The 56,768-nt window shown below is 72.2% G+C and carries 50 protein-coding genes and 2 pseudogenes (2 of these 52 only partly in view); 30 read left to right on the top strand and 22 right to left on the bottom strand.

The window, feature by feature from the left end:
- Together ACIBJF_RS20265 and ACIBJF_RS20270 are read left to right on the top strand one after the other, a co-directional pair.
- Positions 1-18, top strand: a pseudogene (locus ACIBJF_RS20265) (NAD(P)-dependent oxidoreductase) (its annotated part extends 723 nt beyond the left edge of the window); the annotation flags it as partial.
- Between the two features lie 17 nt (positions 19-35).
- Positions 36-230: a hypothetical protein gene (locus tag ACIBJF_RS20270; RefSeq protein ID WP_399175326.1), complete on the top strand. Its 195-nt coding sequence runs from the start codon at positions 36-38 to the stop codon at positions 228-230.
- Between the two features lie 29 nt (positions 231-259).
- Here the strand turns inward: ACIBJF_RS20270 and ACIBJF_RS20275 are convergent, their stop codons facing one another.
- Positions 260-928, bottom strand: a complete 669-nt coding sequence (locus ACIBJF_RS20275; RefSeq protein WP_399175328.1) for a DsbA family protein — start codon at positions 926-928, stop codon at positions 260-262.
- 149 nt (positions 929-1,077) lie between these two features.
- On the opposite strand from ACIBJF_RS20275, the gene pepN (ACIBJF_RS20280) reads away from it, so the two are divergent.
- The 4 genes and pseudogenes from pepN (ACIBJF_RS20280) to ACIBJF_RS20295 form a co-directional block, all read left to right on the top strand.
- Entirely contained in the window at positions 1,078-3,657 is a 2,580-nt protein-coding gene (gene pepN / locus ACIBJF_RS20280) for an aminopeptidase N (protein ID WP_399175330.1), read from the top strand.
- 207 nt (positions 3,658-3,864) lie between these two features.
- Positions 3,865-4,914, top strand: coding sequence for a hypothetical protein (locus ACIBJF_RS20285; protein ID WP_399175331.1), 1,050 nt, complete (start codon positions 3,865-3,867; stop codon positions 4,912-4,914).
- A 98-nt stretch (positions 4,915-5,012) separates the two neighbouring features.
- Positions 5,013-5,822 carry an SGNH/GDSL hydrolase family protein gene (locus ACIBJF_RS20290; RefSeq protein ID WP_399175333.1) on the top strand — a complete coding sequence of 270 codons (810 nt, stop codon included), beginning with the start codon at positions 5,013-5,015 and terminating at the stop codon, positions 5,820-5,822.
- Positions 5,823-5,872: 50 nt separating this feature from the next.
- Positions 5,873-6,241: pseudogene (locus tag ACIBJF_RS20295) on the top strand (GNAT family N-acetyltransferase); the annotation flags it as partial.
- Here the strand turns inward: ACIBJF_RS20295 and ACIBJF_RS20300 are convergent.
- From ACIBJF_RS20300 to ACIBJF_RS20325, 6 genes are all read right to left on the bottom strand, one after another.
- Positions 6,191-7,558: a glycosyltransferase gene (locus tag ACIBJF_RS20300; protein WP_399175440.1), complete on the bottom strand. Its 1,368-nt coding sequence runs from the start codon at positions 7,556-7,558 to the stop codon at positions 6,191-6,193. The pseudogene ACIBJF_RS20295 and the gene ACIBJF_RS20300 overlap by 51 nt on opposite strands.
- A 152-nt stretch (positions 7,559-7,710) precedes the next feature.
- On the bottom strand, positions 7,711-8,841 hold the full coding sequence (locus ACIBJF_RS20305) for a serine hydrolase domain-containing protein (protein WP_399175334.1): 1,131 nt from the start codon (positions 8,839-8,841) through the stop codon (positions 7,711-7,713).
- Between the two features lie 95 nt (positions 8,842-8,936).
- A complete protein-coding gene (locus tag ACIBJF_RS20310; protein WP_399175336.1) occupies positions 8,937-10,688 on the bottom strand; it encodes a TIGR03767 family metallophosphoesterase in 1,752 nt (583 codons plus the stop codon).
- 201 nt (positions 10,689-10,889) lie between these two features.
- Complete coding sequence (locus tag ACIBJF_RS20315; RefSeq protein WP_399175337.1) at positions 10,890-11,381, bottom strand: NUDIX hydrolase; 492 nt, start codon at positions 11,379-11,381, stop codon at positions 10,890-10,892.
- A gap of 9 nt (positions 11,382-11,390) precedes the next feature.
- Positions 11,391-12,341: a pyridoxamine 5'-phosphate oxidase family protein gene (locus ACIBJF_RS20320; protein WP_399175339.1), complete on the bottom strand. Its 951-nt coding sequence runs from the start codon at positions 12,339-12,341 to the stop codon at positions 11,391-11,393.
- Between the two features lie 2 nt (positions 12,342-12,343).
- A complete protein-coding gene (locus tag ACIBJF_RS20325; protein ID WP_399175341.1) occupies positions 12,344-12,790 on the bottom strand; it encodes a VOC family protein in 447 nt (148 codons plus the stop codon).
- Between the two features lie 109 nt (positions 12,791-12,899).
- On the opposite strand from ACIBJF_RS20325, the gene ACIBJF_RS20330 reads away from it, so the two are divergent.
- Both ACIBJF_RS20330 and ACIBJF_RS20335 read left to right on the top strand, forming a co-directional pair.
- Positions 12,900-13,442: a CGNR zinc finger domain-containing protein gene (locus tag ACIBJF_RS20330; protein WP_399175343.1), complete on the top strand. Its 543-nt coding sequence runs from the start codon at positions 12,900-12,902 to the stop codon at positions 13,440-13,442.
- A gap of 155 nt (positions 13,443-13,597) precedes the next feature.
- Entirely contained in the window at positions 13,598-16,900 is a 3,303-nt protein-coding gene (locus ACIBJF_RS20335; RefSeq protein ID WP_399175344.1) for a S8 family serine peptidase, read from the top strand.
- Positions 16,901-16,951: 51 nt separating this feature from the next.
- Here the strand turns inward: ACIBJF_RS20335 and ACIBJF_RS20340 are convergent, their stop codons facing one another.
- Both ACIBJF_RS20340 and ACIBJF_RS20345 read right to left on the bottom strand, forming a co-directional pair.
- On the bottom strand, positions 16,952-17,806 hold the full coding sequence (locus ACIBJF_RS20340) for a hypothetical protein (RefSeq protein ID WP_399175346.1): 855 nt from the start codon (positions 17,804-17,806) through the stop codon (positions 16,952-16,954).
- Position 17,807: 1 nt separating this feature from the next.
- Positions 17,808-18,365 carry a sigma-70 family RNA polymerase sigma factor gene (locus ACIBJF_RS20345; protein WP_399175348.1) on the bottom strand — a complete coding sequence of 186 codons (558 nt, stop codon included), beginning with the start codon at positions 18,363-18,365 and terminating at the stop codon, positions 17,808-17,810.
- 331 nt (positions 18,366-18,696) lie between these two features.
- On the opposite strand from ACIBJF_RS20345, the gene ACIBJF_RS20350 reads away from it, so the two are divergent.
- The 3 genes from ACIBJF_RS20350 (at position 18,697) to ACIBJF_RS20360 (ending at position 22,021) form a co-directional block, all read left to right on the top strand.
- Positions 18,697-19,716 (top strand): aspartate-semialdehyde dehydrogenase, encoded by a 1,020-nt coding sequence (locus tag ACIBJF_RS20350; RefSeq protein WP_399175350.1) that lies wholly within the window; start codon positions 18,697-18,699, stop codon positions 19,714-19,716.
- Between the two features lie 137 nt (positions 19,717-19,853).
- Positions 19,854-21,194 carry an RNA polymerase subunit sigma-70 gene (locus ACIBJF_RS20355; protein WP_399175351.1) on the top strand — a complete coding sequence of 447 codons (1,341 nt, stop codon included), beginning with the start codon at positions 19,854-19,856 and terminating at the stop codon, positions 21,192-21,194.
- A gap of 68 nt (positions 21,195-21,262) precedes the next feature.
- The gene (locus tag ACIBJF_RS20360) at positions 21,263-22,021 is read left to right on the top strand and encodes an SDR family NAD(P)-dependent oxidoreductase (protein WP_399175353.1); all 759 of its coding nucleotides are present in this window, start codon (positions 21,263-21,265) and stop codon (positions 22,019-22,021) included.
- Positions 22,022-22,105: 84 nt separating this feature from the next.
- Here the strand turns inward: ACIBJF_RS20360 and pepN (ACIBJF_RS20365) are convergent, their stop codons facing one another.
- Entirely contained in the window at positions 22,106-24,682 is a 2,577-nt protein-coding gene (gene pepN, locus ACIBJF_RS20365; protein ID WP_399175355.1) for an aminopeptidase N, read from the bottom strand.
- A gap of 112 nt (positions 24,683-24,794) precedes the next feature.
- Between pepN (ACIBJF_RS20365) and ACIBJF_RS20370 the strand changes: the two genes are divergently transcribed.
- Positions 24,795-25,286 carry a DUF1203 domain-containing protein gene (locus ACIBJF_RS20370; protein ID WP_399175356.1) on the top strand — a complete coding sequence of 164 codons (492 nt, stop codon included), beginning with the start codon at positions 24,795-24,797 and terminating at the stop codon, positions 25,284-25,286.
- 22 nt (positions 25,287-25,308) lie between these two features.
- Here the strand turns inward: ACIBJF_RS20370 and ACIBJF_RS20375 are convergent, their stop codons facing one another.
- Genes ACIBJF_RS20375 through ACIBJF_RS20395 form a run of 5 tightly spaced genes read right to left on the bottom strand, consistent with a single transcriptional unit; the run spans position 25,309 to position 30,481 of the window.
- Positions 25,309-26,247, bottom strand: coding sequence for a tetratricopeptide repeat protein (locus tag ACIBJF_RS20375; protein ID WP_399175442.1), 939 nt, complete (start codon positions 26,245-26,247; stop codon positions 25,309-25,311).
- A gap of 58 nt (positions 26,248-26,305) precedes the next feature.
- Complete coding sequence (locus tag ACIBJF_RS20380) at positions 26,306-27,229, bottom strand: LysR family transcriptional regulator (RefSeq protein ID WP_399175358.1); 924 nt, start codon at positions 27,227-27,229, stop codon at positions 26,306-26,308.
- A gap of 17 nt (positions 27,230-27,246) precedes the next feature.
- Positions 27,247-28,173: a DMT family transporter gene (locus tag ACIBJF_RS20385; RefSeq protein WP_399175359.1), complete on the bottom strand. Its 927-nt coding sequence runs from the start codon at positions 28,171-28,173 to the stop codon at positions 27,247-27,249.
- A 32-nt stretch (positions 28,174-28,205) separates the two neighbouring features.
- Complete coding sequence (locus ACIBJF_RS20390) at positions 28,206-29,135, bottom strand: EamA family transporter (protein ID WP_399175360.1); 930 nt, start codon at positions 29,133-29,135, stop codon at positions 28,206-28,208.
- Positions 29,132-30,481: an MFS transporter gene (locus ACIBJF_RS20395; protein ID WP_399175362.1), complete on the bottom strand. Its 1,350-nt coding sequence runs from the start codon at positions 30,479-30,481 to the stop codon at positions 29,132-29,134. Before ACIBJF_RS20395 ends, ACIBJF_RS20390 begins: the two co-directional genes overlap by 4 nt.
- Before the next feature lie 108 nt (positions 30,482-30,589).
- Between ACIBJF_RS20395 and ACIBJF_RS20400 the strand changes: the two genes are divergently transcribed.
- Complete coding sequence (locus ACIBJF_RS20400; protein WP_399175363.1) at positions 30,590-31,108, top strand: MarR family winged helix-turn-helix transcriptional regulator; 519 nt, start codon at positions 30,590-30,592, stop codon at positions 31,106-31,108.
- A gap of 8 nt (positions 31,109-31,116) precedes the next feature.
- On the opposite strand, the gene ACIBJF_RS20405 is transcribed toward ACIBJF_RS20400, so the two are convergent.
- Positions 31,117-32,604 (bottom strand): FAD-dependent monooxygenase, encoded by a 1,488-nt coding sequence (locus ACIBJF_RS20405; RefSeq protein ID WP_399175365.1) that lies wholly within the window; start codon positions 32,602-32,604, stop codon positions 31,117-31,119.
- 129 nt (positions 32,605-32,733) lie between these two features.
- On the opposite strand from ACIBJF_RS20405, the gene ACIBJF_RS20410 reads away from it, so the two are divergent.
- Positions 32,734-33,312 carry a TetR family transcriptional regulator gene (locus ACIBJF_RS20410; protein WP_399175367.1) on the top strand — a complete coding sequence of 193 codons (579 nt, stop codon included), beginning with the start codon at positions 32,734-32,736 and terminating at the stop codon, positions 33,310-33,312.
- A gap of 135 nt (positions 33,313-33,447) precedes the next feature.
- On the opposite strand, the gene ACIBJF_RS20415 is transcribed toward ACIBJF_RS20410, so the two are convergent.
- The 3 genes from ACIBJF_RS20415 to ACIBJF_RS20425 are packed head-to-tail and all read right to left on the bottom strand — an operon-like array spanning position 33,448 to position 36,166.
- The gene (locus ACIBJF_RS20415; RefSeq protein WP_399175369.1) at positions 33,448-33,723 is read right to left on the bottom strand and encodes a hypothetical protein; all 276 of its coding nucleotides are present in this window, start codon (positions 33,721-33,723) and stop codon (positions 33,448-33,450) included.
- 58 nt (positions 33,724-33,781) lie between these two features.
- The gene (malQ, locus tag ACIBJF_RS20420) at positions 33,782-35,872 is read right to left on the bottom strand and encodes a 4-alpha-glucanotransferase (RefSeq protein ID WP_399175370.1); all 2,091 of its coding nucleotides are present in this window, start codon (positions 35,870-35,872) and stop codon (positions 33,782-33,784) included.
- Positions 35,873-36,166 carry a hypothetical protein gene (locus ACIBJF_RS20425; RefSeq protein WP_399175371.1) on the bottom strand — a complete coding sequence of 98 codons (294 nt, stop codon included), beginning with the start codon at positions 36,164-36,166 and terminating at the stop codon, positions 35,873-35,875.
- Between the two features lie 174 nt (positions 36,167-36,340).
- On the opposite strand from ACIBJF_RS20425, the gene ACIBJF_RS20430 reads away from it, so the two are divergent.
- From ACIBJF_RS20430 to ACIBJF_RS20440, 3 genes are read left to right on the top strand one after another with little or no spacing between them, the layout of a single operon-like run.
- The gene (locus ACIBJF_RS20430; RefSeq protein ID WP_365323649.1) at positions 36,341-36,874 is read left to right on the top strand and encodes a PadR family transcriptional regulator; all 534 of its coding nucleotides are present in this window, start codon (positions 36,341-36,343) and stop codon (positions 36,872-36,874) included.
- Positions 36,871-37,569 carry an ABC transporter ATP-binding protein gene (locus ACIBJF_RS20435; RefSeq protein WP_399175373.1) on the top strand — a complete coding sequence of 233 codons (699 nt, stop codon included), beginning with the start codon at positions 36,871-36,873 and terminating at the stop codon, positions 37,567-37,569. Before ACIBJF_RS20430 ends, ACIBJF_RS20435 begins: the two co-directional genes overlap by 4 nt.
- Positions 37,566-38,957: an ABC transporter permease gene (locus tag ACIBJF_RS20440; RefSeq protein ID WP_399175375.1), complete on the top strand. Its 1,392-nt coding sequence runs from the start codon at positions 37,566-37,568 to the stop codon at positions 38,955-38,957. Before ACIBJF_RS20435 ends, ACIBJF_RS20440 begins: the two co-directional genes overlap by 4 nt.
- Before the next feature lie 98 nt (positions 38,958-39,055).
- Here the strand turns inward: ACIBJF_RS20440 and ACIBJF_RS20445 are convergent, their stop codons facing one another.
- Positions 39,056-39,592 (bottom strand): HNH endonuclease, encoded by a 537-nt coding sequence (locus tag ACIBJF_RS20445; protein WP_039649619.1) that lies wholly within the window; start codon positions 39,590-39,592, stop codon positions 39,056-39,058.
- A gap of 324 nt (positions 39,593-39,916) precedes the next feature.
- Here ACIBJF_RS20445 and ACIBJF_RS20450 point away from each other — a divergent pair, with 324 nt between their 5' ends.
- Together ACIBJF_RS20450 and ACIBJF_RS20455 are read left to right on the top strand one after the other, a co-directional pair.
- The gene (locus ACIBJF_RS20450) at positions 39,917-41,029 is read left to right on the top strand and encodes a mechanosensitive ion channel family protein (protein WP_399175377.1); all 1,113 of its coding nucleotides are present in this window, start codon (positions 39,917-39,919) and stop codon (positions 41,027-41,029) included.
- Between the two features lie 142 nt (positions 41,030-41,171).
- Positions 41,172-41,789, top strand: a complete 618-nt coding sequence (locus ACIBJF_RS20455; protein WP_351797631.1) for a Uma2 family endonuclease — start codon at positions 41,172-41,174, stop codon at positions 41,787-41,789.
- Between the two features lie 151 nt (positions 41,790-41,940).
- On the opposite strand, the gene ACIBJF_RS20460 is transcribed toward ACIBJF_RS20455, so the two are convergent.
- Entirely contained in the window at positions 41,941-42,303 is a 363-nt protein-coding gene (locus tag ACIBJF_RS20460) for a transposase (protein ID WP_399175379.1), read from the bottom strand.
- Between the two features lie 170 nt (positions 42,304-42,473).
- Here ACIBJF_RS20460 and ACIBJF_RS20465 point away from each other — a divergent pair, with 170 nt between their 5' ends.
- Entirely contained in the window at positions 42,474-43,541 is a 1,068-nt protein-coding gene (locus ACIBJF_RS20465) for an IS110 family transposase (RefSeq protein WP_399175381.1), read from the top strand.
- Here the strand turns inward: ACIBJF_RS20465 and ACIBJF_RS20470 are convergent.
- Positions 43,484-44,077, bottom strand: a complete 594-nt coding sequence (locus ACIBJF_RS20470; RefSeq protein ID WP_399175383.1) for a hypothetical protein — start codon at positions 44,075-44,077, stop codon at positions 43,484-43,486. The two genes, ACIBJF_RS20465 and ACIBJF_RS20470, sit on opposite strands and share 58 nt — an antisense overlap.
- A 272-nt stretch (positions 44,078-44,349) precedes the next feature.
- On the opposite strand from ACIBJF_RS20470, the gene ACIBJF_RS20475 reads away from it, so the two are divergent.
- From ACIBJF_RS20475 to ACIBJF_RS20520, 10 genes are all read left to right on the top strand, one after another.
- A complete protein-coding gene (locus ACIBJF_RS20475) occupies positions 44,350-45,561 on the top strand; it encodes an ROK family transcriptional regulator (protein ID WP_365323639.1) in 1,212 nt (403 codons plus the stop codon).
- 49 nt (positions 45,562-45,610) lie between these two features.
- On the top strand, positions 45,611-46,957 hold the full coding sequence (locus ACIBJF_RS20480) for an ABC transporter substrate-binding protein (RefSeq protein WP_399175385.1): 1,347 nt from the start codon (positions 45,611-45,613) through the stop codon (positions 46,955-46,957).
- Between the two features lie 3 nt (positions 46,958-46,960).
- Positions 46,961-47,902 (top strand): carbohydrate ABC transporter permease, encoded by a 942-nt coding sequence (locus ACIBJF_RS20485; RefSeq protein ID WP_399175387.1) that lies wholly within the window; start codon positions 46,961-46,963, stop codon positions 47,900-47,902.
- A gap of 2 nt (positions 47,903-47,904) precedes the next feature.
- Complete coding sequence (locus tag ACIBJF_RS20490; protein ID WP_399175389.1) at positions 47,905-48,798, top strand: carbohydrate ABC transporter permease; 894 nt, start codon at positions 47,905-47,907, stop codon at positions 48,796-48,798.
- Between the two features lie 7 nt (positions 48,799-48,805).
- Positions 48,806-50,071: a 6-phospho-beta-glucosidase gene (locus tag ACIBJF_RS20495; protein WP_399175391.1), complete on the top strand. Its 1,266-nt coding sequence runs from the start codon at positions 48,806-48,808 to the stop codon at positions 50,069-50,071.
- The gene (locus ACIBJF_RS20500; RefSeq protein WP_399175393.1) at positions 50,062-51,045 is read left to right on the top strand and encodes an N-acetylglucosamine kinase; all 984 of its coding nucleotides are present in this window, start codon (positions 50,062-50,064) and stop codon (positions 51,043-51,045) included. Before ACIBJF_RS20495 ends, ACIBJF_RS20500 begins: the two co-directional genes overlap by 10 nt.
- Before the next feature lie 147 nt (positions 51,046-51,192).
- A complete protein-coding gene (locus ACIBJF_RS20505; protein WP_399175395.1) occupies positions 51,193-52,626 on the top strand; it encodes a hypothetical protein in 1,434 nt (477 codons plus the stop codon).
- A 14-nt stretch (positions 52,627-52,640) separates the two neighbouring features.
- Positions 52,641-53,675, top strand: a complete 1,035-nt coding sequence (locus ACIBJF_RS20510) for a glutamate ABC transporter substrate-binding protein (protein ID WP_399175397.1) — start codon at positions 52,641-52,643, stop codon at positions 53,673-53,675.
- Positions 53,676-53,717: 42 nt separating this feature from the next.
- Entirely contained in the window at positions 53,718-54,998 is a 1,281-nt protein-coding gene (locus ACIBJF_RS20515; protein WP_399175399.1) for a hypothetical protein, read from the top strand.
- Positions 54,995-56,768: the 5' portion of a tetratricopeptide repeat protein gene (locus ACIBJF_RS20520; RefSeq protein ID WP_399175401.1), read on the top strand. Its footprint extends 707 nt past the window's final position; the window shows 1,774 of its 2,481 coding nt (coding positions 1-1,774); its start codon is at positions 54,995-54,997; the stop codon falls past the right edge of the window. The genes ACIBJF_RS20515 and ACIBJF_RS20520 overlap by 4 nt, the downstream gene beginning before the upstream one ends.

Raw genomic sequence — 56,768 nt, forward strand, 5'->3', positions numbered from 1 at the left:
CTGCCGCCGGGCGCGGTGGCCGGCCGCTCAGGGTGATGGAGGGCGAGGTCGGCGCGCGGGGCGCGGTGCTGGCGGCGGCCGAGCGGTACGGGGTCCCGCTGGACACCGCGGCCTGGACCGAGCCGGCCCGCGTCATCGAGCCGGACCCGGACCGGGCGGCGTACTACGCCAAGGGGTACGGGGAACACCTGGAGCTGCTGGCGCGGGCACGGCAAAGGGCCCGGCGCTGAGCGGCACCGGGCCCTGCACCTGCCGGGGCTCACAGGTTGCTGAAGTCCGGCCCCTGCGTCCTGGTGCGCTTGATCTCGTAGAAGCCCGGCACCGAGGCCACGGCGATCGTGCCGTCCCACAGGCGGGCCGCCTCCTCGCCCTTCGGGGCGGGCGTGACGACCGGGCCGAAGAAGGCGATCTGCTCGCCGTCGGGACCGGGCACCGCGATGACGGGGGTGCCGACGTCCTGGCCGACCTTCTCGATGCCCTCCTTGTGGGAGGCGCGCAGCTCGGCGTCGTACTCGAAGTCCTGCTGCTCGGCGTAGTCGATGAGGTCGGCGGGCAGGCCGACGTCCGCGAGGGCGCCGGCGACCGCCTCCAGGGTCGGGCCCTCGCCGTTGTTGTGGATGCGGGTGCCGAGCGCGGTGTACAGCGGGCCGAGGATGTCGTCGCCGTGCTTCTGCCAGGCCGCGGTGACCACGCGGACCGGCTGCCAGGCCTTGGTCGCGAGCATCTCCCGGTACTCCTCGGGCAGCTCGTCGAGCCTGTTCTCGTTGAGGACCGCGAGGCTCATGATGTGCCAGCGGACCTCGATGTCGCGGACCTTCTCCACCTCCAGCACCCAGCGGGAGGTCATCCAGGCCCAGGGGCACAGCGGGTCGAACCAGAAGTCGACGGGGGTCTTGCCGGGCGCGGTCGAGCTCGCGGTCTCGGACATGGTTCTCCTCAGCGAAAAGGTCTTTTCAAGCCCAACGACGTCCTCGCGCCCCGCATTCCCCGCTGATTCCCTGCTGCCCCCTGTCAGGGGCACATGGCAGGATCGGTCCTGTTCAGCCTCATCCACGCGATCACAAGGGAGTGCCGTCCGTGCCCGGTGAGAATCTGTCCCGCGACGAGGCCCGGGAGCGGGCCGCCCTGCTGTCCGTAGACGGGTACGAGGTGTCCCTGGACCTCAGGTCCGCGGTCGGCGGCGGCGAAGGCGAGCCGCGCACGTTCCGCTCGGTGACCACGATCCGCTTCCGCTGCAACGAGCCGGGCGCGTCCAGCTTCGCCGATCTGATCGCGCCGAGCGTGACCTCGGTGTCGCTCAACGGCCGTGACCTGGACGCGGGCCAGGTCTTCGACGGCTCGCGGATCCTGCTGGAGGACCTGGCGGCGGAGAACGAGCTGGTGGTGGACGCGCAGTGCGCCTACTCCCGTACCGGTGAGGGCATGCACCGCTTCGTCGACCCCGAGGACGGCGAGGTCTACCTCTACACCCAGTACGAGCCGGCCGACGCCCGCCGCGTCTTCGTCAACTTCGAGCAGCCGGACCTCAAGGCGCCCTACCGTTTCGAGGTGCGGGCGCCGGAGGGCTGGACGGTGTGGAGCAACGGCGCGGGCGAACGGGCCGACGGGGTCTGGCGGTTCGCGGAGACCAAGCCGATCTCGACGTACATCACGTGCGTGGTGGCGGGGCCGTACCACTATGTGACGGATTCCTACGAGCGGGTGTTCGATGACGGGACCAAGCTGGAGATCCCGCTCGGCGCGATGTGCCGCAAGGGGCTCGCCCCGCACTTCGACGCGGACGACGTCTTCCTGGTCACCAAGCAGGGCCTGGACTTCTTCCACGACCACTTCGACTACCCGTACCCGTTCGGGAAGTACGACCAGGCGTTCGTGCCCGAGTACAACCTGGGCGCGATGGAGAACCCGGGCCTGGTGACCTTCCGCGAGGAGTACATCTTCCGCGGCAAGGTGACGCAGGCGTCGTACGAGGCGCGGGCCAACGTCGTCCTGCACGAGATGGCGCACATGTGGTTCGGCGACCTGGTCACCATGGAGTGGTGGGACGACCTGTGGCTGAAGGAGTCCTTCGCGGACTTCATGGGCACGTTCGCGAACGTGGGCGCGACCCGCTTCAAGGACGCCTGGATCACCTTCGCCAACCGCCGCAAGGCCTGGGCGTACCGCGCGGACCAGCTGCCGTCGACGCATCCGATCACGGCGGACATCCGTGACCTGGAGGACGCCAAGCTGAACTTCGACGGCATCACCTACGCCAAGGGCGCCTCGGTGCTCAAGCAGCTGGTGGCGTACGTCGGCCAGGACGCGTTCCTGGAGGGCGCGCGGCGCTACTTCAAGCGGCACGCGTACGGCAACACCCGCCTCGGCGACCTGCTGTCGGCGCTGGGCGAGACCAGCGGCCGGGACATGTCGGCGTGGGCGCGTTCGTGGCTGCAGACGGCCGGGGTCAACGCGCTGACGCCGCAGGTGCTGCTGGACGCGGAGGGCCGGGTGGCCGAGCTGGCGGTGGTGCAGGAGGCGCCGGAGTCGCATCCGGAGGAGCGCCCGCACCGGATCGCGGTGGGCCTGTACCGGCGCACGCCCGAGGGCGCGCTGGAGCGGTACGCGCGCGTGGAGACGGATGTGGAGGGCCCGCGCACGGTCGTCGCGGACCTGGCGGGCGCCGAGGCCCCGGATCTGGTCCTGGTCAACGACGACGACCTGACGTACTGCAAGATCCGCTTCGACGACACCTCGCTGGCGACGCTTGTGGAGCACCTGGGCGCGCTGACCGACCCGCTGGCCCGTGCGCTGTGCTGGTCGGCGCTGTGGAACATGACCCGGGACGCGCTGCTGCCGGCGCGGGACTTCGTCGCTCTGGTGCTGCGCTTCGCGGGCCGCGAGTCCGACATCGGGGTGCTGCAGATGCTGCACGCGTGGGCGAACTCGGCGCTGGTGCACTATGCGGCGCCCGAGTGGCGGGCGGCCGGCGGTGAGCTGCTGGCCGAGGGCGCGCTGCGGGAGCTGGAGGCGGCCGAGCCCGGCAGCGAGCACCAACTGGCGTGGGCGCGTTTCTTCGCCACGGTCGCGTCCGGCGAGACGGACCTCGCCCTGCTGAAGCGCCTGCTGGACGGCGCGGAGACCATCGACGGCCTGGAGGTGGACCAGGAGCTGCGCTGGGCGTTCCTGGAGCCGCTGGCGGCGCACGGGGTGGCCGACGAGTCCGTGCTGGCGGCCGAACTGGCCCGCGACGACACGGCGTCCGGCAGGCGCCACCAGGTCCGCTGCCTCGCGGCCCGCCCGTCGGCGGCGGTCAAGGCGCAGGCGTGGGCGCAGGTGGTGGAGTCCGACGTGCTGTCGAACGCGCTGGTGGAGGCGACGATCGCGGGCTTCGGCCAGCCCTCGCAGCGGGAGCTGACGGCGCCGTACGCGCAGAAGTACTTCGCGGCGATCGAGCGGGTGTGGCGGGAGCGGTCGATCCAGATCGGCATGGACGTCGTACGGGGCCTGTTCCCGGCGCTGCAGGACCGGCCGGAGACGCTCGAGGCGACGGACGCGTGGCTGCGGGCGCACCCGGACGCGGCGCCGGCGCTGCGCCGGCTGGTACTGGAGGCGCGGGACGACCTGGCGCGGGCGCTGCGCGCACAGGAGTGCGACACGGCGGCGGCCGGCGCCTGACCTTTGGCCTGAGCTTGGGCCGCCGGTGACCGTTACGGAATTCGGTCAATGTGACCCGTAACCCCTGGTCCGCACCCGATCGGACCAGGGGTTTCCCGTCCCTACTCGGCACCCGAACACCTGACCTTTAGTACTGGCTTGTCCGCATTTCTCGACGACCGTGTAACAGCGGTTAAGGGTGGGACCGGGCGCGGGAATCCCGACGCCATGACGCACAACACCCCGCTCTCCCCCCGCCCTCTCCGTCACCTCTCCCAGGTCCACCGCCGCGTCCTGACGACGACTCAGCTCCGCGCCCACGGCGTGACGGCTGCCGACCTGACCGAGCAGTGCCGACCCGGCGGGCCCTGGCAGCAGCTGCTGCCGAACGTGGTTCTGCTCCACCCCGGCCCCCCGACGAGCGAGGAGCGTCTGCACGGGGCGCTGCTGTACGCGGCCCGCGAGTCCGCGCCCGGCGTCCCGGCCCAGCCGACGGCCGAGGAGCCCCACCGCACCGTCTACGCCGACGCGATGATCACGGGCCTCGCGGCCCTCACCCTCCACGGCTTCTCCGCCACCCCGCCGCTGCTTTCCCTGGACCACGTCGACGTCCTGGTCCCCCGCCTGCGCCGGCTGCGCTCCTCGGGCTATGTCCGCGTCCTGCGCACCCCCGCCCCGCCCACGCCCGACGCGGTGACGGGCCTGCCGGTGGCGCCGGTGCCGCGGGCGCTCGCGGACGCGGTGGCGGAGCTGACGGACGCGGATGCGGTACGGCGGCTGCTGACCGAGGCGGTGCGCGGCGGCCACTGCGAACCGGCCGCCGTCGTACGGGAGTTGACCCAGGCGAAGCTGCTGAACCGCCCGCACGTGGTGGACGCGGTGGACTCGCTCGTGGCGGAGGGCCGTTCGATCGCCGAGGACCGCCTGTACCGGATGGTCGGCGAGTACGGTCTGCCCGACCCGGTCTGGAACGTCGACCTGCGGCTGCCCGGCGGCCCGCACCTCGGCGGCCTGGACGCGTACTGGCCCGAGCAGGCGGTGGCGGTGGAGCTGGACACCCGGGCGCCCCGGCAGGGCCATCGGCGGGACGACGACGCGCTGTCGTCGGAGTACGCCCGCAAGCGGGAGCACCTGGAACGCCTCGGGATCACGGTGGTGTACCTCACGCCGAAGAAGCTCAGGGACGCGATGGAGCAGCAGGCGGCGGTGGTCCGTACGGCCCTGATGGCCTCGGCGGACCGTGATCCGGCCGAGTACGTCGTGGTGCTTCCCCGGTAGTGACGGACCCGTGGTCCCCGTCCCGGGTGACTCCGCGTTCTCACCCGAACGGAGGAGCCTCGCGGGCGGCGCCGTCCGGACCACGAAAGATGAGAAGTATGCGACAGACCCGGACAGCCGCGTGCTCGTCGGCCCTCCTGCTCGCCGCCGCCTGCCTCGTCGCCGCCCCCGGGACGGCACAGGCGGCGCCGCTCGAAGCGGGCCCGGGGTACGTGGCCCTCGGTGACTCCTACTCCGCCGGACTCGGTGCCGGCGACTACCTGCCCACCGGCACGGACTGCAGGCGCAGCAGCCGGGCGTACCCGGTCCTGTGGGCCTCGGCGCACAAGGTGACGGCCTTCGCCTTCGCCGCGTGCAACCACGCCCGGACGAGCGACGTCCTGTCCGGCCAGCTCGGCACGCTCGGCGCCGGCACCAGGCTGGTCACCCTCACCGTCGGCGGCAGCGACGCTGGCTTCGTCGGCGTCATGACCACCTGCGCACTGGGCGGCACCAGCCGCTGCCTGTCGGCCGTCGCCGGCGCCCGCGCCGGCATGGACAGGTCCCTCGGGGACAGCCTGGACCGGCTCTACTCGGCCATCAGGGACCGGGCTCCCGCCGCCCGCGTCGTGGTGCTCGGCTATCCGCACCTGTACCACCTCAGAGGCGTCTGCGAAATCGGCCTCCAGGACAGCGCGCGCGCCGCCATCAACGACGGTGTGGACCACCTCGACGCGGTGATCGCCCGCCGCGCCGCCGCCCACGGGTTCACCTTCGCCGACGTCAGGGCCGCCTTCGCCGGCCACGAGATCTGCTCCCGCAGCCCCTGGCTGCACAGCGTCGACGTGCTGGCCCCCACCGAGTCGTACCACCCCACGGCTCCGGGGCAGAACCTCGGCTATCTCCCGGTCCTCGACCGGGCCTCCTGAACCCCACCTGGCCCGGATTGGCGCATCCGTGCCAGGGGCAGAAGTCCTCCATGCCCGCTGAACCCGTGTCCCTGCGGCCCGTCCGTGAGGACGATCTGCCCCTGCTGGAACGCTTCCTGAGCGAGCCCGAGACGGCGGGGCCCTTCCAGTGGTACGGGTACGCCGACCCGCGGCGGTTCCGGCAGCGCTGGACGGAGAACCGGCTGCTCGGTGAGGACGGCGGCCAGCTGATCGTCGCGGCCGGAACCGAGCCGCTGGGGTTCGTCGCCTGGCGGAAGGTCGTCGTCTCGGCCTCCACCTACTGCTGGAACATGGGCGCCCAGCTGCTGCCCGAGGCTCGCGGCCGGGGCATCGGCACCCGGGCCCAGCTACAGCTCGTCCGCTACCTCTTCGCCCACACCCCCGTGATGCGTGTCGAGGCCGACACCGAGGCCGAGAACATCGCCGAGCAGCGGGCCCTGGAGAAGGCCGGGTTCACCCGCGAGGGCGTACTGCGGGGCATCGTCTTCCGGGACGGCCGGTGGCGCGACGGCGTCGCCTACAGCGTGCTGCGCCACGACCCGCTGCCCACCGACGTGTGAGGCGTACACCTCGTCGAGCAGGGTGGCGTAGGCCGCGATCATGCGGGTGCGGCTGAAGCGCTCGCGGGCGGCCTCCAGGGCCGGGGCCAGGTCCGTACGGCCGGCGGCCGCGGCGGACCAGGCCAGCGCGATCGCGCCCGGGTCCGGAGGGGTGACGAAGCCGAGGCCTTCGACGATCGACGCGCTGTCGCCGACGTCGGTCGTCACCGGGACCGCGCCGCACATCATGCCCTCGATCAGGCACAGCGGCGCCGCCTCGCCGGAGACCGAGGTCAGGGCGACGACGTCGGCGGCGGCGTACACGGCCGGCATGTCGTGCCGTACGCCGAGCAGGTGGACGCGGTCGGTCAGGGACGGCGCGTCCGCGAAGGCGTCGGCGAGGTCCGCGCGCAGCCCGGCGTTGCCCGGGGTCATCCCCGCGCCGCACATCAGCACGTGCCCGCCGCCCTCCCGGGCCAGCCAGGCGCGGGCCGCCCGGAGCAGCAGGGGGACGTTCTTCATCGCGGCGTACCGGGCCGCGAAGACGACCACCGGCGCCCGGTCCGCGATCCCGAGGGAGGCGCGCAGGGCGAGCCGTGCGGCCGGGTCCGGGCGGAAGCGGAGCAGGTCGACGCCGTTGGGGATGACATGCAGCAGCCGGCCCGGGATGCCCGCGGCCTCGTAGGCGGCCCGGGTGGACTCGGCGCAGCACACGCACGCGGCCACCGTGCCGTCGGCGATGGCGGCCTTCAGCTCCTGAAGCGCGGGTCCCTGGTTCTCCGGGTCGGAGCGGTGCAGGCAGACCACGACCGGGCGGCGGGGCAGGCCGCCCTGGTTGAGCAGGGCCAGCGGCTGCTCTTTCAGGGAGAGGATCACATCCGCCCCGGCCATCGACCGAGCCGTTTCGGCCAGCTCGGGCCCGCTGAAAACGTTCGCCGCGAGCGAGCCGTCCACCAGGCCCGCGCTGCGGCCGAGCGAGGTGACACCGACCCCGCCGGCGGTCAGCGACCGGTAGCAGTGGTCGTCCTCCATGCGCTGCCTGGTGGCCTCGCGATGGACCTCGCCATGGATGCTGAGTACCTGGTGGGACTGGCCGCCCTCGGCCAGTCCCAGTACGACGTCGCTGTGCACGATCCGGGCTCCTCCGGAGAAGAAGCCCTCGTAGACCGACAGCACTCGCAGTCCGTGCCTCGTGCGCACGCGACCACCCCGCCTTGCATAAATGATCGAGAAGATCGAGCCATCCCCGTCCAAAGCGGGATAGCCGATATGAGGCGGTACGGAGATTGCGTCCGCGTTAACACGGAATGACGTGGATGAAACGGTGGCTAACAGAATTCTGCTTCGGCCACCGCGCGCCCCTCGCCCGCCCAGTCCCCGTTGAAATTGAGGGCGAGGGAATGCCGGCCGTCCTGGGTCGTGATCGCCGTCGAGGTCGAGCCGTGAATGCCGCCGTCGTGGCCCCACACCTGAACGCCGCAGCTCAGCGGGGTTTCCATGAGGCCGAGGCCATAGCGCCCCGGCGAGGGGGAGCCCTTGATCCCGACCGTGGTCTTCATTTCCTTCAGCTGGTGCGGTGGAAGGATCTTTCCGCCGAGCAGGGCACCGTAGAAGCGGTCGAGATCGGCGGAATTCGAGATCATTTCACCGGCCGCTGAGGCCAGGGACGGATTCAGGGCCGTCACGTCGTACGCCGGACCCGACGGGTCGGTGAATTTCGAGTAGGCCCGGCTGCTCGGGTGCGGGACGGTGACCTTCGTCCCGGGCAGGGAGGTGGCCCTCAGGTGCAGCGGGTGGATGACGCGCCGGGTGATCTCGGTGGCGTACGAGTGTCCCGTCACCTTCTGGATCACCATGCCGGCCAACACGTAGTTGGTGTTGGAGTAGTTCCAGGACGTGCCCGGCGCGAAGTCCGGCTTGTGGCGCATGGCGACGGCGACCAGTTCGCGCGGGGCGAGCGTGTCGTAGCGGTGCCGGGAGAAGCCCTTCTCGGTGAAGTAGGCGCGACCGAAGTCCTCGTCCTCGGTGTAGTTGTAGATGCCGCTGGTGTGGTTCAGCAGCTGCCGCACGGTGATGTGCCGCCCGTCGTGTCCGTGCCCGCGGACGACGCCCGGCAGCCACTTGTCCACCGTGTCGTCCAGCGACAGCCGGCCCTCCGCCTCCAGCTGGAGCAGGACGGTGGCGACGAAGGTCTTGGTGATGCTGCCGACGCGGTAACGGTCGGCGGTGGAGCGCGGCGTGCCCGTGCGCAGGTCGCCCACGCCGGCGGTGGTGGACCAGGTGCCGTGGGCGTCCTTCGCGGTGGCGGTCACCCCGGGCACGCCGGCCCGGACCGCGGCCTCGACGGCCTTGCGGGTGGCGGCGTGCCCGTGGCCCTCGGCCTCGGCCGCGGCCGGAGACGCCAGGGCTGCCGAGAGGAGTACGGCCGTGGCGGCCACCAGGGTCGTGCGTACGCGCATGTCTTCCCCCAACCTGAGCTGTGCGGTGCGGTCGGGGGAAGAAACCGGCGTCGGATACGCGAAGGTTGCTCACTGTTAGGCCGGTTGAGTGACTTTCAGCCCTTCTTCAGCACCAGCTCCGTGTTCCGGTCGGCCGCGGTGCCCGCGAGGGTCTTGTTGGCGCCGGGGGCGTTGAAGGCCAGCTCGCGGTAGAGGGCGGCGAGGCCGGTCTGGGAGAGGTCGGCGAAGTCGGTGCGGTGCGGGGCCGCGGACTCGATCAGGGTGGTGAACAGGGAGATCGTGCCGTCCTTGTTGTCCACCAGCTCGATGATCCGGGCCAGGTGGGGGTAGTCGACGTGCGAGGCGGTGGAGATCTCCCAGAAGGAGCGGCCGCCGGAGGCCTGGTGCGGGGTGATGACGTTCTTGTGGATGTGTCCGTTCACCCAGGCCAGGACGCCCGCGTGGGCGGACAGCAGCGAGATCACCTCGGCGCCGCTGTGCCGCTTCTCCCCGGGGCGGGCCGGGTCGGGGCGGGTGTTGTCCATCGTCTTGCTGGTGTGGTGGCTGAAAACGACGGCGTAGGAGTCCTTGTTGTCCTTCAGCGTCTTGTCCAGCCAGTTCAGCTGGGCGGTGCCGATGGAGCCCTCGTAGTGGCCGCCGGCGTCGGTGGTGTCGAGGCTGATGCCGATGACGTCGTCGGAGATGCGGAAGGCGTAGTACTGGGTGCCCGCGTCGAGGTTCGCCGAGGAGTAGCCGTGTCCGGCCGGACCGTGCCCCTGGTAGGCCGGGTCGAGGTGGGCCTTGAGGTAGTCGGCCTGGGTGTAGGGGGCGCGCTTCTCGTCCGGCGTGACCGAACGCATCGAGCGGGCGTGGGCCTTGAGGAAGTCCCGGTAGCCGGTGCCCTTGGGGTCCTTTGCGTTCTTGATGGCGTCCTGGAGCTTCTGGGCGTCGGCGGCGGAGACGCTGAACAGCTTCTTGCCGCCGATGGCCGCCTCGGCGAGGTAGGGGTCGCCGTGGGAGCCGTAGCAGCCGAGCGGGAGGGCGTCGTGGTTGCCGACGGTCGAGAACCAGGGCAGCTTCAGGCCGGGGCTCTGCACCTCGCGGATCGCGGCGGCCAGGAAGCCCTTGAGCTGCGGGAAGCCGAGCGCCTTGTCGCCGTCGCGGAGGGCGGAGTCGGGCTGCCAGTACAGCTTCAGACCGCTGTTCTGCACGCCCTCGTAGTGCTTGGCGTCACCGGAGTTCGGGGTGATGCGCCCACCGCTCATCACCTTCATGAACCACTCCAGTTCGGAGTGGGCGTTGTTGTCGGTGTTGTCGCCGGTGGTCATGACGAAGTGGAGCGGGGCACCGGTGACGGGGGCGCCCCGCAGCGCGTTCACCCGCTCGACCAGCGAGACGGCGCCGGGCACGGTCAGCGCCTCGTGCGGACGCCAGGCGTGCACGTCGTGGGAGCGCAGGTACTCCAGCCGCAGCGGGTGCTGGACGTCCTGCAGGTGCAGGTCGGTGAACTGCACGAACGCGGCGAGGGTCGTACGGCGTCCCGCCCGGCCGGACTTGGGCGTGGCCAGCTCGCTGCGCACCACCCGGCCCCAGCCCGGGCCGTCGCCGAGCCTGCGGTAGCCGGAGCTGCCCAGCGGCGCGGCCACGGAGGCGAGGGTCGTGCCCTTGGTGTAGGGGACGAGCGGGGCCGCCGCGGGGGCCTGCCGGGAGTGGGCGACCGGCGCCGCGGCGGTGGTGGCGGCCTGGCTGTCGGTGGGGCGGAGGGCGTAGCCGACGCCCGCGGAGAGCGAGACCGCTCCGGCGGCGGCGAGGACGGTACGGCGGTTGACCTCCAGGGCGGAGGCGGCGACAGAGCGTATGCGCGACATTGGCGCGATCTCCCCGAGTGCGAACGCGTCGGCAGTGGTCGCGGGTCGTCGCTCGCGCGAACAACCCGCTCGCTCTGGATCGTTGGCACCGGGGATGACCTGCGCGTGAACGCGGCGGCAACGCGCAGCGCCGATCACCGTACGTGGATCACGGGGTACCGGTCGCGGTCATGGAGTGGCTTTCGGGCGGCCGGGGGGCGGTTACTCCTCGTTCATCTGCTGGGGTACGGGAGGGGTCTCGGCGGTGAGATGCCCGTTCGCGGGGCGCTCCCGCCAGAGCCGCAGCGCGGTGTCGACCAGGCGCACCCGGTTCAGGTCCGGTACGGCCGAAAGGTCCCGCCATGCCGCGAAATCAGTGGATCCGCCGGTCTCGTACCGGAGTTCACCGCCGACGACCTCTCCTTCGTACACCAGGCGCAGGGCGTGGTGGTCGGTACGACGACGGTGGTGGCGGCGCCGGCGCAGGGTCAGCCGGTGCGAGTCCACGCCGAGGAGACCGGTCACCTCGATGCGGTAACCGGTCTCCTCCATGACCTCGCGGCGGACGGTGTCGCACGGGTCCTCGCCGTGCTCCATGCCGCCACCAGGCAGCACCCACTCGGGAGTCCCGTCGGGCCCGGGTGAGCGGGCCAGCAGGATCTGTCCGTCGCGCACGCACACGGCGTAGGCCGCCACCCTCAAGTTCCGTCGCATGGACGGACGTTAACGCGCGATGTCGGGATTCGCCGGTGAGTATTCCGGTGCCGACCACCGCAGCGGAAGGGCGGCCGGGGCCCAGCGGGCCTCGGTGAGGGTGAAGCGGACGTCGCGCTCGCCGGCCGCCGTGAACTCGGCGCGGGCCTCTCCGGTGAGCTGGAGGGTCGTGCCGGTGGTCCAGTCGAGGAACAGCAGCCCGGCGCTGGGATCGGCGCGCAGGTTGCCGAGGGTGAGGAACATGGCGTTGCCGGGGTAGTCGGGCCAGGTCAGTTGGCGTGGCGAGGTGACCTGGACGAAACCGGGGTTGCCGCCGCGGTGGCTGACGTCGGCTCCGCCGGGGTGGGCGGTGGCCAGGAAGAAGGTGTCGGCCGAGCGGATGAACTCCATCGCCCGCGGGTCTAGTTCGGCCAGCCTCCGGGTGCCGGCCGGCTCCCGGTCGGCGAGTGTCTCGTACGAGCTCCTGCGCTGGATGTACTTCGGGCAGTTGGAGAAGACCTGGTCGGCCTCTACGGCGAAGCCGCGGGGTGTCGGTCTCAGCCGGCCGTTGAGGCGCATGCGGCGGCGGGTCCGGGGGTCCAGGGCGATGGTGCCGATACGGGTGCCGGGGGTTTTGAGGGCCGTTGCGAGAGGGTCGTCGTCCGGGTGCCGGCTGTCTGTGGTTGCTCGCGCAGTGCCCTGCACCCCTTCGGGTCGGCTGCACGACCGCCGTCCGGTGACCACCGACATCTGCCGCGGGCCCGTCGCCCGGACGAACCCGGGTGCGCCCGTGAGCGCCGATGCCCACACCCTGTCCGTTGCCGGGTCCGCCGCCCCCACCACCAGCAGGGGCTGGAGCTGAAGGAAGGCCGCCGCGACCGGCTTGATGTCCTGGCCGAGGGAGCGACCCACATGCTCGGCGCGGTCGCGGACGCCCAGCAGTTCCTGCACGGCGAGCGAGCCCGCGTGATAGATGCTCATGGTTAGAAGAAACCGCAGGTCGGGGCGTCCGAGTGGGGAGCCGGGGCGCCGTCGGCGCCGAGGGGGGCGGCGATCTCCAGGCGGATGCCGTCCGGGTCGTGGAAGAAGATCCCTCCCGAGGCCGCGCCCTCGCGGTGGGCGACCACGCCGTCGTGGGCGAAGTCCACTCCGGCGGCCCGCAGCGCGGTCTCGTACTCCCGGACGCGGTCGATCGAGTCGACCGTGAAGGCGAGGTGGTGCAGCCCGGCGCGACCGCTGTCGTACGAGCCCTGCGCCTGCTGCCAGAGGGTGACGAGCGGGGCGCCGCCGGCCTCCCCCAGCATCGCCCAGCGCCGGTCGTCCTCCTTGCCCTCCGCGAGCACGGCGAAGCCGAGGAGGTCGCGGTAGAAGGCGAGCGAGCGGTCGAGGTCGGTGACGTTCAGGCCGGTGTGCGCGATGCGCGGGGTCATGGCTCTTCCCTTCGAGATACCTAACCGTTGTTATCTAAGTTAGACAGTTAGATGCGGGATCGTCAACCGGTCACGTACTCTTGAGCGGTTAGCCGAGAAGGAGTGCCCGATGCCCATCGCCCGCGACCCCCGCCCGCTCACCGGCGAGCCCCTCGCGCTCGACCTGCTCAACACCCGGTGGAACCGGGAAGGCGTCACCCAGGACCTGCTCGACGGCACCGAGGGCCTGGCGGTGTGGCTCGCGAGCAACGGACTGGCCGGGGACCACGCGGCCGACGCGGAGGTGCTGGAGCATCTGCGCGAGGCGCGCGAGGCGCTCAAGGCGGCGGTGGACGGGACACCGGCCCAGGCCGCGCCGCTGGTGGACGCCGTACTGGAGCACGGGCGGATCCGGGCCCGGCTGACCCCCGACGGCCCCGCCGAGGAGCCGGAGTTCGCCGATCCGTCGTGGGCGCCCGCCTGGCTCGCCGCCCGGAACTACCTGGAGCTGATCACCCGGGCCCCGGAGCGCATCCGCACCTGCGCCGGCGGCACCTGCATCCTGCACTTCTTCGACACGTCCCGGAACGGCACCCGCCGCTGGTGCTCGATGGCCGCGTGCGGCAACCGCGCGAAGGCGTCCCGGCATTACGCGCGCTCGAAGGAGAGCTGACTCCATCTCGGGCCATACGGGGACAACAACGGCGAAACGCATCGCGGGTTTTCCCCATACATCGATATCGATTCGGTCAACGATCCCCAAAGAGCCGCCCCTTGGGTAAGGCTGAGCGCCCTCGTCCGCTCAATTCCTTTACCTGAGGGATGCCGATGACCCACACGCCCGAGCGTGATCCCATACCCGGTCCGAGACGCCTGGCCCGCATAGCCGTGGCCGTGGGCGTGGTGGCCGCCCTGTCCGCGGCCGGGCCGATACCCCTGGCCCTCGCCGCGGACACCCCGCCCGCCCCACAAGGGCAGTACGAATCCGGCGTCAAGTCCGCCCACGACAAGCTCGGTTCGGACGACGCCGATCTGCTCGCCGAGGCCAAGGCCGACGGCGACAAGAACGTCACGATGATGATCGCGACCGCCCCGGGGCAGACCGGGCAGGTCGCCGAGGAACTGGACGCGGTCGAGGGCGGCTCGGTGGGCCGCACCTACGACAAGCTCGGTTACGTCCGCGCCACCGTGCCGACGGCAAAGGCCGACTCGGCCATCGCGGCCGCCGCCAGGCTCTCCTCGGTGCACGCCATCGACCTCAAGCAGGAGATCCCGCTCGACGACCCGACGCCGAACGGCGCCGACTCCGCTACGGCCACCGGCACGTACCCGGCCCCCGGCCGGAACACCCCGGCGAAGAACCCGTACAACCCGTCCTTCGAGACCGGCGCCGTCGACTTCGTCCAGGACCACCCGAAGTGGGACGGCCGGGGCATCACCATCGGCATCCTCGACTCCGGCGTCGACCTCGGCCACCCGGCGCTGCAGAAGACCAGCACCGGCGAGCGGAAGATCGTCGACTGGGTGACCTCGACCGACCCGATCGTGGACGGCGACGCCACCTGGCGCCCGATGGTCACCGCCGTCTCCGGGCCGAGCTTCTCCTACGGCGGCGCGACCTGGACCGCGTCGTCCGGCTCGTACGAGATCAGCACCTTCAAGGAGTCCGCGACCACCGGCGGCGACGAGAAGGGCGACCTGAACCGGGACGGCGACACGACCGACAGCTGGGGCGTGCTGTACGACCCGTCGGCCGGCACGGTCACCGTCGACCTGGACAACGACCACGACTTCACCGACGACACCCCGATGAAGCCGTACAAGGACGGCTACCAGGTCGGGTACTTCGGCACCGACGACCCGAAGACCGACGTGGTCGAGCGGGTGCCGTTCGTCGTGCAGATCCGCAAGGACGTGCCGATGGACCCCTACGGCGGGTCCTGGGTCGGCAAGAAGGCGGACTTCGTCAACATCGGTGTCATCGAGTCCGAGCACGGGACGCATGTCGCGGGCATCACGGCCGCGAACGGCCTGTTCGGCGGCAAGATGAACGGCGCGGCCCCGGGCGCGAAGATCGTCTCCTCCCGCGCCTGCAGCTGGACCGGCGGCTGCACCAACGTGGCCCTCACCGAGGGCATGATCGACCTCGTCGCGAACCGCGGCGTCGACATCGTCAACATGTCGATCGGCGGCCTGCCGGCGCTGAACGACGGCAACAACGCGCGCGCCGAGCTGTACACCCGGCTGATCGACACCTACGGCGTCCAGCTGGTGATCTCCGCGGGCAACTCCGGCCCCGGCGCCAACACCATCGGCGACCCCGGCCTCGCCGACAAGGTGATCTCGGTCGGTGCTGCCATCTCCAAGGAGACCTGGGCCGCCAACTACGGCTCGGTCGTGGAGAAGAAGTACCAGATGATGCCGTTCTCCTCGCGCGGCCCGCGTGAGGACGGCGGCTTCGCCCCGACGCTGGTCGCGCCCGGCGCCGCGATCAACTCCACCCAGACCTGGCTGCCCGGCTCACCGGTCGGCGAGGCGGGCTACTCGCTGCCGGCCGGCTACTCCATGCTCCAGGGCACCTCGATGGCCTCCCCGCAGGCCGCCGGCGCCAGTGCGCTGCTGCTGAGCGCCGCCAAGCAGAAGGGCATCGACCTGACGCCGGCCGGGCTGCGCACGGCGCTCACGTCGACGGCCCACCACATCAAGGGTGTTCAGGCGTACGAGGAGGGCTCGGGCCTGATCGACGTCGTGGACGCCTGGGAGGCGATCAGGGACGGCGCCTCCGCGCACGACTACACCGTCAAGGCGCCCGTCGACACCGCGCTCGACCAGGCCCTGAAGACCCCGGGATACGGCACCGGCCTGTACGACCGCGAGGGCGGCCTGAAGGCCGGCGAGAAGAAGACCTACGACATCACCATCACCCGCACCTCCGGCCCGGACCGTGCGGTCTGGCACGAGCTGGGCTTCGAGAACAACGCCGGCGCCACCTTCCGGATCCTCGGCGACGACCTCGTGCGGCTGCCGCTGAACCAGCCGGTGACCGTGAAGGTGCAGGCGGCCCCGGGGTCGGCGGGCGTCAAGAGCGCCGTCCTGGACGTCGACGACCCGTTCACCGAGGGGATCGACAAGCAGATCCTCACCACCGTCGTGGTCTCCACCCCGGTGCACTACACCTACACCGCGACGAACTCGGTGCAGCGCAACAGCACCCAGTCGTACTTCCTGACCGTGCCCGAGGGCGCGAAGTCGCTGGAGGTGGCGATCGGCGGACTGAAGGACAAGAGCCAGACCCGGTTCATCGCCGTCCACCCGTACGGCGTCCCGGTCGACAACACCGGCACCCCGTACTGCTACCCGAACTACCTGGACGGCAACGGCTGCAAGCCCGACGTGCGCTCCTACGCCGACCCGCAGCCCGGCGTCTGGGAGGTGGAGGTGGAGTCCCGCCGTACGTCCCCGCTGCTGGACAACCCGTACACGCTGGACGTCTCCGTCCTCGGCGCGGCCTTCGACCCGGAGACCGTGACCGTGCCCGAGGCCAAGGCCGGCAGCCCGGCCGCCGTCTCCTGGAAGGTGACCAACGCGTACGCGGCCCTCGACGGCAAGGCGGTCGGCGGCCCGCTCGGCTCGGCCAAGACGGCCCGCCCGTCCATCAAGGAGGGCGAGACGCAGACCACCACGGTGGACGTCCCGGCCGGCGCCAAGTCCCTCGACGTCGCCATCGGCAACGTCTCGGACGCCTCCGCCGACCTGGACCTGACGGTGTACGACGCGAACGGCAAGCAGGTCGCGCAGTCCGCCGACGGCGACTCCGAGGAAGCGGTCTCCATCCCGTCCCCGGCCGCCGGCACGTACACCATCAAGGTCGTCGGCTACGCGGTGCCGTCCGGCGCGACCGACTACGACTACCGGGACGTGTTCTTCTCCCCCACGCTCGGCTCGGTCACGGTCGACGACTCCACGCCGGTCAAGCTCGGCACGGGCGACTCGGCCACGGTCACCGGGCAGGTCACGGCCGCGGCACAGGCCCCGGCGGGCCGTGAGTTCTTCGGCCAGGTCCAGCTGGTGAACGCGCGCGGCACGGTCGCGGGCGTGGGCAGCGTGAAGATCGAGAAGGTCACGCCGTAACGACGGGGTGCCTTCGGGTGAGGGGCGGGTGTCCGGGGGGACACCCGCCCCTCACTGCTTGCCGGTGGGCGCCTCCTCGGTGGGGCAGGCCGTGTGCCGGGACGCGGGCAGCGCCTCGGTGATCCAGGCGCGGTTGACCGCGACGCGGGCGTCTCCGACGGCCCACAGGCTCGCGTTCCGCTGTCCCACGCCGACCCGGACGAGTACGTGCTGGCCCGTGCGCGGGGCCGGTTCGGCGCCGCTGTCGAGCAGGAAGCCGACCTCGGCCGGTCCGCGGGCCGGCTTGTAGGAGCGGATCACCTTCAGCGTGATCCGGCTCCAGGGGGACGTCCTTTGCGGCTCCACCCTGGCCACGGTTCCCTCCACGACCAGCCGGGAGCAGGCCAGGTCGAGTTCCGGGTCGGCCGGGCGCCCGCCGTCCCCGGAGACCTTGGCCCGGGCATCGCCCGCTTTCTTGTCCGCGGAGCTCGCGCTGTTGTCGTCCGAGGCACCGGTGTGCGACACCATCCAGCCGAACCCGGCGACCAGCGCGAAGGCCGCGGCGCCCGCGAGCGCCCCGAACGCGACCCGCAACGCCCGGCGGGGCCCGGCGGGCCGGCCCGGGCGCGGGGGCCGTGGAGGACGGCGTCCGGCGCGCACCGGTCGCGTGACTCGGCGAGGCCGCGGCACCGGCCGGGGACTCTCCCCGGGCTCCGTCTCGTTCCCGTTCGCCCGCTCCCCCGTCAATGCCTCCGCGAGCCAGGTCAGCTGCTCCTTCAGCACCGCGACGTCGGCCTCGGCGGCCCGGTGCTCGGCGAGGAAGCCGGGGTCCCGGCGGGCCTCCTCGGGCAGCGGCTCCCCGGTGACGGCGGCCATCAGCGCGTCCATGCCGCCGTACTCCCCCGCGCCTGTGTGTCCGGCGGTCACGTCACACCACCTCGTCCTCGTGCAAACGGTCGCGCAGGGCGCGGACCGCCGTGTGCAGCCTGCTCTTGACCGTGCCCTCGGGGATGTCCAGCTCCTCGGCGATGGCCCGGACGGGCAGGTCGGCGAAGAAGCGCAGGACGAGTACCTGCCGCTGCGCGGCGGGCAGGCCGTCCAGGCCCTGGGCGACGGCGAGGGAGAGCAGGCTGGTCTCCTCGCCGGAGGGGTGCGCGGGCTCGCGCAGCGCGGCCAGCCGCTCCCCCAGCCGCTCCTGGCGCCGCTTGGCCCGGTGCCAGTCCATGGCGAGGTTGGAGGCGACCACCGCCGCCCACGCCGACACGTCCCGCGGCGCCTCCCGCCCGCTCGCGGTCCGCTCCAGCAGCCGCAGCCGGACCTGCTGCACCCCGTCCGGCAGGTCCGACTGCGGCACCCCGCCGAGCGCGAGCACCGCCCGCACCCGGCGTTCCTGTGCCGCGTCCAGCGGGTCGTCGCCGGTACGGTCCCCACGGTCCGTACCGGCGGCGTACGCCCCCTGGTCGCGGCGCGCCCCTCCGCGCAGCACAAGCCACCCCCCTCACGCGTCTGCCCCTACGACGCGGCAGCGGGCCGAAACGTTCGGACCGGTTTCCGGCGGTCGCAGAGGCGTACGTCACATCGCCGTGTGGCCGGGAACCGCACGGGCAGGCACGAGACGGCACAGCTTGCGGCCCGGACCCGAGCCGGAGGGAATTTCTCCAGCTCAGCGGGGTGTTCGACGAAGGTACGGAACCGCCTGCCGGGTGATCGTGTCCCACTCCTCGGGCACGCCGCGCAAAGAATTGGACAGGTGGACCGGGGTCGGCCGCATGATGGAAAAGCCCCGGTCATGCACGAGACACAAAGAGGGAGTCACTGTGAGGGTCGGAATCGTCGGAGCCACCGGTCAGGTCGGCACGGTCATGCGCAGGATCCTCGCGGAGCGGAACTTCCCGGTGACGCAGCTGCGCCTGTTCGCCTCGGCGCGCTCGGCCGGCACCGTGCTGGACGGGGTGACGGTGGAGGACGCGGCGACCGCCGACTACACCGGCCTGGACATCGTGCTCTTCTCCGCGGGCGGCGCGACCTCCAAGGCGCTGGCCGAGAAGGTCGCCTCCCAGGGCGCCGTCGTGATCGACAACTCCTCCGCCTGGCGCAGGGACCCGGACGTGCCCCTGGTCGTGTCCGAGGTGAACCCGCACGCGGTCGCCGACCGCCCCAAGGGCATCATCGCCAACCCGAACTGCACCACGATGGCCGCGATGCCGGTCCTCAAGCCGCTGCACGAGGAGGCCGGCCTCGAAGCGCTGGTCGTCGCCACGTACCAGGCGGTGTCCGGTTCGGGTCTCGCGGGCGTGGCCGAGCTGCACGGCCAGGTGCAGAAGGTCGCCGACGAGGCCGACAAGCTGACCCACGACGGGCGGGCGGTCGACTTCCCCGAGCCGAACGTCTACAAGCGCACCATCGCCTTCAACGTGCTCCCGCTCGCGGGCAACATCGTCGACGACGGTCTGAACGAGACCGACGAGGAGCAGAAGCTGCGCAACGAGTCCCGCAAGATCCTGGAGATCCCGCAGCTGAAGGTCTCCGGCACCTGTGTGCGCGTGCCCGTCTTCTCCGGCCACTCCCTCCAGATCAACGCCCGCTTCGCCCGCCCGATCTCCCCGGAGCGCGCCACCGAGCTGCTCGCGGGGGCCCCGGGCGTCGCCCTCTCCGACATCCCGACCCCGCTGCAGGCGGCCGGCCAGGACCCCTCGTACGTCGGCCGCATCCGCCGCGACGAGACGGTGGACAACGGCCTCGCCCTGTTCGTCTCCAACGACAACCTCCGCAAGGGCGCCGCGCTGAACGCGGTCCAGATCGCGGAGCTGGTGGCGGCGGAGCTGTCCGGGAAGTAACCCCGGCCGAACGGCACAGGGGCAGTCACGGTCGTGTGGCCGCCCCTGTGCCGTTCTGCGTGTCCCGAGTTCGCACGGGCGGCTGACGGATACGGCCCCGGTGCGCGAGGATCGCCGGACCGGATCCGGAGCGGGAGGTGGGCGTGGACACGTGCGCGACCTGTGGTGGTCCTCTTCCGGCGCGGGCCGGGCGCCGGGGCCGTAGCTCGGTGTACTGCTCGGCGGCCTGCCGGCAGAAGGCGTACCGGGAGCGGCAGGACGGTGGCGGTGGCCTGGAGGAGCTGATCGAGTCGGTCGGCCGGCAGGCGGGCTCGCTGGTGCCGAGACCGGCCTCCGCCCTGTACGCGGGCGTGACCGAACTGTCCGCCTCCGTGGCCCGGCTGCGCCGCATCGCCCGCGTCGCGCGGGAGACCGCGGACCGTTCCGTCACGGAGCCCGGCGTGACGCAAAACCCGGGGACCGAACCCGCCGGCACGGTTTCCGTCACCGACGACCCCGTGACGGAATACGACGGGACACCGTTCGACGAGACCGCCTTCGCCGTGCTCACCGAATCGCACCGCCGGGAGATCCGCGCCCACTGCTATCGCATGACCGGCTCCTACGACGACGCCGAGGACCTGGTGCAGGAGACGTTCCTGCGGGCCTGGCGGGCCCGGGACGGGTATCAGGGCCGGGCGAGCGCCCGTACCTGGCTGTACCGCATCGCGACCAACGCCTGCCTGGACTTCCAGCGCCGTACCGCCCGCCGCCCGCAGACGTATGAGCCGCTGCCCGGCATGGACCACGGCACCGGCGAGCCGCCCGCCCGTATCACCTGGCTGCAGCCGTACCCGGACGACGAGCTGCCGGACAGCGCCGCGGAATCGCGCGAGACCGTCGAGCTGGTCCTGCTGGCCGCGCTGCAGCACCTGCCCGCCCGGCAGCGGGCCGCACTCGTCCTGCGCGACCTGCTCGGACTCACCGCCGCCGAGACCGCGCAGGCCCTCGAGACCTCCGTGGCCTCGGTCAACAGCGCGCTGCAACGCGCCCGTCCGGCCCTGCGCGAGCATCTGCCCGCGAGCCGTGCGGACTGGACGGCGACCTCGCCCACGGACGCCGAGCGGGCCGCGCTCCAGCGGTACATGACGGCCGCCGAGCGGCTCGACTTCGACGCGATGGCCGAGCTGCTGGCCGAGGACGTCACGCTGACGATGCCGCCCAACCCGTTCTGGTTCACCGGCCGCGAGGCCCTGCTCGCCTTCCTCCGCCCGAGCCTCGACCCGGCCTCGCCCGTGTTCCTCGGCCACTGGCGCCACCTGCCCGCCCACGCCAACGGACAGCTCGCGGCCGGGGGGTACGTCCGCCGCCCCGGTACCAGCGTCTACCGCGCCCAGGTCCTGGACGTGCTCCGCTTCGACGGCGCGGGCCGCATCACGGAGATCACCTCCTTCGAACCGCACCTGTTCCCGGCGTTCGCACTGCCGCTGCGGCTGTGAGCGATGAGTGCTCGGGGTGCCGTACGTCTGCATCGGTGAAACGGACACCGCCTCTGAAGGAGTTCACCATGTTGCTCACCGACAAGACCGCGATCGTCTACGGCGCCGGCGGCTCGATCGGCGGTGCGGTGGCCCGCGCCTTCGCCGAGCAGGGCGCCCGCGTCCACCTCGTCGGCCGTACCCGAAAGACGCTTCAGGCGGCGGCCGCCGGCCTCAAGGAGGCCGAGGTCGCCGTCGTGGACGCCCTCGACGAGGCGGCGGTGGAGGAGCACCTCGCGCAGGTGGGCGACGTCGACGTCTCGTTCAACCTGGTCACCCGCGGCGATGTGCAGGGCGCCCCGCTCACCGAGATGCCCGTGGACGACTTCCTGCGGCCGGTGATCAACGGCGCCCGCGCCAACTTCATCACCGCCCGTGCCGCCGGGCGCCGCATGGCCGAGCGCGGCTCGGGAGTCGTCCTCACCCTCAACAGCGGCTCCGCGCACGGCAGTCCGATGATGGGCGGCACGGGACCGGCCGATGCCGCGATCGACACGCTCGTACGGAATCTGGCGATCGAGCTGGGTCCGCGCGGGGTGCGGGCGGTGGGGCTGTGGGCGGCCGGGGTGCCCGAGACGTTCACCGTCGAGAAGCTGTCCGCCGTCAACCCGGCCATCGACGAGGCCGCCGTCCAGGGCATCGTCGACAACCTCGCGACGATGCGCATGACCCGCCGCAACCCCACCCTCGCCGAGGTCGCCGCCACCGCCGTCTTCCTCGCCTCCGACCTGGCGGCCGGCATCACCGGCACCTTCGTCAACGTCACCGGCGGGATGGTCGCCCGCTGAGCCGGGCAGGGCGCCCGAGGCGGGCGCGCCGTGCGGATACGAAAGGGCGCCCGGCTCGCGGGCCGGGCGCCCCTCTTCGCGGTGCTACTTGCCGGCCGCCGCGTCCGCCGCCTGGGCTTTCAGGGCCCGCTCGACGCCCGAGCGGGACTCCGAGACGAGGCGGCGCAGGGCCGCGTTCGGCTCGGCCGTGGCCAGCCAGGTGTCGGTCTTGGCGAGGGTCGCCTCGCAGACCTGAATCGCCGGGTACAGGCCGACGGCGATCTGCTGGGCGATCTCGTGCGACCGCGCGTCCCAGACGCCCTTGACGACCTCGAAGTACCGGTCCGCGTACGGCGCCAGCAGCTCGCGCTGGTCGGTCTGGACGAAGCCGCCGATCACGGCCTCCTGCACGGCGTTCGGCAGCTTGTCGGAGTCGACCACCGACGCCCAGGCCTCCGCCTTGGCCTCCACCGTCGGGCGGGCGGCGCGAGCCGTCGCCGCGTGCCGCTCGCCGGCGGCCGTCTTGTCCCGCTCGTACTCGGCCGCGATCTCCGCCTCGTCGAAGCGGCCGACCGCCGCCAGCCGCTCCACGAACGCCCAGCGCAGCTCGGTGTCCACGGCAAGGCCCTCGACGGTCTGGGTGCCCTCCAGCAGGGCTTCCAGCAGGTCCAGCTGCTCCGGGGTGCGGGCGGTCGCCGCGAAGGCGCGCGCCCAGGCCAGCTGGTGGTCGCTGCCCGGCTTCGCCGCCCGCAGATGGGCCAGCGTGGCGTCGGTCCAGCGGGTCAGCAGGGACTCGCGGGCCGCCGGGTCGGCGTACAGGTCGACGGCGAGCTTCACCTGGCGGTGCAGCGACTGCACGACACCGATGTCCGACTCCTTGGCGATGCCGGACAGGACCAGGGAGAGGTAGTCGCGGGTGGCCAGCTCCGCGTCGCGGGTCATGTCCCAGGCCGACGCCCAGCACAGGGCGCGCGGCAGGGACTGCTCGAAGTCGCCGAGGTGCTCGGTGACCGTCTGCAGGGACTCCTCGTCCAGGCGGACCTTGGCGTAGGACAGGTCGTCGTCGTTGAGCAGGATCACCGCCGGGCGGCGCTTGCCCGTCAGCTGCGGTACGGCCGTCAGCTCGCCGTCGACGTCCAGCTCGACGCGCTCGGTGCGGACCAGCTTGCCGGATTCGGCGTCGAGGTCGTACAGGCCGATGGCGATGCGGTGCGGGCGCAGGACCGGCTCGCCCTTGGCGCCGGCGGGCAGGGCCGGGGCCTCCTGGCGGACGGCGAAGGAGGTGACGACCCCGTCGGCGTCCGTCTGGATCTCCGGGCGCAGGACGTTGATGCCGGCCGTCTCCAGCCACTTCTTCGACCAGGTCTTCAGGTCGCGGCCGGAGGTCTCCTCCAGGGCGCCGAGCAGGTCGGACAGGCGGGTGTTGCCGTACGCGTGCCGCTTGAAGTAGGCCTGCACGCCCTTGAAGAACTCGTCCTGGCCGACGTACGCGACGAGCTGCTTGAGCACGCTCGCGCCCTTGGCGTACGTGATGCCGTCGAAGTTGACGAGCACGTCGTCCAGGTCGCGGATGTCCGCCATGATCGGGTGCGTGGACGGCAGCTGGTCCTGCCGGTACGCCCAGGTCTTCATGGAGTTGGCGAACGTGGTCCACGAGTGCGGCCACTTCGAGCCGGGGGCGGCGGCCTGGCAGGCGATGGAGGTGTAGGTGGCGAACGACTCGTTCAGCCACAGGTCGTTCCACCACTCCATGGTGACGAGGTCGCCGAACCACATGTGGGCCAGCTCGTGCAGGATCGTCTCCGCCCGGACCTCGTACGCCGCGTCGGTCACCTTGGACCGGAAGACGTACTGGTCGCGGATGGTGACGGCGCCCGCGTTCTCCATCGCGCCCGCGTTGAACTCGGGCACGAACAGCTGATCGTACTTCTCGAAGGGGTAGGCGTAGTCGAACTTCTCCTGGAACCAGTCGAAGCCCTGCCGGGTCACCTCGAAGATCGCGTCCGAGTCCAGGAACTCGGCGAGGGAGGGGCGGCAGTAGATGCCCAGCGGCACGCTCTGCCCGTCCTTCTCGTACACGCTGTGCACCGAGTGGTACGGGCCCGCGATGATCGCCGTGATGTACGTCGAGATGCGCGGGGTCGGCTCGAAGGCCCAGACGTTGTCCTGCGGCTTGGGGGTCGGCGAGTTCGAGACGACCGTCCAGCCCTCGGGCGCGCGCACGGTGAACTGGAAGGTGGCCTTCAGGTCCGGCTGCTCGAAGGAGGCGAACACCCGGCGGGCGTCCGGGACCTCGAACTGGGTGTAGAGGTAGGCCTGCTCGTCGACCGGGTCGACGAAGCGGTGGAGGCCCTCGCCGGTGTTGGTGTAAGCGCAGTCCGCGACGACCCGCAGGACGTTGCGCCCCTCCAGCAGCCCCGGCAGGGCGATCCGCGAGTCCTCGAAGACCTCGGCGGGGTTCAGCTGGTCGCCGTTGAGCACCACCTCGTGCACGGCCGGCGCCACCAGGTCGATGAAGGACTCGGCGCCGCCGCGGGCCGCGTCGAAGCGCACCGTGGTCACGGACCTGTAGGTACCGCCCTCCTGCGCGCCGGAGAGGTCGAGATCGATCTCGTACGAGTCAACGGTGAGCAGCTCGGCCCGCTGCTGCGCCTCTTCGCGAGTCAGGTTTGTGCCAGGCACGCGGTCATCTCCTCGTTATGTGTGGGTTGTGCCATCCTTCCATGCCGCCCACCGGGAAGGCGATGTCCGGTTCCCGCCGGTGAGCGGGGCGTCGCGGCAGGACGCTGGAGACATGACGACGACAGACACGACGACGGCGCACACCGCACGCCCCATCCGGCTCCGGGTCCTCAAGGAGCTGCGGGCCGCCGACGACGCCGGCCGGCCCCCGGCCCCCTTCACCGACGAGGAGGGCGGCGCCCCGCTGCGCTGCTGTCTGCGCCGCAGCGAGCCGGGCGAGCGGATCGCTCTGGTGTCGTACGCGCCGCTGCGCCGCTGGGCGGCCGAGACGGGCGCCGAGCCGGGCGCGTACGACGAGCAGGGCCCGGTCTTCATCCACGCCGAGGACTGCCCGGGCCCGTCGCCGGACGCCGCCCTGCCCTTCACGAACGCCCCTCGCGTGCTGCGCCGCTACTCGGCCGAGGGCCGGATCCTGGGCGGCCGCCTGACGGACGACGGCTTCCCGTCCGCCCTCACCGAGGCCTTCGCCGACCCGGAGGTGGCGGTGGTGCATGTGCGGGCGGTGGAGTACGGGTGCTTCCTGTATGAGGTGCGGCGGGGCTGAGGGGGCCGGGCAGCCAGCCCACTCAGCCGTTCCGGAAGCGGCGGGCCGCGGCCACGAGCTCGGCGGGCAGGCCGGGGCCGGCACAGGCGTGGTCGATCAGCAGGTCCCGGTACGAGTCGTTCGGCAGGCTCGGCGCCAGCTCGATGAGTTCGCCCAGGTCGGCGGGCGAGCCGGTGAGCCGGGCCCGGTAGGCGGCCCCGGCCGCGCGCAGGTCGAGCTCGCCCGGCTCATGCGTCATCCCCTGGCCGATCAGCCGGACCGCCTCGGCGAAGTCGCCCTGCTCGGCACGCACGTCGGCCAAGTCGAGATACAGCGACCAGTTGGCCGGGTCCAGGGCGAGGGCGCGCTCGAACGCCGCCACGGTCCGTTCGGCGTCCCCCAGCTTGCGCCACGTGCCGGCGCGCACGACCGCCGTCATCATGACCGGCTCCACGGAGTCCGCCAGGTCGCAGAGGGCGAGCGACGCGTCGGTACGACCGCACGCCCGCAACAGGATGGCCATCTTGTCGAGCGCCTCCGGCAGCGGCTCGCGGGCGGCGACCGCGTCGACGGCCCGGAACCACGGCCGGAACCGTTCCCGCATGCTCTCGGTGTCCAGATCACGGCCGTAGTCCATGGTCCGCATCGCGGCCTCGGCCAGCGCTTCGGCACTCACCGCGCCGAGGAAGCGCTCATCGCCGAACCAGGGGGCACCGGCCCACGCGATGTCGGGCCGCACACCGGTGACCGACCCGAGCGCGAGCACCGCGTCGTCCATGGCGCCGTCGAGGAAGCTGACGTAGGACCGCGCCAGGACCGCCCGCAGGGAGTCGGCCCCTTCGACGACTTCGGCCAGCTCCGACCGCCGCTCCCGCCACAGCTCCTCCAGCACCGCATAGGGCTCGGGGTCCTCGGGCGCGGTGGCGATGGCACCCACCAGATGGTCGACGGCTGCCGCGGGACTGCCCCCGCAGTGCGCCATGACCCGCGCGAGACCTACTGCGGCCGTTACCGCTCGATTCGACACCGGCGGAGTGTATCTACCGGGTGAAGCCCCCGGGGTGACCACCGGCGGCGGCAGCGGCCAGCAGTGCGTCCAGCACCCGGTTCACCGCCCGCCCCGTCTCACCGCCCCTGCGCACCGCCGCCGTCACATGCCGGACCGGGCCGTCCGCCCCGAGGTCCCGCATGACCACCCCGTCGCGGCGGCCCGCGGCCATGCGGGGGACCAGGGCGACGCCCATGCCCGCCTCCACCATGGCGAGGATCGCGGTCCAGCCGGAGGCCGAATGGCCCTGGTGGGGGCTGAAGCCGGCGGCCTCGCAGGCGCGGCGGGTGATGTCCGACCAGGGGCCGCTGCCGCCGAAGATCCAGGGGTCCGCGGCCAGGTCGGTCAGGTTCAGCGAGTCCGCGCGGGCGAGGGGGTGGTCCGGGGGCAGGGCCACGTCCAACGGGTCGGCCAGCAGGGGGACCTGGGTGAAGCGGGGGTCGGCCGCGCTCGGGGCCTCGGCCGCGAGGGACAGGGCGAGGTCCACCTCCCCGGCGGCCAGGAGGTCGTACGCCTCGGCGGCCTCCGCCTCCCGCACCCGGACGCTCACCCCGGGGTGCGTGTCCCGCAGGGCCCGTACGGCCGGTACGACCAGGGCGGGGACGGACGTCGGGAACGCGCCGACCCTCACCTCCCCCGCCTCCCCCTGGGTGTATGCCGCCAACGCGGCTTCCGTGCGCTCCAGTTGCTCGAAGACCGGCTCGGTGTGGGCCAGCACCAGACGGGCCGCGTCGGTGAGCCGTACCCGGCGGCCCTGCGCCTCCAGCAGGGGCACGCCGAGCTGCCGGGCGAGGTTGGTGAGCTGCTGGGAGACGGCGGAGGGGGTCATGTGCAGGGCCTCGGCCGTCGCGGTCACGGTGCCGCGCTCGCGCAGGGTGCGCAGGATCTGCAGCTTCCGGATGTCCCACTCGGCCATGCCGGGAAAGCTACACGTCAGCGGCGTGGCCCCGCGCCCAGGACGACCCCGCCCAGGATCAGCGCCATCGACAGCAGCTGCGGCGGCCCCGCCGTCTCGCCGAGCAGGGCCCAGGACAGCAGGGCGACGCAGACCGGCTGGAGGTGGTAGACGATGCCCGCGCGGGTGGCGCCGATCAGGGCGATGGCCTTGTTCCAGGCGAAGAAGGCCACCGCGGAGGAGGCGACGCCGACGTAGAGGAGGGGCAGGGCGGTGGCGGGCGTGGGGTGGAAGGAGCCCTGCACGGCCACGCTCACCGTCTGCACGGGCAGGAGGAGGACCGTGCCGGTCAGGAACGTGGTGAACAGGAAACCGGTGCCGTGGAGTTGGGCGGGCTTGCGGCGCAGCAGCGCGCTGTAGCCGGCGAAGCAGCAGGCCGCCGCGATCATCCACAGACTGCCGGACGTCAGGCGCGCGCCGCCGCCGCCGAGCAGTGCCACACCCCCGCAGGCGATGAGCAGCCCGGTGGTGCGCCGGGCGCCGAGCCGTACGCCGCCCAGCCGTTCGAACACCGCCATGAGCACCGGCGCGGCGGCCATGATCATGCCCATGGTGGCGGCCGGGGTGGTCAGTGCAGCCTGGTTGACAAGGGTGTTGTAGGTGGCCACGCCGAGGAGGGAGGCGAGGAGGACATGGCGCACGTGACGGCGGATCAAGGTCCGCTGCCGCCAGGCCCGGCGGGCGCCGAAGGGGGCCACGGCCAGGAGTGCGACGACCCAGCGCCAGAAGGCGTGCTGGACGGGCGGGACGCTGTCGTGCAGGCCGCGTGAGATGACGAAGCTGTCGGACCAGACGAGGGTGGCGAGGGCGGCGAGGGCGAGGCCGGCCGCGGGGGCGGCGGCCTTGCGGGCGGGTGCGGTGGCGGATGCGGCGGAAGTGGTGGTCCTCGGCAGGACGGCGGCCACGGGGCTCCTTTCGGCGGTGGTGGGTCCGTGTCCTACCGTCGCAGCGCCGGATCCATCAGGTCCATCGAAACTTTTCGACCATTCTTTTCAGGTGAACTGAACGATCGCCGCCGGCCTCCGCCGAGCTGTCCCGCCAGCGTCGCGCCGAACGCCAGCGCCATGCCCGCCACCTGCACCGGTGTGAGCGCCTGGCCGAGCGCCGCCCAGCCGACGACGGCCGCGGTGAGCGGGGAGAGCGGGCCGAGGAAGGCGACCTGGGTGGCGGTGAGCCGGCCGATGCCACGGAACCAGAGCCAGTACGCCACCGCCGTGTTGGCCAGGGCCAGACAGAGGTAGCCGCCCGCGGCACGGGCGTCCAGGGCCGGCGGGGCGCCCTCCGCCAGGACGGCGAGCGGCGCGATGAGCAGGCCGCCCGCGGTGAGCTGCCAGCCGGTGAGCGCCAGCGGACCTACGCCCTCCGGACGGCCCCACCGCTTGGTCAGCACCGTACCGGCGGCCATGGAGGCGGTGGCGGCGACGGCCGCGAGGACGCCCACGACATCGAGGCTTCCGGTTCCCTGGAGCACGACGAGGCTGACGCCGAGCGCGGCCGCGGCACCGGTGACGAGCGTGCGCGGGGCCGGGCCCTGCCCGAGCAGCAGCGCCGAGAGGCCGACGACGAACAGCGGCTGGACCGAGCCGACGACGGCGGCCATCCCGCCGGGCAGCCGGTACGCCGACACGAACAGCAGCGGGAAGAAGGCGCCGATGTTCAGCGCGCCGAGCACCGCCGACCGCCACCACCAGCCGCCCCGCGGCAGCACCCGGGTCAGCGCCAGCAGGAGCAGTCCGGCGGGCAGGGCCCGCAGGAGAGCCGTGAACAGGGGCCGGTCCGGCGGAAGGAACACGGTGGTGACGGCGTAGGTGGTGCCCCAGGAGACCGGGGCGAGCGCGGTGAGCGGGACGGTCAGGGATCGCTTCACGACCGGTTCCCTTCGGGACGCGTGAGGACGGGGGCGGGTGCGGTGGCGGGGGCATGACCGCGGGCCACCGTCGTCGGCAGCGGCCGTACCGCCTGTGCCGGCAGCCGGGGTTCCGTCCGGATCAGGAGGGCCGCGGCGACGGCCGAGGTGAGGACGAGGACGGCCCACGGCGCCCGGCCGTCCAGGGCCAGCAGGGCGGTGAAGAGGGAGGGCGCCACGGCCTTCGCCAGCGACCAGGACATCTGGTACGCCGCCAGGTACCGGCCGCGCACCGCTTCGGGAGCCGCCGCCACCGCGAGCACCTGGGCGGCGGGGCTGTGGATCAGCTCGCCGAGGGTGTAGACGACGACCACGGCGACCAGGGCCCCGCCCAGGACCGTGGCCGAGCCCGGCCGTACGGTGCCGAGCACGATCTGCGCGGCGAAGGCGGTCGCGAACAGGGCGCCGCCCAGCGCCGCCGCCCGGGTGCGCCGGGCCCCGGCCCCGCGGACCCGCGCGCCGACCCCGATCCCGGCGACCGCGCACAGCACGGTGTTGAGGGTGAACGCGGCGCCGGTGAGCACCGAGGGCCCGTGCAGCCACTCCACCATGAACAGCGGGAAGAGCACCGACAGGGCCGAATAGCTCAGCGCGTTCAGGAAGTTGGCGCCGGTGACGACCAGGAAGGGCCGGTCGGCGAGGACGAGCCGGTAGCCGGCGCCCGCCCGGCGCGCGACCGGGGCCGCAGCACCCGCCGCACGCACCTGCCGCAGGGGGCGCAGCGGCCGCAGCAGCAGCGCCGCGAGCGCGAAGGAGAGGGCGTTGCCCCAGGCCGCGTACGTGTAACCGGCGCTGCCCGCGAGGGAGACGACCAGCGTGGCCAGCAGCGCACCGGCCCCGTTGCCGGCGTTCTGCAGGGCGCGCGTCGACGCCTGCAGCCGGTCCTGCCCCGCCCCGCGCGCCACCTCGCCGATCAGGGACTGCTGGGCGGCGGGGAAGGCCCGGTCGGCGGCGGCCGTGACCAGGGCGACGGCCGCGAAGGCGGGGAGGGAGTGGGCGAAGGGGTAGAGGGCGAAGCCGGCGACTCGGACGCCGTACAGGGCGTACTGCACCCGCTTCGCGCCGTACCGGTCCACCGCCGCGCCGGCGAGCGGGAGTACGGCGATGCCCGCGAGGCCGGTGGCGGTGAGCACGGCGCCCACGACCGTGAACGACAGCCCGGTGACGGCGTGGAAGAAGACCAGCGTGAACGGCACGTACATGCCGGTGCCGATGCCGTTGACGGCCGCGGTGAGGGGCAGGGTCCACTCGCCGGGGACGCGCTCGTCCGCTGTGCGCTCTCCGCGCCTTGCCTTCGGCGTTGTCATGTGCCGCCCCCTCGGAAAGTCAGCTTGGCAGGAAGTAGCTTAGCGCTAAGCAACTTTCTCGCAAGCTACTTTCTTGCGAGTGAACATCATGCGGGCGATACTCGGCACATGGACGAAGGCCGCCAGCAGCGCAGGGATCCCGTCGACGCGATCATCGACCAGTGGGCGGCCGTGCGGCCCGACCTCGACTCCAGGGCGATGGAGGTCTTCGGGCGGATCTACCGCCTCTCGCGCACCATGGGCGACCGCATGGAGAAGGCGTACCAGCCCTACGGCATCTCACGCGGCGAGTTCGACGTGCTCGCGACCCTGCGCCGTACCGGCGAGCCGTACACCCTCTCGCCGCGCCAGCTGTCGGCCACCCTCATGCTCACCACCGGCGGGATGACCGGGCGCCTCGACAAGCTGGAGAAGGCCGGCCTGCTGCGCCGCTCCCCCGATCCGCACGACCGCCGGGGCCTGAAGGTGACGCTGACCGAGAAGGGGCTGGACGTCATCGACCGGGCGGTCGGCGCGGGCCTCGCGGTCCAGACGGAGGCCCTGTCGCTCCTCGACGACGAGCAGGTCGGCCAACTGGCCGACCTGCTCAGGGAGTTGCTCGCGGGGACGTTGGAGGCGCCGCACTGAGCAGCGGTCTAGCCGCCGACGTGGGCGGCGACCGCCGCCTCGGTGTCCGCCGCGCCGGCCGAGTCGGCGGCCCAGGCCGCGTATCCGTCGGGGCGGACCAGCACGGTCGTCCGGCGGCCGCTCGCCCAGTGCGCCACGGTGAGCCGGTCCGCGCGGCCGGGCCCCGCCTCGTACGGCTCCGGGGTGATCAGCACGAACCGGCCGCCGCGTAGGGCCTCATAGAGCCGGTCGCCGCCGGCCAGGGCGACGTCCGGGACCCGGGTGCCGGTGAGGCGGTGGGCGCCGCGCGGAGCGGGGTAGCGGTAGCCGACGCCGGTGACCTGGCCGGCGACCTTGCGCCGGGCGGGGCCGACGGCGTTCAGGAACGTGGTGAGCGCGGCGCGGGCCGCGAGGGTCCACGGGCGCTTGGCCATGGCGAGGCGGACGATCCCGCCGCTGCTGCGCAGCACCGACCTGCCCACGGGGTGCCGCTCGGCCTGGTAGGTGTCGAGCAGCGCGGGGTCCGCGTGTCCGGTGACGACCGCGGCGAGCTTCCAGCTCAGGTTGGCCGCGTCCTGGAGTCCGGTGTTCATGCCCTGGCCGCCGGCCGGGGTGTGCACGTGCGCGGCGTCGCCGGCGAGGAAGACCCGGCCGACCCGGTAGGCGGGCGCCTGCCGTTCGTCGCTGTGGAAGCGGGACATCCAGCGGGCGTCGTGCATCCCGAAGTCCCGGCCGAGGGCGAGCCGGGTGATCTCCCGGATCTCCGCCAGGTCCAGCGGCTCGGTGTCGGGGACGTTGCGGCCGCGGTGCCAGCCGATCACCCGGTAGTAGCCGTCGCCGAACGGCGCGAGGAAGGCGAAGGCGTCGCCGACGGCGTTGACTGTCAGCAGGGTCGGCGGCTCCTCGGCGAGCCGGACGTCGGCGAGGACCACGGACCGGATCACCGACTTGCCCGGGAAGGGCAGCCCGATCGCGTCCCGTACCGCGCTGCGCATGCCGTCGGCGCCGACGACGTACGCCGCCCGCAGCGTCTGCGTACGCCCCTCGGGCCCGCGCGCCTGCACGCTCACGCCGTCGGCGTCCTGCGTGAGCCCGGTCAGCTCGGTCTCGTACCGGAAGTCGACGCCCGCCTCGACCGCCCGGCGCTCCAGGACCTTCTCGACCTCGTACTGCGGCAGGACGAGGAGGTGGTTGAACCGGGAGGGAAGGGCGCCGAGGTCGACGGTGAGTCGGCCGAAGAGGTTGAGACGGTCGAGGGGTTGGCCGACCTTTTCGAGGTCGTCGGCGAGGGCGCGGGCGTCGAGCTGTTCGAGGGTGCGGGCGTGCAGGACGAAGGCGCGGGAGAGGTTGCTGATTTTGTGGGGGCGCTTTTCGAGGACGGTGACCGGGACGCCGGCGGTGGCGAGGTCGCCGGCGAGAAGCAGGCCGGCGGGGCCGGAGCCGACGACGATGACGGTTCCGGTGGCGCCGGTGACGTCGTGGGCGCGGGTGCCGTTGTGGCCAGTGGTGCCGGTCATGGTGGCCTCCTGGGTGCCAACGCTTGTTGGTCAACGTCCGTTGGTCAACGCTTGTTGGCAAGCCTAGAACCATGCGCCTGAGGCAGTCAACACTTGTTGGCCCACGCATGTTGGCCTACGCTCGTTGGCATGACCGGCACCACGAAGAGCAACCAGGCGCGCCGCTCCGACGCCACCCGTACCGCCATCCTCGACGCCGCCCGCGAGCGGTTCGCCGCCGACGGCTACGAGCGGGCCACCATCCGCGCGATCGCCAGGGACGCGCGCATCGACCCGTCCATGGTGATGCGGTACTACGGCAGCAAGGAGGGCCTCTTCGCCGCGGCCGTCGCGCTGGACCTGCGGCTGCCCGACCTGACCGGCGTCCCGCAAGGCGAGGTGGGCCGGGCGCTGGTGAGCCACTTCCTCGGCGTGTGGGAGGAGAACGAGGAGCTGACGGCCGTCCTGCGGGTCGGCGCCACCAACCAGGCCGGGGCCGAGCGGATGCAGGGCATCTTCCGGGACCAGCTGCTGCCGGTGGCCCGGCAGGTGTGCCCCGATCCCGAGCAGGTCCCGGCGCGGGCCGCGCTGTGTGCCGCGCAGCTGCTCGGGCTGGCCCTGACCCGCTATGTGCTGCGGCTGCCGGCGGCGCGGGAACTGACCCGCGAGGAACTGCTGGCGTGGCTCGGGCCGACCGTGCAGCGGTATCTGACCGCGCCGAATCCCTGAGCCGCGCCGGACCGCGCCGGACCGCGCAAAGGCCCGGAAAGACGAAACGCCGAGGGCGCCGACCTCACCCGGGTACGGCGTCGCGCGCGTACCGACGGGAGGACAGGCGCCCCCGGCGAGAGAACCGGTGTCCGGTCAGGCCTTGGCCTTGGCCTCGGACTTCACGTTGGACGAGGGCTTGATCGTCCTGATCTTGGACTTGTCCAGCGCCATCACCAGGCCGGCGATGACCGCGAACAGCGCGATCGGGAGCAGCACGTAGAGGCCCAGCGTCTGGATGACGCTCAGGCCGGGGCCGGGGTCGTCGCCGTCGTCGCGGGTCAGCGCGAGCGCGGGGGACGACATGAGCAGCATCATCAGCGTCGTACCGGCGGCCAGGGCGCCGGCGCGCAGGGCGTTCTTCTTGTCCACGATCTCAAGTTAGCGAACCCCCTGAAGCGGCGCGCGCCCGGGGTCCCGTACCGGGGGTTCACACGCTCCTGGCCTGCTCGAACACATGGAGTAGTGCCCGCAGCCGGGGGGAGGCCGTCAGATCCTCCAGCGGCACCGGCCGGCCCTCCCGGTCCGCGATCGGCAGCCGCCAGTTCGGGTACTGGTCCCAGGTCCCCGGGAGGTTCTGCGGGCGGCGGTCGCCGACGCCGTCCGGGAGCCAGACGCCGACCAGCCGGGCCGGGGTGCGCAGCAGGAAGCGGTGGACGGCGCGGATCTCCTCCTCCTCGTCGGAGCCGGGCGGCCCGGCGGCGGTCAGATCCAGCAGGCCGAGGCTGCCCAGCAGGGCGAGCCACTCGGCGGCCTCGGCGACGGCCTCGGCGCGTTCCTCCGTCGCCGGGCGGGTGAGCAGGCCCAGGCGGTCGCGCAGGTCGACGTGGTCGCCGGTGAGCCGGGCGGCGGTGGGCGGCAGGTCGTGGGTGGTGGCGGTGGCCAGGCAGTCGGCGCGCCAGCGTTCGGGCGGCAGCGGGCGTCCGTCGCCCTCCCAGTCGCGTTCGAACCACAGCACCGAGGTGCCGAGCACCCCGCGCCGCTGCAGCGTCTCGCGGACGCCGGGCTCGACGGTGCCGAGGTCCTCGCCGATGACGAGGGCCCCGGCGCGGTCGGCCTCCAGGGCGAGGATCGCGAGCATGGCGTCGGCGTCGTAGCGGACGTAGGTGCCCCCGGTGGGCGGACTGCCCTGGGGGACCCACCACAGCCGGAACAGGCCCATGACGTGGTCGATACGCAGAGCGCCGGCGTAGCGGAAGAGGGCGCGCAGCAGCTCGCGGTAGGGGGCGTAGGCGGTGGCGGCGAGCCGGTCGGGGCGCCAGGGCGGCAGACCCCAGTCCTGGCCACGGGCGTTGAAGGCGTCGGGCGGGGCGCCGACGGACATGCCGGCGGCGAACACGTCCTGCTGGGCCCAGGCGTCGGCGCCGAGGGGGTGCACGCCGACGGCGAGGTCGTGCACGATCCCGACGGGCATGCCGGCCTCGCGGGCGGCGCGCTGGGCGGCGCGGAGCTGGCCGTCGGTGAGCCAGGCCAGGCGGGCGTGGAACTCGACGCGGTCGGCGAGGCCGGCGCGGGCGCGGGCGGTCTCGGCCGAGCGGGGGTCCCGCAGGGCCGAGGGCCACCGCTGCCAGTCGGAGCCGTGGACCTCGGCGAGGGCGTACCAGGTGGCGTGGTCGTCGAGGGCCTGACCGTGGGCGGCGCGGAAGTCGTCGTAGGCGGCCCGGCGGCCGGGGCCGAGGGGGACGGCCAGGACCAGGTCCAGCGCCTCGCGCTTGAGCTCCCACACCGCGTCCCGGTCGATGAGGGCGCCCTTGTCGAGGACGTCGGCGCGCAGTCGTCCGGCCCGCTCCAGCAGGGTGCTCAGCCGCTCGCGGTCCTCGGCGTAGGCGTACTCGGGGATGTCCTCGATCCGCAGGTGGACGGGGTCGGGGAAGCGGCGCGAGGACGGGCGGTAGGGGGAGGGGTCGGTGGGGGCGCCGGGCACGCCCGCGTGCAGCGGGTTGACCTGGACGAATCCGGCGCCGGCGGTGCGTCCGGCCCAGCCGGCCAGCTCGGCGAGGTCACCGAGGTCGCCCATGCCCCAGGAGCGGCGGGACAGCAGGGAGTACAGCTGGACGAGGAGGCCGTGGGAGCGGCCGGGCGGGGCGGGCAGCCGGTCGGGGGCGACGACGAGGTGGGCGTGGCCGGTGCGGCCGTCGGGCGCGAGGGCGGTCACCCGGTGCACGCCGAGCGGCGGTTCGGCGGCGGTGTCCCGCTCCTCGCCGTCCTCGGTCTCGACGCGCAGGCGGGTGCCGGGCGGCAGCGCGGCGAGGGCGGCGGGGCCCTGCGGGTCGCCGGCCCAGTGCACGAGCGTCGGCGGCAGCAGGCGCTCGCGCAGCTCGTGTTCGCGTGCGGCGAGGGCGGTGCCTACGGCGTCGGGGCCGGCCGCGTCGACGCCGAGGGCGGCCAGGGCGGCGACCACGGCGGAGGCGGGGACCGGGACGTCGCGACCCGGGGCGGGGCTGTAGGAGGTGGCGACCCCGTGCAGGCCGGCGAGCCGGGACAGGTCCTCGTCCGCGAAGTCCTCGAACGCCCCGGTCATCTACGGCCTCGCGCCATAGGCACCGGACTCGTACGACCCCGCGCCGTAGCTGTCGGATGCGTACGCCCCCGCGCCGAAGGCGTCCGACTCGCTGGTCAGCGGGGCGGCCTCGGCGAGCGGCGGCTCGCTGGTCAGGGGCTCGGCGTCGGGCAGGGGCGGCTCGCTGGTCAGCGGGGCCTGGGCGCAGGCGCTCTCGGCGCTGAAGACGCACGCCTGGGTGTCGTGGGGTTCGGCGGACGGGTCCGCCGGGGGTTTCGACGGGGCCGGGACCGAGAGGTGAGCCAGTGCGGCCACGGGGGCCTCCTCTGCTGGGGGTTCTGCGGGCGGTCGGATGTTGTCGCTTTGAACGGATTACGGCAGGCCTACCCCCTGACGGCGCGGGCACTCCCGACAGCCGCTCGAACAGGCTCCTGGCCGATCACAGATCACTATTCACTCAGTACATGTATCGAGTGCATAATGATCCGCATGAGCACCCGTCACATCCTTCTGGGTCTGCTCGCGGCAGGGCCGAGCCATGGCTACGACCTGAAGCGACGCCACGACGAACGCTTCCCGCAGGCCCGTCCACTGGCCTACGGGCAGGTCTACACGACCCTGCAGCGCCTGGTCCGGGACGGCCTCGCGGAGGTGGAGGGCACCGACGCGGACGGCGGTCCGGAGCGCACGCTGTACCGATCGACGGACACCGGTTCGGGCGAACTGGCCCGCTGGGCGGGTGAGATCGCCCCGCCGGCGCCCTTCGTGACGAACGAGATCTTCGCCAAGGTCGTCGTGTCGATCCTGGCCGGCGGCGACCCGGCCGCCTATCTGCGCGCCCAGCGGGCCGCGCACATGGAGCGGATGCGGCAGCTCACGGCGGTCAAGACAGACCGGAACGCCGACCTGGCGACCGTGCTGTCGGCCGACTACGCCCTCAACCACCTCGACGCCGACCTCCGCTGGATGAACACCACGGCGGCCCGGCTGACCACTCTGACCGCGGAGGTCGACGGAGCATGACCCACAAGGGGGACACCTCGGCCCCGGTTCTCACGGGCCGGGACCTCGTCAAGGCCCACGGCAGGACCCGGGCGCTGCGCGGCGCCTCGGCCGACCTGCACGCCGGCGAGATCCTCGCCGTGACCGGGCCCAGCGGCAGCGGCAAGTCCACCCTGCTGCACTGCCTCGCGGGCCTCGTCCGCCCGGACGAGGGCTCGGTGGCCTACGCCGGGCAGCGGCTGGACCGGCTCCCGGAGAAGCGGCTGAGCGAGCTGCGCCGTACCGACTTCGGCGTGGTCTTCCAGTTCGGGCAGCTGATCCCGGAGCTGACCGCCGCGGACAACGTGGCGCTGCCGCTGATGCTGGCGGGCGCCGGCCGCGCCGAGGCCCGGGAACGGGCCGGCGAGTGGCTGGAGCGGTTCGGGGTGCGCGGTCAGGAGGCGCTGCGGCCCGGCGAGCTGAGCGGCGGCCAGACGCAGCGGGTCGCCCTGGCCCGGGCGCTGGTGACCGGGCCCAGGGTGGTCTTCGCCGACGAGCCGACGGGTGCGCTGGACTCGCTGGCGACCGAGCAGGTGATGACGGCCCTGGTCCGCACGGCCCGCGACTCGGGTGCGGCGGTGCTGCTGATCACGCACGACGCCCAGGTGGCGGCGTACGCGGACCGCGAGGTGCGCCTCAGCGACGGTGCCGTGGTGCCGGCGGAGGTGACGGCATGACGGAACAGGCACTCTCCGGGAGGCGTGCCGGTGCGTCGGTCGACGTCCGGCTGGCCTGGCAGCTGGTCCGGGGCTCGGACCGGCGGGAGTGGTGGCGGCTCGGGCTGACGGCGGCCGGGGCCGCGCTCGCCACCGGGTTCGCGCTCGCGGCCGTCGCGCTGGCCTCACTGCACGGGCACTACCGGGTGTCCTTCGGCCACGGCCTGCTGGACGGCCCCGGCGAGCGCTCGGGGGTGGTCGTCAGCCTGCTGCTCCTGCTGGTGCCGGTGCTGGGGTTCCTCGGGCAGTGCGCGCGGATCGGCGCCGTGCACCGTGACCAGCGGCTGGCCGGGCTGCGGCTGGCGGGCGCCGGCCCGGCGCAGGTGCGCCGGATCGCCGCGCTGGAGACGGGGACGGCCTGTCTGCTGGGCTCGGTCCTCGCCAGCGCGGTCTGCGTCCCCGTCCTGCTGGGCGTGTGGAGCGGCCCGACCGCCTGGACCTGGGCCGGGTCCGTGCTGGTCCTGCTGGGGGTGCCGGTGCTGGGCGCAACGGCGGGCGCGCTGGCGCTGCGCCGGGTGGTGGCCTCGCCGCTGGGATGGGTGCGCCGGGTGCGGCCGAGCAGCGGGCGCGGGCCGGGAATGCTGTTCGTCGCCGGTGTCCTTCTCGTTCTGCTGCTGGCGCTGTGGGCCGTGGCGAACACCTCCGGCGCCGACCGCGGGCGGGTGCCGTTGACGGTGTTCGCGCTGGTCCTCCTGGTCGGCGGGGGCACGGTGTGGCTGGCCGGGGGCACGGCCGGGGCGGTCGGGCGGCTGCTGGCGGGCCGGGCCCGTTCCGCGGCGACGCTGATCGCGGCGGAGCGGCTGCGCGCCGATCCCTGGGCGGCGGCCCGCACCCACGCGGCGGTGCTGCTGGTCACGATCGTCGGCACGGGGTTCGTGGGGATCCGGGGGGCGCTCCTTGCGGACCTGCACGAGATGAGCCGCGACCAGCGGCTCGGCACGGACATGGCCTTCTACACGACGGGCCTCGATCTGACGGCCGTCGCGATCCTCGTCGGCCTCGCGATCACCCTCTCCGGCCTCGCCGTCGGCACCGCCGAGTCGGTGGCGAACCGCCGCCGGGGCCTGGCCGCACAGGTCGCCTCCGGGGTGCCCCGGGCGGTGCTCGGCCGGGCGCTGCTGCTGGAGACGGCGCTGCCGCTGGCCCCTGCGGTCGTGCTGGCGGGCGCCGGCGGCATGGCGATCGGCGTCTGGTACGCCTCGCTGACCGAGGGCCGGCTCACCCAGGCCGTGCCGTACACCGCACTGCTGGTGCCGGTGGGCGTGTACGCCTGCTGCCTGCTGGCGGCGGCCGCCTCACTGCCCCTGCTGCGCCGTTCGGCGCACCCGGGGGAGCTCAGGTACGCGTGAGTCTCCGGCTCCGGGGGGACAGGGGACTCCCGGAGCCGGTTCGCGTCCTCACCCCGCGTGCGCGGGGTGAGGCGGGTACGCGAAGGCCCGGATCGTCGTCAGGCAGAAATGCCGTCGATCCGGGCCAGGGCATCGTCCGCGCCGTACGGCTGCAAGTAGGGCAGCCAGCGCGGGTCCCTATGCCCGGTGCCGATGATGCGCCAGGCCAGGCCGGTCGGCGGAGCCGGTTTGTGCCGCAGCCGCCACCCCAGCTCGACGAGGTGACGGTCGGCCTTCACGTGGTTGCAGCGGCGGCAGGAGGCCACCACGTTGTCCCAGACGTGCTTGCCCCCGCGACTGCGCGGGATGACGTGGTCGACGCTGGTTGCGACGCCACCGCAGTACATGCACCGGCCCCCGTCGCGCGCGAACAGCGCACGCCGGGTGAGGGGAACGGGCCCCCGATAGGGAACCCGGACGAATCGCTTGAGCCGGACCACGCTGGGTGCGGGGACTGTGACGGTTGCGCTGTGCATATAGGCGCCGGATTCCTCGAGGGAGACGGCCTTGTTCTCCAGGACGAGGACGAGCGCGCGGCGGAGCGGTACGACGCCGAGCGGCTCGTACGACGCGTTGAGGACCAGGACATGCGGCACGGGTGCCTCCTTGGGCGTCGGCGGCGCGTGGCTCGCGCCGGGACGATCTGCAGTCAGTCTCCCCTCACGCCTGGTGGAAGCGCCACCATGTCCCGGTAACGGGCTGGGAGTGTTTTCGACCACACCTGATTCATCCCCCGGATCACGGCCCGTTCAAGCCAGGGTGAGTCCCGTCTCTCCTGCGCCCCTCCTTGGCGGATCGGCGCGATGCACACACAATGCCCCGTTAGTGTGGTGGCCCTGTCCGTCCGGTGACCTTCTCGTGACCTCGAAGACCTTGACCGCCCGCCGGCACGGACCGTGCAGCACCTGGAGGTACCTGCCGTGTCGTCCTTGCCCGCCGTCCTGCTGGCCGCCGGTGCGTCGCCGACCCCGTCCCCCTCTCCCTCCGGTTCGACGGCGCCGGCCGTGCCGTCGCTCCAGGACGCCCAGGAGAGCGCCACGAACGCGGCGAGCTGGGTCGAGCAGAACTGGTCGACATGGCTCGCGATGGGGCTGCAGATCCTGCTGATCCTGGTGATCGCGGTCGCGCTGCGCGCGGTGGTGCGGCGGGCGATCACCAAGCTGATCGACCGGATGGGGCGCACCGCCGTGGCCGTGGACGGCTCCGCGCTGAGCGGGCTGCTGGTCAACGCCGAGCGGCGGCGGCAGCGATCGGCGGCGATCGGTTCGGTGCTGCGGTCGGTGGCGAGCTTCCTGATCCTCGGCACGGCCGCGCTGATGATCCTGTCCACCTTCAAGATCAACCTGGCGCCGCTGCTGGCCTCGGCCGGTGTGGCCGGCGTGGCGATCGGTTTCGGCGCCCGGAACCTGGTCACCGACTTCCTCTCCGGCGTCTTCATGATCCTGGAGGACCAGTACGGCGTCGGTGACGTGGTCGACGCGGGCGTGGCCACCGGTGAGGTGATCGAGGTCGGGCTGCGCGTGACCAAGCTGCGCGGTGCCGACGGCGAGATCTGGTACGTCCGCAACGGCGAGGTCAAGCGGATCGGCAACCTCTCCCAGGGCTGGGCGACGGCCGGGGTCGACGTGACGGTGCGGGCGAGCGAGGACCTGGACAAGGTCAAGGCGACCCTGGACGACGTCGCCGAGCACATGAGCAAGGAAGAGCCCTGGAACGAGCTGCTGTGGGGCCCGATCGAGGTCCTCGGCCTGGACTCGGTCCTGATCGACTCCATGGTGGTGCGGGTCTCCGCCAGGACCATGCCGGGCAAGGCGCTGACGGTCGAACGCGAGCTGCGCTGGCGCATCAAGCGCGCCTTCGACGCGGCGAGCATCCGCATCGTGGGCGGCGCGACGTCGGTCGAGGACGCGGAGGACACCCCGGACCCGACGGCGGCCGTGGCGGCGCCGTCGGTCTTCGCCAACGCGGACTCGCCCCAGGCGGCGGCGACGGCACCGATCGCCGCGCAGCGGCCGACGCCTCCGGGCAAGTAGCGAGCGGAACGGTTTCAGCACACTCGTTCGAGTGAACAGGTGGGGCATTCCGGCGCGGGGAGCGCACGGAGTGCCCCATCGTTCTGCACGGGGCGCCCGGCGTGGGCTTAGCCTGGCATCAGTGCGACAAGGAGAACGAGCGATGAGCGCCGAACCTCTCATGGAGCCGGTGATGACGCAGGACCCCATCGATCTGTTGATCGCGTTCGAAGAGGCGTCCGTGGCGCCGATTCGACCCGAGTACGTCGAGGGGACGGTCATTGTGCCGCCGCAGCCGAACCACGAGCACAACGCCGGCGCCTTCAAACTCGCCGCCCAGTTCTATACAGCAGGGTTCGACCTGGCAGGCATGGGCAACGGCTATCGGGGCGCGCACAAAGACGGCAGCACCATGGCCCTCGTCATCCCGGACTTCTACGTTCTGCGCCGCCTACCGACAGACCTCGACGAGGCTTACCGGAAAGCCCACAAGGGCTGGTATCCCATCGACATGGTCACTCTGATCGGCGAGGTCACGTCGACCAACCACGCGGTTGACACCGGAGCCAAGCTCGCCACCTATGCCGCCGTCGACATCCCCGTCTACATCCTGATCAACCGCAACACGAAGACCGCCCACTGCTACACCGACCCCGTCCTCCCCGGCGACGACCCCACCGAGGCCTACTACAAGACCGACACCAAGGTCACCCTCGGCGACCCCCTCCCCCTCCCGGCGCCGTACCCCACCCTCGACACCACCCCCTTCCTCACCGACTGACAGTGAGGATTGGCCATGGCATCGCTCGGGGGTCTGACTCTCCGACTGACTGACGCTTCGGCTGTCCTTGGCTGGAATCGTCGGCCTGCCGGGCGGTGCCGCCTGGCGTGTGGCCGGTCGGGCGTCCGTGACTTCATAGCGCCTCTGTGTGTCAAGCGGCTTGAGCGAGGTGGTTCCGTTGGTCTCGTTTCATGATCCGGTAGACCACGTTGGACAGTCGTCGCTTGAGAGCCCTGCGGGCCTCCGAAGGCGTCTTCCCCTCAGCGATCTTGCGGAGGTAGTAGTCCTGACCGCGCCCGCCATCGCGGATCTGGCAGATGGCGATGGTGTGCAGGACCGAGTTGAGCGCGCGGTTTCCGCCAGTGTTGAGCCGGTGGCGGACGTTGTTGCCGCTGGAGGCGTCCAGGGGTGCGCTGCCGGTGTAGCTGGCGAAGTGGTGTTCGGTGGGGAACCGGCTGATGTCCCCGATGTGGCCGAGGACCTTCGCGGCCAGCCCGAAGGCGGCAAGGAGCACTGCGGGCCCGTGCCGACCGACACCCTGGACGCTACGGCTGCAGACCGAGCATCTGGGGTCGATTCAACAAGTCAGGAGCCCGGCCAAAGGTCCCATCACTGTCTTGTCCGTCTGCCCGACCGGCCCGCGCCCTCCCACCAGTGCGCGTTGGAAGGGCAGCACACAACAGCATGGCAGCACAGGACATAACGGTGGTCGGCGGGATCGACACGCACGCCGACCTCCACCAGGCGGCGGTCATCGACAGCATCGGCCGGCACCTGGCCACCGAGCAGTTCGAGACCACCCCGGACGGCTACCGCAGGCTGCTGGACTGGTTGCGCTCGCACGGCGAGGTCCTGGCCGTCGGGATCGAGGGGACCGGCGCCTACGGGGCCGAGGTCGCCCGGTTCCTCACCGCGAACGAGGTCACGGTCATCGAGGTGGACCGGCCCGACCGCAAGGCCAGGCGGGACAATGGCAAGTCCGACTCCATCGACGCCTACGCGGCCGCGACAGCGGTCCTGTCGGGGCGGGCCGCGGGCACGCCGAAGTCCCGCAACGGGATCGTGGAGGCGATCCGGGCCCTGCGGGTGGTCCGCAAGAGCGCGGTCAAGGCCCGCACCCAGACCATCAACCAGATCCGTACCCTGATCGTCACCGCGCCGTCCGACGTCCGGGACAAGCTGCGAGGTCTGTCCGCGCGCGAGCTGGTCGACACTCTGGCCCGCTCACGTCCGGCGGGCGAACTGGCTGATCCGGCCTGCGCAGTGAAGACCGTGCTGCGGCGGCTCGCCCGTCGCTACCAGGCACTCGACGAGGAGATCAAGGAAGCCGACCGGGAGATCGGACCGCTGGTCACCCGGGCCGCCCCCAGGCTCGTCGCCCTGCCGGGCGTCGGCCCCGAGACCGCCGGCCAGCTGCTGACCAGCGCGGGCGACAACCCCGACCGGCTCCGCTCGGAAGCCGCCTTCGCCCACCTCTGCGGGGCCGCCCCCGTGCCCGCGTCCTCCGGCCGCACCAACCGCCACCGCCTCAACCGCGGCGGAGACCGCCAGGCCAACAACGCACTGCACACCATCGTGCTGGTCCGCATGAAGTACGACCAGCGCACCCAGGAATACGTCGCCCGACGCACCGCCGAAGGCATGACCAAGAAGGACATCGTCCGCTGCCTCAAACGGTTCGTCGCCCGCGAGATCTACCGCCACCTGCCCCACGTGACCCACACCACCGAACCGCTCCCACAGACCGCTTGACGATCTATAGGAGCTTCCAGCCGCACTATCTGGCACAGCGCGACGAACGCGCTCGCCCTGCGCAGCCCCAGGCCGGTCGTCAGGTTCTCGTCGGCGCCGATCCTCAGCCGGGCCTCTCCCGACGCGGAGTCGAAGGTCACGGTGCCGCTGACGGACCGCCGGCCGCGGAACGGGCGCCAGCGGAAGTGGATTTCTTCGCCGCTCAGCACGTCCCACGCCCGCTCGCACATGGGCAGGCCGACCCTCAGGCGCGTCGCCCGGTCGGCCGGAAACGTGTGCTCCTGCGTGGCGGCCAGCGTCTCGGCCGTGACCGGGATGTCGGTGCCGCGAGCGCGGCGGTGCAGGGCGCCGTACGCGTAGACGGCAAAGAGGACGGCGAGGACCGCGTAGAAGACGAGGTCCATGACGACCTCGTAGGCCGTCGACCAGGACAGGGCGTCATGCGTGACATCGCCCGTGCAGAGCAGGACCGTAGGCAGCAGGAACACGGACATCGCGGCCAGCCACAGCTTCACCAGGAGTCTTCGGTCGGGCATCGTCCACCATCCGCGCATCGACGGCCGGGGCACCTGCCCGGCGAGCGGATCAAAGATCACCAGCCTGTGGACGGGCTGTACAGGCCCGCGAGATAACGACTCTGCAGCCCCCGCGCCCTTGTCTATTGACGCCCCCTTCGTCCTGGGCTTACGTTCCTCCCACCCCAATAGGAAAGTTTCCTAACAGTGATCTCCAGGGCGGCCGGTGATCAAGACTGGACCTCCCGCCAGGTCACTGCGAAGCTGGGCGGCTGGAAAGGCAGGTGTCGACCATGGCAGGAACCGCCGGTACGCCGGGCACCCCGCGCGTGCTGCGCGCCATGAACGACCGTGCCGCCCTGGACCTCCTGCTGGAGCACGGGCCGCTGTCGCGCACCCGGATCGGGAAGCTCACCGGCCTGTCCAAGCCCACCGCCTCGCAACTGCTGGCCCGCCTGGAGGCGGCCGGACTGGTCCGGGTCACCGGCACCAGCGAGGGCCGGCCGGGCCCGAACGCCCAGCTGTACGCCGTCAACCCCACGGCCGCGCACGCCGCCGGGCTCGACGTCACCCCCACCCGCATCCGCGCCGCCGTCGCCGACATCACCGGCCGGACGGTGGGTGAGTACGAGCTGCCCACCCCCGGGCGGCGGCCCGCCCACCCGGTCGTCCAGCAGGTCGCCGACGCGCTCGACGGCGCCGTCAAGGCCGCCGGGCTCGCCCGGTCCGATGTGCACCGGCTGGTCATCGGCACCCCGGGCGCCTTCGACCCCAACACCGGCCGGCTGCGCTACGCCTCCCACCTGCCCGGCTGGCACTCCCCCGCCCTGCTCGACGAGCTCGCCGCCGCCCTGCCGATGCCGGTGGAGTACGAGAACGACGTCAACCTCGTCGCCCTCGCCGAACAGCGGCTCGGGGCCGCCCGGGGCCACGGCGACTTCGTCCTGCTGTGGAACCAGGAGGGGCTCGGCGCCGCCCTGGTCCTCGGCGGCCGGCTGCACCGCGGCTGGACCGGCGGCGCCGGCGAGGTCGGCTTCCTGCCGGTGCCGGGCACACCCCTGGTGCGGCAGGTGACCAAGGCCAACAGCGGTGGCTACCAGGAGCTGGCCGGCTCCCAGGCCGTACCGAAGCTGGCCCGGGAACTCGGCATCACCGATGTGCCGTCGGGGCCGTACGCCGAGGCCGCTGCCGAACTCGTGGCCCGGGGCGCCGATCACGCCTCCGGCCCCTACCGGGAACTGCTCCGGACCTACGCGACCCGGCTCGCCACCGGTCTCGCCTCGCTCGTCTCCGTCCTCGACCCCGAACTCGTCGTCCTCAGCGGCTCCGCGCTGACGGCCGGCGGCGAGGGCCTGCGCGCCCTCGTCCAGGCCGAGCTGGAGGAGCTGGCCGCGGCCCGCCCCCGGCTGGTCGTCGGCGACGTCCACGAACACCCCGTCCTGCGCGGCGCGTTGGAGTCCGCGCTCGTGACCACCCGCGACGAGGTCTTCGACACCTCGCGCTGACCCGGCAGCACCTCCTCTTCCCCTTCACCCGTCCCTGGGAGACCTCGCCATGCCGACAGCCATACCCGAAGTCGCCCGAAAAGCGGCTTTCGCCCTGACAGTCTCCGCCCTGCTGCTCACCGCCACCGCCTGTACGGGGCAGTCGAACTCCGGTGCCACGGACGACGCCTTGAAGGACACGACGATCAACTTCTGGCACGCCTGGAGCGCGCCGAACGAGGTGAAGGCCGTCAAGTCCCTGGTCGCCGGCTTCGAGAAGGCGCACCCCAACATCCACGTGAACGTCGTCGGCAACATGACCGACGACAAGATCAACCAGGCGCTGCGGTCGGGCGGTGACAGGGCGCCGGACGTGATCTCCTCGTTCACCACCAACAACGTGGGCAAGTTCTGTTCCTCGGGTGCGCTGGTCGACCTCAACCCCTTCTTCAAGAAGGCCGGGATCGATCCCGCGAAGACGTTCCCGAAGACCATGAACGAGTACACCCAGTTCGACGGCAACCGCTGCACGGTGCCGCTGCTCGGTGACGCGTACGGGCTCTACTACAACAAGACGGCGTTCCGGAAGGCCGGCATCGCGAATCCGCCGAAGACCTGGTCCGAGTTCGAGGCCGACGCCAAGAAGCTGACCATCGCCCAGGGAGACGGCTACAAGCAGCTCGGGTTCATGCCGGACTACCACGGCTGGGAGACCACCACCGAGCACTACTTCGCCCAGTTCTCGCCGACGTACTTCGGCAAGGACGGCAAGTCGAACCTCGCCGAGGACCCGGCGTTCGAGAAGGGCTTCGCGCTCCAGAAGCGGCTCGTGGACGAACTCGGCGGATTCCAGAGGCTGGAGAAGTTCCGGGCGACCCTCGGTGACGAGTGGGGTCCCAAGCACCCCTTCCACACCGGTCAGGTCGCCATGCAGCTCGACGGCGAGTGGCGGCTCGGGATGGCGCAGCAGGCCAAGCCGGACTTCGAGATCGGGGTCGCCCCGCTGCCCGTGCCCGACGACCAGGTCGCGCAGTACGGCAAGGGCTACATCACCGGCACCATCGCGGGCATCGCCGCCACCAGCCACAAGCAGAACGCGGCCTGGGAGTTCGTCAAGTACATCACCACGGACACGGACGCCGTGGTCGGCTTCGCCAACGACATCCACAACGTCCCCTCCACCCTGGCGGCGCTGAAGTCCCCGAAGCTGACGTACGACCCGCGCTTCAAGACGTTCCTCGACATCGCCGCCGATCCGCACTCCGCCACGACTCCCGCCTCCATCAACGGCGGCCAGTACCTGGTGACGATCCAGCAGTTCGGTTACGACTACGAAAGCGGCAAGGTCACCGATCTGAAGGCCGGGCTGAAGAAGACGGCCGCGCAGATCGACACGGACATCGCACAGGCGAAGTAGCCGATGAGTACGGTCACTCTGGCGTCGAAGCGCCGCCGGGCGGCGCTTCGCACCCTCGCCTTCATGTCGCCCTGGCTGATCGGCTTCGCGGTGTTCTTCGCGTACCCGCTGATCTCGACGGTCTACTTCTCCTTCATGCACTACGACGGCTTCCGGCCGCCGACGTGGAGCGGCGGGAAGAACTGGCGTTACGTCTTCGCGCACTACCCGCTCTTCTGGCCGGCCCTGCGCAACACGCTGTGGCTGGTGCTGGTGATGGTGTCGTTGCGGGTCGTCTTCGGGCTCGGCATCGGCCTGCTCATCACCAAGATCAAGACGGGGACGGGGGTCTTCCGCACCCTCTTCTACCTGCCGTACCTGGCCCCGCCGGTCGCCGCGACCATGGCCTTCGCCTTCCTGCTCAACCCCGGTACGGGCCCGGTCAACTCGATCCTGGAGAAGGTGGGCATCCCGGCGCCCGGCTGGTTCAACGACCCCACCTGGTCCAAGCCGGCCCTGACCCTGCTGGCGCTGTGGGGCATCGGCGACCTCATGGTCATCTTCATGGCCGCGCTGCTGGACGTGCCGACCGAGCAGTACGAGGCGGCCGAGCTGGACGGGGCCTCGGCCTGGCAGCGGTTCAGGTACGTCACCCTGCCGAACATCTCCCCGATCGTGATGTTCGCGGTCGTCACCGGCGTGATCCAGACCATGCAGTACTACACCCAGCCGCTGATCGCCGGGAAGGTCGCCTCCGGCGTGATCCAGGGCGCCGGAACCCAGTTCGAGCCCGGCTACCCGGACAAGTCCACGCTCACCCTCCCCCAGCTCGTCTACAACCTCGGCTTCCAGCGCTTCGACTACGGCTCGGCCTGTGTGGTGGCGCTGGTGCTGTTCGCCCTGTCGATGGTGTTCACCGGGTTCCTGATGCGGCGCCGGGGCGGTCTCATCCAGGCAGGTGACTGACCATGACCCAAGTACTGGACAAGCCGGTCGAGTTGAGGACGGCCTCCGCGGCCGCCGAGCGCACCGCCCGGCGCAGGGCGCTGCTCGAATGGATCGCGGTCCACTCCCTCGGCGTCGCCGCCGCGCTGTTCTTCGCGCTGCCGTTCGTGTTCGTGTTCCTGACCTCGCTGATGAGCGACACCCAGGCGCTCAGCCGCGATCTGATCCCGCACACCTGGGAGTGGGGCAACTACAAGAAGGTCTTCGACACGCCCGGCTTCCTGACCTGGTGGAAGAACACGCTGATCTACGCCGGCCTCGGCACCGTCCTGACCGTGGTGTCGTCCATCCCGGTGGCGTACGCGCTCGCCAAGTTCCGCTTCCGGGGCCGCAACCTGTCCCTGATGCTGGTGATCTCGATGATGATGCTGCCCCCGCAGGTGGTCATCATCCCGATGTACCTGTTCTGGGCGAAGCAGCTGGACCTGTCCGGCACGCTGTGGCCGCTGATCATCCCGATGGCGTTCGGCGACGCGTTCTCCATCTTCCTGCTGCGCCAGTTCCTGATGACGATCCCGAACGAGTACCTGGACGCCGCCAGGGTGGACGGCTGCGGCGACCTCGGGACCCTGCTGAAGGTCGTCCTGCCCATGGCCAGGCCGGGCATCGCCGCCGTGGCCCTCTTCCAGTTCTTCTACGCCTGGAACGACTACTTCGGCCCGCAGATCTACGCGTCCGAGAACCCCGGCGCCTGGACCCTGAGTTACGGCCTGGAGTCCTTCAAGGGCGCCCACCACACCGACTGGAACCTCACGATGGCCGCGACCGTGCTGGTCATGGCCCCCGTGATCCTCGTGTTCTTCTTCGCGCAGAAGGCGTTCGTCGAAGGCGTCACCCTCACCGGAGTAAAGGGTTGATCCGCATATGAAACTCACCGTGGTCGGCGGAGGCTCGACCTACACCCCCGAACTCATCGACGGCTTCGCACGCCTGAGGGACACCCTGCCCATCGAGGAACTCGTCCTCGTGGACCCGGCCGCCGAGCGCCTGGAGCTGGTGGGCGGGCTGGCCCGCCGTATCTTCGCCAGGCAGGGTCACCCCGGCCGGATCGTCACCACCGCCGACCTGGACGCGGGCGTGGACGGCGCCGACGCCGTGCTGCTCCAGCTGCGCGTCGGCGGCCAGGCTGCCCGCGAGCAGGACGAGACCTGGCCGCTGGAGTGCGGCTGCGTCGGCCAGGAGACCACCGGCGCCGGCGGCCTGGCCAAGGCGCTGCGCACGGTCCCGGTCGTCCTCGACATCGCCGAACGGGTCCGCCGTGCCAACCCGCGCGCGTGGATCATCGACTTCACCAACCCGGTCGGCATCGTCACCCGCGCCCTGCTGCAGGCCGGGCACCGCGCGGTCGGGCTGTGCAACGTGGCGATCGGCTTCCAGCGGAAGTTCGCGAACCTGCTCGGCGTGGCCCCGGCCGACGTCCACCTCGCGCACGTGGGCCTCAACCACCTCACCTGGGAGACGGGGGTACGGCTCGGCGGCCCGGAGGGCGAGAACGTGCTGCCCAAGCTGCTGGCCGAGCACGGCGAGGCGATCGCCGACGACCTGCACCTCCCGCGCCCCCTCCTGGACCGCCTGGGCGTGGTCCCCTCCTACTACCTGCGCTACTTCTACGCCCACGACGAGGTCGTGCGCGAACTGCGCACCAAGCCGTCCCGCGCGGCGGAAGTCGCGGCGATGGAGCGGGAGTTGCTTTCGATGTACGGCGACCCGGCCCTGGACGAGAAGCCGGCGCTGCTCGCCAAGCGCGGCGGCGCCTACTACTCGGAGGCGGCCGTCGACCTCGCGGCGGCGCTGCTGGGCGGGGGAGGCAGCCCCTACCAGGTGGTGAACGCCTTCAACAAGGGCACGCTGCCCTTCCTCCCCGACGACGCGGTGATCGAGGTCCAGGCCGCGGTGGGCCCGACCGGCCCGGCCCCGCTGCCGGTGCCGGAGCTGGACCCCCTGTTCTCGGGACTGATCGCGAACGTGACGGCGTACGAGGACCTGGCCCTGGAGGCGGCGCTGCGCGGCGGCCGGGACCGCGTCTTCCGCGCCCTGCTCGCCCATCCGCTGATCGGCCAGTACGCCTACGCCGACGCCCTCACCGACCAGCTGATCGCACACAACCGGGAGCACCTCGCGTGGGCCTGACCGCACCCGAATCCGGGAGTGTCCTCGCGATCGACGCGGGCAACAGCAAGACCGACGTGGCCGTGGTCACCGCCGCCGGGGAGGTGCTGGCCACGGCCCGCGGCGGCGGTTTCCGCCCGCCCGCGGTGGGGGTGGCGGCGGCGCTGGACGCGCTGGCCGAACCGGTGGGGCGCGCCTTCGCGGACGCGGGCGTCACGTCCGTCTCCCATGTCTCGGCGTGCCTCGCCAACGCCGATCTCCCCGTGGAGGAGGAGCAGTTGGCGACCGCGCTCCGGGCCCGCGGCTGGGGCGCGTCGGTGGAGGTGCGCAACGACACCTTCGCGATCCTGCGGGCGGGCGTCGCCGAGCCGCGCGGGGTGGCCGTGGTGTGCGGGGCCGGCATCAACTGCGTCGGCATGCGCCCCGACGGCCGTACCGCGCGCTTCCCGGCCATCGGCCGGATCTCCGGTGACTGGGGCGGGGGCTGGGGCCTGGCGGAGGAGGCCCTGTGGTTCGCCGCCCGGGCGGAGGACGGCCGGGGCGAGCCGACGGCCCTCGCCCGCACCCTGCCCGGCCACTTCGGGCTGCCGACGATGTACGCGCTGATCGAGGCGCTGCATCTGGAGCACGTCGGCCACGACCGCCGGCACGAGCTGACCCCGGTGCTGTTCGCGACGGCGGCCGCGGGCGACGCGGTGGCCCGCTCGATCGTCGCCCGGCTCGCGGAGGAGGTGACGGTGATGGCCACGGTGGCGCTGACCCGCCTGGACCTGCTCGACGAGGAGACTCCGGTCCTGCTCGGCGGCAGCGTCCTGACCGCCGGCCACGCGCTGCTCGACGACGGCATCCGCGACCGGCTTGCCGCCCAGGCCCCCAAGGCCGACGTCCACGTGGTCACGGCGAGCCCGGTCCTGGGCGCGGCCCTGCTGGGCCTGGACCGGCTCGGGGCGGACGGTGAGGCGCGGGAGCGGGCGCGGGGGCACTGGGAGGGGTGACCGGCCCCGGGGGAACCGAACACCTGCACAGGGCGTATTCATGGGCAGCGCACGCTGCGATCCGATCAAGATCCAGTGAAGGCCGGTGCGGATGCCGGTGCGTGCCGCGATACTGGGCGGCGAACGGTTGACCCTGGGGGAGGTCGAGTGACACACCCGCCGAAGAGCGCAGCACCACCCGTGCCGGGCCCCGGCGTGCCCGCCGCCCCCGGCATTCCCGCGCAGACGCCCCGCCCGGCCCCCACCGGCTCCCCCACCCCGTCCGCCCCGCGGACCGCGTTCGCCGAGGGCGTCGACCGGCTGCGGGACGCGGCGACCACCGAGCCGGGGCGGCTGCGGATCATCGGGGCCGTACTGGCGCTGCTGGTCGTGGCGTTCGGCGCGGTCACCGCCTGGCAGGCGAGCGAGCGGGCGGCCGCCGCCGACGACGTACTGCACCGCAGCCAGCCGCTCAGTTCCGGTGCGGCGGACATCTACCGCTCGCTGGCCGACGCCAACACGGCCGCCTCCAGCGGGTTCCTGGCCGGCGGTCAGGAGACGACCGCCTCCCGCGACCGGTACGAGAAGGACATCCGCACGGCCGCCGCGGGCCTGGTGACGGCCGCTGCGAACGCCGAGCCGGGCTCCGCCTCCGAGGCGACCATCACCCGGCTGAACAAGCTGCTGCCGGAGTACAAGGGGCTCATCGAGCGGGCCCGGACCTACAACCGGCAGGGCTATCCGGTCGGCGGCGCGTATCTGCGCTACGCCAACGAGAAGATGCAGAAGGAGATGCTCCCGGCGGCGGAGGATCTCTACACCAAGGAGAACCAGCGGCTGGACGCCGACTACGGCGACGCCACCCCGTATCCGTGGATCGCCATCGCCCTCGGCGTGCTCGCGCTGGCCGCGCTCGGCTGGGCCCAGCACCGCAGCTACCGGCGCACCAATCGGGTCCTCAACCACGGCCTGGTCGCCGCCTCCGCCGCCACTACGGTCGCGCTGCTGTGGCTGGTCGTCGGGCACGCGGTGGCCCGCTCGGAGCTGAACGGCTCCTACGACCACGGCATCCGCTCGCTGACCGTGCTGCACGACGCCCGGATCGCCTCCCTGAAGGCGCGCGGCAACGAGAACCTGAGCCTCGTGGCGCGCGGCGCCGAGACCATCACGGTCGACGGGCGGACGTACGACGCGTACTACTACGACTTCGACAAGGACATGGCCGGCCTCGGCCAGGGCCTGACCCGGGCGGCGAAGCTCGCCGACGACCAGGGCGGCAGCGCGCCGGTGAAGGCGGCTGAGGGCAACATGGTGGTGTGGAAGCAGCGCCACTCCGCGGCCCGCACCGAGGACGAGAACGGCAACTACCAGCAGGCGCTGGACAAGGTGATCGGCGCCAAGGGCGCCACCGGCGAGTGCTTCGACAGCGTCGACGCCAACCTCGCCCGGGCCATCGACCACGAGCAGAGCGAGTTCCAGCAGGCCGCCGGCGACGGCCGGGACGCCATGGCCGGACTGCCGGTGGGCGCGGCGGTGCTCGCGGTGCTCGGCGCGGCCGGCGCCGTCTTCGGCATCGGCCGCAGGCTTTCGGAGTACCGGTGACAGGAGGCATGACCATGTACGCGGCACGTGTACGAGCCTCCCTGCGGGGCTGGGGCGGGGTCGGCGCGATGGCGGTGCTGTGCGCGCTGGCACTGGCGTTCGTCCTGCTGCTGCCGTGCACCCAGCAGCCCCCGCAGCCCGGTCCGGAGCGGACCGGTCAGGCCGTCGCCAGCGGGATGCAGGCCCGCGCCGGGGACTGCAAGGACTCCGAGGCGCAGAACCAGACCCTGTCGCCGTCCGGCGCGGACGGCCCGACCATCGACGCGATCAAGGCCCGTACCGGCGCCAAGCGCAAGCTGATCGTCGGCGTCGACCAGAACAGCTACCACTGGGGCTACCGCAACCCCAACACCCAGGGCGCGGAGCTGGAGGGCTTCGACATCGACCTGGTGCACCACATCGCGCAGGACGTCCTCGGCGACCCGGACGCGGTGCAGTTCAAGGCGATCCCGACCAGCCAGCGGATCTCCGCGATACAGGACGGGCGGGTGGACATGGTCGTGCGGACCATGACCATCACCTGCGACCGGCTGTCCCAGGTGGCGTTCTCCGCGCCCTACTTCAAGACCGGGCAGCAGGTCCTCGCGCCCAAGTCGTCGGCCATCACGGGCTACAACGCCACCCTGGCGCACAAGAGGATCTGCACGGCGGCCGGTTCGACGGCGTACACCAAGCTGGACGCCGACAGGAAGGACGGCACCCTGCCCTCCTCCACGGACATCTCCACCACCGTCCCGAACCAGCTCGACTGCCTGGTCAGGCTGCAACTCGGCGAGGTGGACGCGGTGGTGACCGACGGCGCGCTCGCCGCCAGCCAGGCCGCGCAGGACCCGACCGTCGAACTGAAGGGCGGGGCGTTCACCATCGAGTACTACGGCGTGGCGATGAAGAAGGACGCCTCCGATCTGGTACGCCGGGTCAATCGCGTTCTGGTGGGCTACCGCGGCGGTGGCTGGCAGGCGTCGTACGACAAGTGGCTGTCGGCGACACTGGGGAAGGACTCCAGCGCGTCCAAGCCGCCCGCGCCGCAGTACCTGCGCACGAACTGAGCCACATCCGACCGGAAACCTTGAAGCAGCGAGAGGTGATCGATGGGCGTCACGGACCCCGCCGGGCCGGTGATGGACCGGGACGAGGTGGACCGTGCGCTGGCGCGGCTCGGCCAGGAGCACGAGGCGATCGAGACCTCGCTGCTGGCCCTGCAGGACCACGCGGGCCGCAGACTCCTCGAAGGCGCCGAACTGACCGGCGTCACCAAGGAACGCTGGCAGGCCACGGAGGCGCGGATCACCCTGCTGTGGGGGTACTTCGACGCCTACGCGGCCGCGCTGCGCTCCGCCCGCGAGATCCGCGCCCGGCGCCGCTGGTCCAGCCGCGAGGACCTGGTGGAGCTGACCGAGCTGCTGCGCGGCGAGTCCGTGACCGTCCCCGGAGCCGGGAACGGCGTGCTCAGCGAGTCCTACTCGCTGTCGGCGCTGGTGGACCGGATGAACGAGCTGTACGCGACGAGCCTGGACCTGGTGGTGGCCTGCGACGCGGTGTGGTCGGCGCTGCCCGCGCGGATCGATTTACTCGCCGCGGAACTCCAGCGCACCCGCAAGCTCGCGCACTCCGTCGGCGTGCGCCCCGGCGAGCACCCGGCCGGCGACGACCTGGAGCGGATCACCCGCACGCTGACCAGGCTGCGGGAGGACGTCGTCTCCGACCCGCTCGCCTTCTGGGTGCCGAACGAGGGCAGTACGGCGCCCGGCGGCGGCCGCCCGGACACCACGGTGTACGACCGTGAGGCGCGCGCCCTGGAGGACGTGCGCCGGGAGATCGACGCCGTGCTGACCGTCCGGCAGGACGCGGAGGCCCGGCTGATCCGGCTGCGGGACGTGCTCTCGCGCGCCGACCGCACCCTCGCCGAGGCCCGCACCGCGCGCGGCGAGGTGCTGGCGAAGATCGCCGCGACCGAGGTGCCGGTGGTCAGCGGCCCGCCGACCGTGCTCCAGGAGCAGCTGGCGACGGCGGCCGAGTACCGCAGGCAGGCCCAGTGGCACCGGCTCTCCCCGCTGCTCGAGTCCCTGGAGGAGAAGGCGGAGGACGAACTGCTGCGGGCCCGTGAGTCGTTGACCGCGGTCACCGCGCCGCTCGCGGTCCGCGCCGAGCTGCGCGGCCGGCTCGACGCGTACAAGGCGAAGGTGGCCCGGCACGGGCTCGCGGAGGACCCGTTCCTGGTCGAGCGGTACGACGCGGCCCGCCGGATGCTGTGGAGCGCGCCCTGCGACCTGCGGGTGGCCGAACAGGCCGTGCTGCGCTACCAGCAGTTGGCGGCCGAGCTGCTCGGCGGCGCGGGCGCGCCGGAGGACCGTAAGGGGGACCAGTCATGAGTCAGGCGGGGCAGACCTGTCAGCGGCCGGGCTGCGAGGGGTCGTACGAGGACGTCGGCGGCGGCGAGCTGTACTGCGACACCTGCGGACTCGCGCCGGTCGTGTCGGCTGGGGGTCCCCCCTCTGGGGAAGGGATGGTCGGCTCGCCCGCGACCGGGATCACCCAGGGCGCGGCGGACAGCGGCAGTTCGCGCAGCAGCGCGCGCACGTCCTCGCAGTCGTCGAAGTCGCGCCGCTCGGTGTCCGGGCGGCTCTCGCGGTCCCTGTCGGGCCGCTCCAGCGGGCGTTCGGTGTCGGTGCGCAGCTCCGGCTCCTCCTCCGGCGCCTCCACCCGCGGGCGGCTCGGCGCCGGTCTGGTGCACGTGCCGCAGGTGCCGCGCCCTGATCCGCGCGCGATGGTGCTGGAGAACCCGGAGGTGCCGGAGCGGAAGCGATTCTGCTCGCGCTCGGACTGCGGGGCGCCGGTGGGGCGCGCGCGGGGTGACCGTCCCGGCCGCACGGAGGGTTTCTGCACCAAGTGCGGGCACCCGTACTCCTTCGTGCCGAAGCTGAAGGCCGGGGACATCGTGCACGGCCAGTACGAGGTCGTGGGCTGCCTCGCGCACGGCGGGCTCGGCTGGATCTACCTCGCCGTGGACCGGGCCGTCTCCGACCGCTGGGTGGTGCTCAAGGGTCTGCTGGACACCGGGGACCAGGACGCGATGGCCGCCGCGATCTCCGAGCGCCGCTTCCTCGCGGAGATCGAGCACGCCAACATCGTGCGGATCTACAACTTCGTGGAGCACCTGGACCAGCGCACCGGCTCCCTCGACGGCTACATCGTCATGGAGTACGTCGGCGGCAAGTCCCTGAAGGAGATCGCCAACGCCCGCCGCACGCCGCAGGGCCGCCGCGATCCGCTGCCGGTGGAGCAGGCGTGCGCGTACGGCATCGAAGCGCTGGAGGCGCTCGGCCATCTGCACAGCCGTAATCTCCTCTACTGCGACTTCAAGGTCGACAACGCCATCCAGACCGAGGACCAGCTCAAGCTGATCGACATGGGCGCCGTGCGCCGCATGGACGACGACGAGTCGGCGATCTACGGCACGGTCGGCTACCAGGCGCCCGAGGTCGCCGAGGCCGGCCCGTCGGTGGCGAGCGACCTGTACACGGTGGGCCGTACCCTCGCGGTGCTCACCTTCGACTTCCAGGGCTACACGAACGTCTACGTGGACTCGCTGCCCGACCCGGACACCATCGACGTCTTCCGCCGCTACGAGTCCTTCTACCGGCTGCTCGTCCGCGCCACCGACCCCGACCCGGCCCGCCGGTTCGCCTCCGCGCAGGAGATGGCCGAGCAGCTGACCGGTGTGCTGCGCGAGGTGGTCTCGCTGCAGACCGGGCAGGCGCGGCCGGCGCTGTCGACGCTGTTCGGGCCCGAAGTGAAGGTCACCGACCGGGAGTTGTTCCCCCGGCTGGACGGGGATGTGTCCCGGCTGGGGGCGCGGCCCCTCGCCAAGGCCACCCGCCCCGACCCGGCTGCGCTGCCGCCCGCGCTCGTCAAGCCCGTCGACACCCCGGCCACCGCGCTCGCCCTGCCGGTCCCGCTGGTCGACCCGAGCGACCCCAACGCGGGTTTCCTGGCCGGTCTGATGACCTCCGCGCCGGCCGAGCTGATCGCCGCGCTGGACGCGGCGCCCACGCAGACCGTGGAGACCCGGCTCAGGCAGATCCGCGCCCGGCTGGAGAGCGGCGACCACCAGGCCGCACTGATGAGCCTGGCCAAGCTGG

The organism is Streptomyces sp. NPDC050743, assembly GCF_044456925.1.
Classification (GTDB): Bacteria; Actinomycetota; Actinomycetes; order Streptomycetales; family Streptomycetaceae; genus Streptomyces.

Excerpts from the sequence above, each read along its gene's own strand:
- ACIBJF_RS20270 (WP_399175326.1), top strand. The coding sequence starts at position 36 with ATGGAGGGCGAGGTCGGCGCGCGGGGCGCGGTGCTGGCGGCGGCCGAG.
- ACIBJF_RS20275 (WP_399175328.1), bottom strand. The coding sequence starts at position 928 with ATGTCCGAGACCGCGAGCTCGACCGCGCCCGGCAAGACCCCCGTCGAC.
- ACIBJF_RS20285 (WP_399175331.1), top strand. The coding sequence starts at position 3,865 with ATGACGCACAACACCCCGCTCTCCCCCCGCCCTCTCCGTCACCTCTCC.
- ACIBJF_RS20290 (WP_399175333.1), top strand. The coding sequence starts at position 5,013 with ATGCGACAGACCCGGACAGCCGCGTGCTCGTCGGCCCTCCTGCTCGCC.
- ACIBJF_RS20305 (WP_399175334.1), bottom strand. The coding sequence starts at position 8,841 with ATGCGCGTACGCACGACCCTGGTGGCCGCCACGGCCGTACTCCTCTCG.
- ACIBJF_RS20310 (WP_399175336.1), bottom strand. The coding sequence starts at position 10,688 with ATGTCGCGCATACGCTCTGTCGCCGCCTCCGCCCTGGAGGTCAACCGC.
- ACIBJF_RS20315 (WP_399175337.1), bottom strand. The coding sequence starts at position 11,381 with ATGCGACGGAACTTGAGGGTGGCGGCCTACGCCGTGTGCGTGCGCGAC.
- ACIBJF_RS20320 (WP_399175339.1), bottom strand. The coding sequence starts at position 12,341 with ATGAGCATCTATCACGCGGGCTCGCTCGCCGTGCAGGAACTGCTGGGC.
- ACIBJF_RS20325 (WP_399175341.1), bottom strand. The coding sequence starts at position 12,790 with ATGACCCCGCGCATCGCGCACACCGGCCTGAACGTCACCGACCTCGAC.
- ACIBJF_RS20330 (WP_399175343.1), top strand. The coding sequence starts at position 12,900 with ATGCCCATCGCCCGCGACCCCCGCCCGCTCACCGGCGAGCCCCTCGCG.
- ACIBJF_RS20335 (WP_399175344.1), top strand. The coding sequence starts at position 13,598 with ATGACCCACACGCCCGAGCGTGATCCCATACCCGGTCCGAGACGCCTG.
- ACIBJF_RS20360 (WP_399175353.1), top strand. The coding sequence starts at position 21,263 with ATGTTGCTCACCGACAAGACCGCGATCGTCTACGGCGCCGGCGGCTCG.
- ACIBJF_RS20370 (WP_399175356.1), top strand. The coding sequence starts at position 24,795 with ATGACGACGACAGACACGACGACGGCGCACACCGCACGCCCCATCCGG.
- ACIBJF_RS20375 (WP_399175442.1), bottom strand. The coding sequence starts at position 26,247 with ATGGCGCACTGCGGGGGCAGTCCCGCGGCAGCCGTCGACCATCTGGTG.
- ACIBJF_RS20380 (WP_399175358.1), bottom strand. The coding sequence starts at position 27,229 with ATGGCCGAGTGGGACATCCGGAAGCTGCAGATCCTGCGCACCCTGCGC.
- ACIBJF_RS20395 (WP_399175362.1), bottom strand. The coding sequence starts at position 30,481 with ATGACAACGCCGAAGGCAAGGCGCGGAGAGCGCACAGCGGACGAGCGC.
- ACIBJF_RS20400 (WP_399175363.1), top strand. The coding sequence starts at position 30,590 with ATGGACGAAGGCCGCCAGCAGCGCAGGGATCCCGTCGACGCGATCATC.
- ACIBJF_RS20405 (WP_399175365.1), bottom strand. The coding sequence starts at position 32,604 with ATGACCGGCACCACTGGCCACAACGGCACCCGCGCCCACGACGTCACC.
- ACIBJF_RS20410 (WP_399175367.1), top strand. The coding sequence starts at position 32,734 with ATGACCGGCACCACGAAGAGCAACCAGGCGCGCCGCTCCGACGCCACC.
- malQ (WP_399175370.1), bottom strand. The coding sequence starts at position 35,872 with ATGACCGGGGCGTTCGAGGACTTCGCGGACGAGGACCTGTCCCGGCTC.
- ACIBJF_RS20430 (WP_365323649.1), top strand. The coding sequence starts at position 36,341 with ATGAGCACCCGTCACATCCTTCTGGGTCTGCTCGCGGCAGGGCCGAGC.
- ACIBJF_RS20435 (WP_399175373.1), top strand. The coding sequence starts at position 36,871 with ATGACCCACAAGGGGGACACCTCGGCCCCGGTTCTCACGGGCCGGGAC.
- ACIBJF_RS20440 (WP_399175375.1), top strand. The coding sequence starts at position 37,566 with ATGACGGAACAGGCACTCTCCGGGAGGCGTGCCGGTGCGTCGGTCGAC.
- ACIBJF_RS20455 (WP_351797631.1), top strand. The coding sequence starts at position 41,172 with ATGAGCGCCGAACCTCTCATGGAGCCGGTGATGACGCAGGACCCCATC.
- ACIBJF_RS20465 (WP_399175381.1), top strand. The coding sequence starts at position 42,474 with ATGGCAGCACAGGACATAACGGTGGTCGGCGGGATCGACACGCACGCC.
- ACIBJF_RS20470 (WP_399175383.1), bottom strand. The coding sequence starts at position 44,077 with ATGCCCGACCGAAGACTCCTGGTGAAGCTGTGGCTGGCCGCGATGTCC.
- ACIBJF_RS20475 (WP_365323639.1), top strand. The coding sequence starts at position 44,350 with ATGGCAGGAACCGCCGGTACGCCGGGCACCCCGCGCGTGCTGCGCGCC.
- ACIBJF_RS20480 (WP_399175385.1), top strand. The coding sequence starts at position 45,611 with ATGCCGACAGCCATACCCGAAGTCGCCCGAAAAGCGGCTTTCGCCCTG.
- ACIBJF_RS20485 (WP_399175387.1), top strand. The coding sequence starts at position 46,961 with ATGAGTACGGTCACTCTGGCGTCGAAGCGCCGCCGGGCGGCGCTTCGC.
- ACIBJF_RS20490 (WP_399175389.1), top strand. The coding sequence starts at position 47,905 with ATGACCCAAGTACTGGACAAGCCGGTCGAGTTGAGGACGGCCTCCGCG.
- ACIBJF_RS20495 (WP_399175391.1), top strand. The coding sequence starts at position 48,806 with ATGAAACTCACCGTGGTCGGCGGAGGCTCGACCTACACCCCCGAACTC.
- ACIBJF_RS20510 (WP_399175397.1), top strand. The coding sequence starts at position 52,641 with ATGTACGCGGCACGTGTACGAGCCTCCCTGCGGGGCTGGGGCGGGGTC.
- ACIBJF_RS20515 (WP_399175399.1), top strand. The coding sequence starts at position 53,718 with ATGGGCGTCACGGACCCCGCCGGGCCGGTGATGGACCGGGACGAGGTG.